General features: G+C 43.1%; 45 protein-coding genes (1 of these 45 cut by a window edge). 19 read left to right on the plus strand and 26 right to left on the minus strand.

Features of this window, described 5'->3' with window-relative positions:
- The 6 genes from H6G14_RS14780 to hisG form a co-directional block, all read right to left on the minus strand.
- Positions 1–566, minus strand: partial view of an HhoA/HhoB/HtrA family serine endopeptidase gene (locus H6G14_RS14780; protein WP_242053436.1) — the beginning only. 676 nt of this gene lie to the left of the window's left edge; only the first 566 of its 1242 coding nucleotides appear in the window; the start codon lies at positions 564–566; the stop codon falls past the left edge of the window.
- A gap of 129 nt (positions 567–695) precedes the next feature.
- A complete protein-coding gene (locus H6G14_RS14785) occupies positions 696–2576 on the minus strand; it encodes an ABC transporter ATP-binding protein (RefSeq protein WP_190568127.1) in 1881 nt (626 codons plus the stop codon).
- Between the two features lie 344 nt (positions 2577–2920).
- Entirely contained in the window at positions 2921–5200 is a 2280-nt protein-coding gene (locus H6G14_RS14790; protein WP_190568128.1) for a hybrid sensor histidine kinase/response regulator, read from the minus strand.
- 5 nt (positions 5201–5205) lie between these two features.
- On the minus strand, positions 5206–5646 hold the full coding sequence (locus H6G14_RS14795; RefSeq protein WP_011321022.1) for a response regulator: 441 nt from the start codon (positions 5644–5646) through the stop codon (positions 5206–5208).
- A 2-nt stretch (positions 5647–5648) separates the two neighbouring features.
- Entirely contained in the window at positions 5649–8378 is a 2730-nt protein-coding gene (locus H6G14_RS14800) for a GAF domain-containing protein (protein ID WP_190568129.1), read from the minus strand.
- A gap of 307 nt (positions 8379–8685) precedes the next feature.
- Positions 8686–9342: an ATP phosphoribosyltransferase gene (hisG, locus tag H6G14_RS14805; RefSeq protein ID WP_190568130.1), complete on the minus strand. Its 657-nt coding sequence runs from the start codon at positions 9340–9342 to the stop codon at positions 8686–8688.
- Between the two features lie 98 nt (positions 9343–9440).
- Here hisG and rppA point away from each other — a divergent pair, with 98 nt between their 5' ends.
- Both rppA and H6G14_RS33145 read left to right on the plus strand, forming a co-directional pair.
- Entirely contained in the window at positions 9441–10133 is a 693-nt protein-coding gene (gene rppA, locus H6G14_RS14810; protein ID WP_190568131.1) for a two-component system response regulator RppA, read from the plus strand.
- Positions 10134–10347: 214 nt separating this feature from the next.
- Positions 10348–11133: an ATP-grasp domain-containing protein gene (locus tag H6G14_RS33145; RefSeq protein ID WP_190568132.1), complete on the plus strand. Its 786-nt coding sequence runs from the start codon at positions 10348–10350 to the stop codon at positions 11131–11133.
- Between the two features lie 325 nt (positions 11134–11458).
- Here H6G14_RS33145 and H6G14_RS14820 read toward each other — a convergent pair whose 3' ends face one another.
- Positions 11459–13903, minus strand: coding sequence for an ATP-dependent Clp protease ATP-binding subunit (locus tag H6G14_RS14820; protein WP_190568133.1), 2445 nt, complete (start codon positions 13901–13903; stop codon positions 11459–11461).
- Between the two features lie 233 nt (positions 13904–14136).
- On the opposite strand from H6G14_RS14820, the gene H6G14_RS14825 reads away from it, so the two are divergent.
- On the plus strand, positions 14137–14433 hold the full coding sequence (locus H6G14_RS14825; RefSeq protein WP_010996126.1) for a DUF3288 family protein: 297 nt from the start codon (positions 14137–14139) through the stop codon (positions 14431–14433).
- 151 nt (positions 14434–14584) lie between these two features.
- Here H6G14_RS14825 and H6G14_RS14830 read toward each other — a convergent pair whose 3' ends face one another.
- The 3 genes from H6G14_RS14830 to H6G14_RS14840 all read right to left on the minus strand — a co-directional run bounded on the left by H6G14_RS14830 (position 14585) and on the right by H6G14_RS14840 (position 16681).
- The gene (locus tag H6G14_RS14830; RefSeq protein ID WP_190568134.1) at positions 14585–15304 is read right to left on the minus strand and encodes a lipoate--protein ligase family protein; all 720 of its coding nucleotides are present in this window, start codon (positions 15302–15304) and stop codon (positions 14585–14587) included.
- A 17-nt stretch (positions 15305–15321) separates the two neighbouring features.
- Positions 15322–15801: a YbjN domain-containing protein gene (locus H6G14_RS14835; RefSeq protein WP_011321029.1), complete on the minus strand. Its 480-nt coding sequence runs from the start codon at positions 15799–15801 to the stop codon at positions 15322–15324.
- 94 nt (positions 15802–15895) lie between these two features.
- Positions 15896–16681 (minus strand): DUF6816 family protein, encoded by a 786-nt coding sequence (locus H6G14_RS14840; RefSeq protein WP_190568135.1) that lies wholly within the window; start codon positions 16679–16681, stop codon positions 15896–15898.
- Positions 16682–16946: 265 nt separating this feature from the next.
- Here H6G14_RS14840 and H6G14_RS14845 point away from each other — a divergent pair, with 265 nt between their 5' ends.
- Positions 16947–18038: a toll/interleukin-1 receptor domain-containing protein gene (locus tag H6G14_RS14845; RefSeq protein WP_190568136.1), complete on the plus strand. Its 1092-nt coding sequence runs from the start codon at positions 16947–16949 to the stop codon at positions 18036–18038.
- Here H6G14_RS14845 and H6G14_RS14850 read toward each other — a convergent pair.
- The 6 genes from H6G14_RS14850 to ffh form a co-directional block, all read right to left on the minus strand.
- Positions 18035–18439, minus strand: coding sequence for a ChuX/HutX family heme-like substrate-binding protein (locus tag H6G14_RS14850; protein WP_190568137.1), 405 nt, complete (start codon positions 18437–18439; stop codon positions 18035–18037). The two genes, H6G14_RS14845 and H6G14_RS14850, sit on opposite strands and share 4 nt — an antisense overlap.
- Positions 18440–18478: 39 nt before the next feature.
- Positions 18479–19432 carry a PhoH family protein gene (locus tag H6G14_RS14855; RefSeq protein ID WP_190568138.1) on the minus strand — a complete coding sequence of 318 codons (954 nt, stop codon included), beginning with the start codon at positions 19430–19432 and terminating at the stop codon, positions 18479–18481.
- A gap of 359 nt (positions 19433–19791) precedes the next feature.
- Positions 19792–19968, minus strand: coding sequence for a 30S ribosomal protein S21 (gene rpsU, locus H6G14_RS14860; RefSeq protein WP_190568139.1), 177 nt, complete (start codon positions 19966–19968; stop codon positions 19792–19794).
- Between the two features lie 278 nt (positions 19969–20246).
- Entirely contained in the window at positions 20247–20681 is a 435-nt protein-coding gene (locus H6G14_RS14865) for a KH domain-containing protein (RefSeq protein ID WP_190568140.1), read from the minus strand.
- Positions 20644–20904, minus strand: coding sequence for a 30S ribosomal protein S16 (gene rpsP / locus H6G14_RS14870; RefSeq protein WP_010996117.1), 261 nt, complete (start codon positions 20902–20904; stop codon positions 20644–20646). Before rpsP ends, H6G14_RS14865 begins: the two co-directional genes overlap by 38 nt.
- A gap of 204 nt (positions 20905–21108) precedes the next feature.
- Positions 21109–22581 carry a signal recognition particle protein gene (gene ffh, locus H6G14_RS14875; protein WP_190568141.1) on the minus strand — a complete coding sequence of 491 codons (1473 nt, stop codon included), beginning with the start codon at positions 22579–22581 and terminating at the stop codon, positions 21109–21111.
- Positions 22582–23181: 600 nt separating this feature from the next.
- On the opposite strand from ffh, the gene urtA reads away from it, so the two are divergent.
- The 5 genes from urtA (at position 23182) to urtE (ending at position 28436) form a co-directional block, all read left to right on the plus strand.
- Positions 23182–24498: an urea ABC transporter substrate-binding protein gene (urtA, locus tag H6G14_RS14880; protein WP_190568142.1), complete on the plus strand. Its 1317-nt coding sequence runs from the start codon at positions 23182–23184 to the stop codon at positions 24496–24498.
- Positions 24499–24617: 119 nt separating this feature from the next.
- Positions 24618–25778, plus strand: a complete 1161-nt coding sequence (locus H6G14_RS14885) for an ABC transporter permease subunit (protein ID WP_190568143.1) — start codon at positions 24618–24620, stop codon at positions 25776–25778.
- Positions 25779–25817: 39 nt separating this feature from the next.
- Positions 25818–26936: an urea ABC transporter permease subunit UrtC gene (urtC, locus tag H6G14_RS14890; RefSeq protein ID WP_190568144.1), complete on the plus strand. Its 1119-nt coding sequence runs from the start codon at positions 25818–25820 to the stop codon at positions 26934–26936.
- Positions 26911–27651 carry an urea ABC transporter ATP-binding protein UrtD gene (urtD, locus tag H6G14_RS14895; RefSeq protein WP_190568145.1) on the plus strand — a complete coding sequence of 247 codons (741 nt, stop codon included), beginning with the start codon at positions 26911–26913 and terminating at the stop codon, positions 27649–27651. Before urtC ends, urtD begins: the two co-directional genes overlap by 26 nt.
- An 86-nt stretch (positions 27652–27737) precedes the next feature.
- Positions 27738–28436: an urea ABC transporter ATP-binding subunit UrtE gene (gene urtE, locus H6G14_RS14900; protein WP_190568146.1), complete on the plus strand. Its 699-nt coding sequence runs from the start codon at positions 27738–27740 to the stop codon at positions 28434–28436.
- A 261-nt stretch (positions 28437–28697) separates the two neighbouring features.
- Here urtE and H6G14_RS14905 read toward each other — a convergent pair whose 3' ends face one another.
- The gene (locus tag H6G14_RS14905) at positions 28698–30065 is read right to left on the minus strand and encodes an aminopeptidase P family protein (protein WP_190568147.1); all 1368 of its coding nucleotides are present in this window, start codon (positions 30063–30065) and stop codon (positions 28698–28700) included.
- A 16-nt stretch (positions 30066–30081) separates the two neighbouring features.
- On the minus strand, positions 30082–30303 hold the full coding sequence (locus H6G14_RS14910; protein WP_190568148.1) for a hypothetical protein: 222 nt from the start codon (positions 30301–30303) through the stop codon (positions 30082–30084).
- A 123-nt stretch (positions 30304–30426) separates the two neighbouring features.
- Here H6G14_RS14910 and H6G14_RS14915 point away from each other — a divergent pair, with 123 nt between their 5' ends.
- Together H6G14_RS14915 and H6G14_RS14920 are read left to right on the plus strand one after the other, a co-directional pair.
- Positions 30427–31236: a PhzF family phenazine biosynthesis protein gene (locus H6G14_RS14915; RefSeq protein WP_190568149.1), complete on the plus strand. Its 810-nt coding sequence runs from the start codon at positions 30427–30429 to the stop codon at positions 31234–31236.
- 461 nt (positions 31237–31697) lie between these two features.
- Positions 31698–32081, plus strand: coding sequence for a protein tyrosine phosphatase family protein (locus tag H6G14_RS14920; RefSeq protein ID WP_190568150.1), 384 nt, complete (start codon positions 31698–31700; stop codon positions 32079–32081).
- Positions 32082–32141: 60 nt separating this feature from the next.
- Here the strand turns inward: H6G14_RS14920 and H6G14_RS14925 are convergent, their stop codons facing one another.
- The gene (locus tag H6G14_RS14925; RefSeq protein ID WP_190568151.1) at positions 32142–33350 is read right to left on the minus strand and encodes a chromate efflux transporter; all 1209 of its coding nucleotides are present in this window, start codon (positions 33348–33350) and stop codon (positions 32142–32144) included.
- Between the two features lie 252 nt (positions 33351–33602).
- On the minus strand, positions 33603–33836 hold the full coding sequence (locus tag H6G14_RS14930) for a Nif11-like leader peptide family natural product precursor (protein WP_190568152.1): 234 nt from the start codon (positions 33834–33836) through the stop codon (positions 33603–33605).
- A 545-nt stretch (positions 33837–34381) separates the two neighbouring features.
- Between H6G14_RS14930 and H6G14_RS14935 the strand changes: the two genes are divergently transcribed.
- On the plus strand, positions 34382–36577 hold the full coding sequence (locus tag H6G14_RS14935) for a lytic transglycosylase domain-containing protein (RefSeq protein ID WP_190568153.1): 2196 nt from the start codon (positions 34382–34384) through the stop codon (positions 36575–36577).
- A 144-nt stretch (positions 36578–36721) separates the two neighbouring features.
- Here the strand turns inward: H6G14_RS14935 and metH are convergent, their stop codons facing one another.
- A complete protein-coding gene (metH, locus tag H6G14_RS14940) occupies positions 36722–40258 on the minus strand; it encodes a methionine synthase (RefSeq protein ID WP_190568154.1) in 3537 nt (1178 codons plus the stop codon).
- A 190-nt stretch (positions 40259–40448) separates the two neighbouring features.
- Here metH and H6G14_RS14945 point away from each other — a divergent pair, with 190 nt between their 5' ends.
- From H6G14_RS14945 to H6G14_RS14955, 3 genes are all read left to right on the plus strand, one after another.
- Positions 40449–40835, plus strand: a complete 387-nt coding sequence (locus H6G14_RS14945; protein WP_190568155.1) for a four helix bundle protein — start codon at positions 40449–40451, stop codon at positions 40833–40835.
- 245 nt (positions 40836–41080) lie between these two features.
- A complete protein-coding gene (locus tag H6G14_RS14950) occupies positions 41081–41425 on the plus strand; it encodes a hypothetical protein (protein WP_190568156.1) in 345 nt (114 codons plus the stop codon).
- Positions 41426–41957: 532 nt separating this feature from the next.
- On the plus strand, positions 41958–42335 hold the full coding sequence (locus tag H6G14_RS14955) for a hypothetical protein (protein ID WP_190568157.1): 378 nt from the start codon (positions 41958–41960) through the stop codon (positions 42333–42335).
- Positions 42336–42513: 178 nt separating this feature from the next.
- Here the strand turns inward: H6G14_RS14955 and H6G14_RS14960 are convergent, their stop codons facing one another.
- A complete protein-coding gene (locus H6G14_RS14960; protein ID WP_190568158.1) occupies positions 42514–47559 on the minus strand; it encodes a HEAT repeat domain-containing protein in 5046 nt (1681 codons plus the stop codon).
- 342 nt (positions 47560–47901) lie between these two features.
- Here H6G14_RS14960 and H6G14_RS14965 point away from each other — a divergent pair, with 342 nt between their 5' ends.
- Positions 47902–48405, plus strand: coding sequence for a hypothetical protein (locus tag H6G14_RS14965; protein ID WP_190568159.1), 504 nt, complete (start codon positions 47902–47904; stop codon positions 48403–48405).
- Between the two features lie 2 nt (positions 48406–48407).
- Here the strand turns inward: H6G14_RS14965 and rtcA are convergent, their stop codons facing one another.
- Together rtcA and glmM are read right to left on the minus strand one after the other, a co-directional pair.
- Positions 48408–49454, minus strand: a complete 1047-nt coding sequence (gene rtcA / locus H6G14_RS14970) for an RNA 3'-terminal phosphate cyclase (RefSeq protein WP_190568160.1) — start codon at positions 49452–49454, stop codon at positions 48408–48410.
- A 164-nt stretch (positions 49455–49618) separates the two neighbouring features.
- A complete protein-coding gene (gene glmM / locus H6G14_RS14975) occupies positions 49619–51091 on the minus strand; it encodes a phosphoglucosamine mutase (RefSeq protein ID WP_190568161.1) in 1473 nt (490 codons plus the stop codon).
- Between the two features lie 613 nt (positions 51092–51704).
- Here glmM and H6G14_RS14980 point away from each other — a divergent pair.
- Complete coding sequence (locus H6G14_RS14980; RefSeq protein WP_190568162.1) at positions 51705–52421, plus strand: biliverdin-producing heme oxygenase; 717 nt, start codon at positions 51705–51707, stop codon at positions 52419–52421.
- Between the two features lie 228 nt (positions 52422–52649).
- Here H6G14_RS14980 and groL read toward each other — a convergent pair whose 3' ends face one another.
- The gene (gene groL, locus H6G14_RS14985) at positions 52650–54323 is read right to left on the minus strand and encodes a chaperonin GroEL (protein ID WP_190568163.1); all 1674 of its coding nucleotides are present in this window, start codon (positions 54321–54323) and stop codon (positions 52650–52652) included.
- A gap of 159 nt (positions 54324–54482) precedes the next feature.
- On the opposite strand from groL, the gene H6G14_RS14990 reads away from it, so the two are divergent.
- The gene (locus tag H6G14_RS14990) at positions 54483–55565 is read left to right on the plus strand and encodes an MraY family glycosyltransferase (RefSeq protein ID WP_190568164.1); all 1083 of its coding nucleotides are present in this window, start codon (positions 54483–54485) and stop codon (positions 55563–55565) included.
- Positions 55566–55759: 194 nt separating this feature from the next.
- On the opposite strand, the gene fabG is transcribed toward H6G14_RS14990, so the two are convergent.
- On the minus strand, positions 55760–56515 hold the full coding sequence (gene fabG, locus H6G14_RS14995) for a 3-oxoacyl-[acyl-carrier-protein] reductase (RefSeq protein WP_190568165.1): 756 nt from the start codon (positions 56513–56515) through the stop codon (positions 55760–55762).
- Positions 56516–56887: 372 nt separating this feature from the next.
- Between fabG and trxA the strand changes: the two genes are divergently transcribed.
- The gene (gene trxA / locus H6G14_RS15000; protein WP_010996057.1) at positions 56888–57205 is read left to right on the plus strand and encodes a thioredoxin; all 318 of its coding nucleotides are present in this window, start codon (positions 56888–56890) and stop codon (positions 57203–57205) included.
- The last annotated feature ends 323 nt before the right edge of the window (positions 57206–57528 follow it).

Here is a 57528-nt window from a genome sequence, read left to right on the forward strand (position 1 = left end):
AAATTATTTGCCTGAATTTTGACAACAGCGACATCTGTTAAATTATCTGTACCTAATACTTTACCTTGAAAACTACGCCCATCCTTGAGGATGACTCGCACCGTATCTGCGCCATCAACAACGTGAGCATTTGTAAGAATGCTACCATCAGCACTAATCAGAAACCCAGAACCAGTACCCCGTTGTACTCTCTCTTGTTGTTGAGGTAGTTGAGAACCGAAGAAGCGACGGAAAAATGGGTCGTTAAATTCGGCTGGTAATCGAGATGCAACAGTCCGAGACGCTTCAATACGTACCACAGCCGGCCCAACTTTTTGCACCACTTGAGTCACAAAGTTGGGGTCTGTGTTATTTCCTAATGGTGGTGCTGCATCTACTCGGCTCACGGCCAAATCAGATGCTTTTTGTGCCAACTGTTGCTGGTTTCCTGCTAAATATCCACCAGCTAAAGTCATACCAGATCCCAGCAGTACTAGTGATAGAGATGCAGCCGCTTTTTTCCAAGGTGCATGATTATGTTTTTTAGGATTTAACGGTTGAGATTCATCGTGTACTTGGTTTTGCATGGCCTTGAGCGAGGAAACTATGTTTATTACTACTTTAGATAGCATTTATGACAGTTTTGTTGCTTTGTTATTGCTTTTTTGTGAAGAGTTGCAATATTTCTCGGTTTGGTGGCGCTCAACTGGCACCAACTAGGTTCCCAGCATTTGTAAGTTGTGCAGAGTAGAATAAAGGCCTCCTGAATTTAATAGTTCCTCATGGCTACCTTGTTCCACTAATTCGCCACGTTTTAACACAAAAATTCTATCTACGTTGCGAATTGTAGACAGGCGGTGAGCAATAATGATGGCAGTTCGTCCAATTAATAATTCGTTTAATGCTTCCTGCACTAGAGCTTCTGTACCAACGTCGAGACTTGCAGTGGCTTCATCTAGAACCAATATTTGAGGATTGCGAATTGCCGCACGAGCAAAAGCTAACAGTTGCTTTTGTCCACTAGAAAGATTTGTACCCCGTTCTCGCAATTTAGTATCATAACCTAAGGGTAATTCTTCGATGAATTCGGCAATATTTGTTTGTTGTGCGGCTGCTTGAATTTCCTCAAAAGAATAGTAATCGCCCAAAGTAATGTTACTTTTGACATTACCAGCAAATAAAAAACCCTCTTGTAAAATTACTGCCATATAACGGCGTAATTCTGCTTGAGGTAACTCGCGGATATCAATTCCATCTACTAAGATGCGTCCTTGGGTGGGTTCGTAGAGACGACATAAAAGACGGATGATAGAACTTTTACCTGCGCCAGTAGGCCCTACTAATGCAACTTTTTCGCCTGGACGAATTACAAAATCTAAGTCCTTGATAACGTAATCATCATCTTTATAAGCAAACCAAACGTGTTCAAAACGGATTTCTCCCATGTTTGGTGTGTCGCTGATATTTTGAGATTCTAAATCAGCGACAATTTCATCGATGTAACCGAATTTAGCATCAAAGACGGAAAATCGAGAGTTGGAGCGATCGCTTATTTCTATCGGTTCATCTAAAATATCGCTAACCCGTTCAATAGCCGTAAATCCAGATTGAATAACCGTGAATTTTTCCGCGAAATCTCGTAATGGGTCGAACAAGCGCTGGGCGTATAGAATAAAGGTCGATAAAGTTCCAAAATCAACTTGATTGTCTGAAAGCAACCAGCCACCCACCCACAATACACCAGCGATCGCAATTAAGCCAATCCATTCCAAAGTTGCGGAAACAGCCGAATCAAAAAAGATAGTTTGATCTACCTGTTTGGTATAGCGTTGGTTTGTAGTCCGAAATAATTCAGCATTAAACTTTTCCCGGCGGAATAACTGGACGACGTTAATCCCCAGAACATTCTCTTGTAATTGGGAATTTAGTAAAGATAGCTCTTCCCTGGCTTTGTAGTTAGCCTTGCGGTACTCTTGTTGGAAGTAAATAATTAACCAAGTAACTGGTAACAACATCACCAGGAGCAAGGCAGCAAGTTGCCACTGGATAGAAAACATTAAACCAGTAATTACCACCATCAAAACTACATCAGAGACAATGCCAATAGCCCCAGTGGAAAATACGTCTCCCAATACTTCTACATCACTGGTGAGTCGGGTAATTAATTTACCAACGGGAGTACGGTCAAAGAAACGTACCGCCAGAGAGGTTACATGGTGAAATAAGTCTTGGCGAATAGCGGCTGTGATTTTTTGCCCTAATTTCTGTAACAAATAGCCTTGGTAACCCGTCAACGCTAAACGGATAACAATTGTGAAGAGTAATATTCCTTCAATAATATGTAACCCTTGAGACACTGGGCGATTTCTCAAAAACTCGTATGCGCTAGATTCCTTACGAATTAGGGATACAGCTTGTCCAATTAACAAGGGCTGTACAGCATTAGCTAAAGCAAGTGGTAATAGCAATACCATTGCGAGAACCAGCAGTTTAGTATTACGCCTGGCGTAAGGCACCAAACGTGAAAACAGCCGCCAGTCGTTGTTACGCCAACGGTTTTGTTGATAAGATTTTTGGGAAAGTTGGTAGATGCTCATAGTAGGAGCATTATATTAATTTTTACTGCACTATGTATGATAGTTGTTTTATTGTAAAAACACCTGTCTGAAGGTAATAAGCTGTTAGGCATTTAATCTGCATATTTTTTCGTGTTGGCTGTTAACTGTTAACGGTCAACACGATGGATTATGCAACTTAAAAGCAGAATAGCTTATCTGTCGTCTTCTTTTTTGAATTGGTATAAGATGCGCTTTCGTTGTGATGCAATACCTGAGATGAAAACGAAAAACCAAGGGTTTGGACAAGGTATAGGGGTGTGAATGTTTAAAATCCTTACACCCCTACACCCTTACCCCCTTACACCCCTATTCATGACTATTGACTAAATCATCACTTCGTGCAGAGCCAATAGCAATTCATTGACTGTGTAAGGCTTGGCTAAGAATGAGTTAGCACCCGTATTGACTATTTCGGTTAACTTAGTTTTCGATATGAGTCCACTGGTAGCAATAATTTTGACTTGGGGATTAATTTTCCTTAAAGTGCGAATAGTGGTTAAGCCGTCGAGTATAGGTAGCATGATATCCATCAGTACAGCACTAATTTTATCGGCATTTTTGGCATAAAGAGCGATCGCCTCCACCCCATCACTAGCAACTAAAGTCTCATATTGATGACTTTCTAAAGATGTTTTTGTAATATCTTGGATTGAGACTTCATCATCAACAATCAAGATTAATTCTCCATGACCAGCAGGCGGTAATAGATGATCTATATGGGGCGCTTCCGCACCACCCACAGATGGTAAGTAAACTTTAAAGGTAGTACCACGTCCTTCTTCACTATAGACATTAACGAAACCGCCGTGACTTTTGACAATCCCTAAAACCGTGGAAAGACCTAAACCAGTACCTTGTCCTACAGCTTTGGTGGTAAAAAATGGTTCAAATATCCTATCTAAGTTTTCTGGAGAAATACCCACTCCTGTATCCGACACTGTAACCATGATGTAGGAGCCTTGTTTGGCTTCCAAGTTCATCCGGGCGTAGTTTTCATCAATCAGCAGATTTTCAGCTGAGATTGTCAAAGTACCACCATCAGGCATAGCATCACGGGCGTTTACGCAGAGATTCATCAGCACTTGATGGAGTTGGGTACTATCTCCAGAAACCATCCATAAGTCATTTGGGATATCTGTGTAAACTTCAATGGATTTGGGGAATGTTTCTTTCAAAATTTTCACAACTTCCACAATTAAATGTTTGAGTTGTAAAGTGATGCGCTTTCCTTCCACACCTCTAGCGAAGGACAGTACTTGCTTAACTAAATCAGCACCGCGTTTAGCATTGATTTCTAAAATCTCTAGTAAATGCTGAGTACGTTCATCTGCATCAGGAAATTTGAGTGGTAGTAATTGCGCTCCTGCCAAAATTGGTGTCAAGATATTGTTGAGGTCGTGAGCAATGCCACTAGCTAGAGTCCCGATACTTTCTAGGCGTTGAGTCCGAAATAATTGGGCTTCTAAATGTTTTTTCTGGGTAATATCTGTGTCTACAGAGAGAATAGATTTTGGTTTTCCTTGCTCGTCATAGACTAAACTCCAGCGACTAGCCACAACAATTTCCTTACCAGTTTTGGTAACTTTGTTTAATTCTCCTTGCCAATTGCCTTGAGAGATAACGTTTAATAAAGCAGTTTCCACTTCTAGAGAAGGTTCACGAAATAAAAGATCACTAGCATTTTTACCCATCACCTCATGGGCTTGCCAACCGTAGAGATTTTCTGCGCCTTTGTTCCAAAACAAAATTTTATTTTCTAAATCGCGCACACATATAGCATCTGTGGTGATGTCTAATAAGGCTGCTTGTTCACGAATTTTTGCTTCTGCTAGTTTACGTTCACTAATATCAATACAAGCACAAGTGATGCCAACAATGTCTTGTGACTCATTCCGCAATGGCTCCACAGTTAAATCGTAATATTTTTTACCTAGAGGAGTACCAATAGACACCACCTGACGATTCCCTATACCTGTGGTGAGGACATGATATTTTATGGCGGTGAGACATTGGGCATCCTGCTCAGACATAATTTCCGAGTCTTGTTTTCCGAACATTTCCTCAACTGTCCACCCAGCTATTGGGTTATAAATCCAGGTATAACGTAAGTCTCTGTCTTGATTAAAAACGAAAATAGGAGAGTTTTTTAACGCCACCCGAAACCGCTCCTCACTGTGACGCAGAGCTTCTTCTACTCGTTGACGTTCTATAGCATAACGAATGGAACGTACTAATAAGTCTCCTGTGACTTGTCCTTTAACTAAATAATCTTGCGCTCCCTTCTGCATGGCTGTGAGTGCTAAATTCTCATCATCTATCCCTGTTAGCACGATGATAGGAAGAACGTTGGTCTCACGGTTAGCTCTGACAAAAGTATCTATACCCTGGCTGTCGGGTAAAGACAAGTCTAATAACATGACATCAAAGCGTGGAACAGAAGCATCAGAAGTATCACTAGCAAGAATTTTCAGTGCTTCCGATAATCGCTCAACCGGATATAACTCTAAATTTGCTGTATTTACCTCTTTGATTAACTCTTGAATTAAAAAAGCGTCACCAGGATTATCTTCTACCAATAAGACATTTATAATTTCATCTGCCATTGACTTCACTCCGGTGGCAGCTTGACGATCGCAAACCAAAAGTTTTCTATGGACTGTACAATTCTAACGAACTGGTCAAAGTCAACAGGCTTAGTTATGTAACAATTAGCTGCTAGGTTATAAGCTTTGAGAATGTCTTCTTCGGCTTGGGAAGTCGTCAAAACTACTACTGGGATACGTTTGAGATAACTATCAGTTTTAATCTCTGCCAAAACTTCCCGCCCATCTTTTCTGGGGAGGTTGAAATCTAGCAACACTATATCTGGATGGGGTACATTGGCATATTTATCTTGTTTTCGCAGAAATGCCATTGCTTCCACCCCATCTTCAACCACACTGAGATGAACCGAGATTTTGCTATCTTCTAAAGCAATGCGGGTGAGTTCCACATCTCCTGGGTTATCTTCTACCAACAAAACCTCTATTGGCATAATCGCTGTTGTCATATTCACGATTGTTTCCCTGCTTGTTCTGGAATTGTGAAGTAGAAAGTCGAGCCTTGACCCGGTTCCGACTCCACCCAGATATGACCACCGTGGCGCTCTATTATTTTCTTACAAATTGCCAAACCAATGCCTGTACCCGGATATTTACTTCTACCATGCAGACGTTGAAAAATGATAAAAATGCGGTCGGCATATTGGGGTTCTATACCGATGCCATTGTCGCGGACTGAGAATAGCCAGGTTGATTGGGGACTGGGGATTGGGGATTGGGGACTGGGGATTGGGGATTGAGGATTGGGGACTGGGGATTGGGCATTGGGGATTTCTCCCCCTGCCTCCCCTGCCTCCCCTGCCTCCCCTGCCTCCCCTGCCTCCCCTGCCCCCTGCCCCCTGCCCCCTGCTCCCGAAGTTCGCCCGGAGGGAAACCCTCCTTGCGACTTCTCTTCCTGCTCCCTGCCTCCCGTCTCTACTACTCCAACATGAATCACTGGTGAGGCTTCTTGGCGAAATTTGATGGCGTTGGCGATGAGGTTTTGAAAAACTTGGGTTAATTGGGTGGGGTCTGCCGTGACTGTGGGTAATGGGTCATAGGAGACAGCTGCGCCAGATTCTTCGATCGCTATTTTGAGATTGGCGATCGCTCGTTGTAAAATAACGCCACAGTCAACAGGGACAAATGGTTGTCCACGGGTGGTAACTCGTGAATAATTCAACAAGTCGTTGATTAAGGTCTGCATCCGCCTAGCACCATCAACGGCATAACTGATGAACTGTTCAGCGTTGCTATCTAGTTGATTTTTATACCTCCTTTCCAATAACTGTAAATAACTAGTCACCATCCGCAAGGGTTCTTGTAAATCATGGGAGGCTACATAGGCAAAATTTTCCAGTTCAGTATTAGAACGAGCTAGTTCTTGACTTTGCCTCGTTTGTATTTCCAATAATTGTCCTTGGGATAAAGCTATTCCCATTTGGTTGGCTAGTTGTTGCAATAATTCCAACTCAAAGTTATTCCAATGGCGGGGATTTGCACATTGATGGGCAATCAGCAAACCCCAAATGCCATCCCGATTGAGAATAGGGACGACGAGGTTAGCTTTTACGCCAAATCCTTGCAAAAATTCTCGATGACAGTCTTGAATATCTGCTTTAGTAACATCTACTATGGCACTGACTCGCCCTTGGCGATATTTATCAACGTAATCTTCCTGAAAACAGGGGTCAAGGATATTTTGTCCCAGAACTACTGGCCAACCAGGTAACACTGATTCCTGTACTACTGTTCCCGAACCATCCGCCCAGAGTCGGAAAATCAATACTCGGTCTGCTTGTAAAAGTTTCTGCACTTCTTGAACTGATGTGCGTAAAATTTCTTCTATATCGAGGGTTTCCCGGATTTTGACGGTGATTTCCGCGAATAATTGCGATCGCAAATTCTGCTTTCTTAATTCTTCTTCTGTTTGTTTGCGTTCTGTAATATCTGTATGGGAACCTACCATCCGTAGCGCATTACCCGCCTCATCCCAAAGCGCCTGACCTCGATCTAAAATCCATTTATAACTACCATCTTTGCACTGGACGCGATGTTCGGTAACATAATAAGGCGTGTTTTTGGCCAAATGGTCTTGAACCGCTTGCATTACCCAATCGAAATCATCGGGATGCACCCGCTTTGACCATTCATCAACGTGGTGAGTAATTTCGTCATCTTCATACCCCAACATTTGTTTCCACCGTGAGGAGAAGAAAACTTCATTAGTCTTGAGGTTCCAATCCCAAATACCATCATTGTTACCAATTAAAGCCAACTGCCAACGTTCTTCACTCTCGCGCAGGGCGGCGGCTGTGTACCGACGTTCGCTAATATCTTGGAAATAAACAGATAAGCCGTCTTTACTTGGGTAAGCATGAATGGCAAACCATTTGTGCAGTGGCGGGTAAAATTCTTCAAACTTGACACTGATTTGTCCGGCGATCGCTCGCCTAGTTTCAAGATAAAATGGTGAGTCTACGCTGCCTGAAAACACTTCCCAAATACTCTTACCTAATAGCTCATCTGGTGTTTTCTCTAACAACTTGGCTGCTTGACCATTGATGTAGGTAAATCGCCATTCATAATCTATGGCAAAAAACGCATCAGTGATACTTTCCAGTATATTGGCAATTTGCTCTCTAGCCGTTTCTGACTCCGCACGCGCCGTTTGTTCATGCTTAATTAACAGTTCGCTAATCTCAGCTACATGGGCGACATTGCGCCTTAGCTCTAGCTGACTGATAACTAGGCGACTTAAGGCTGTCAGTGCATCAATTTGTGCCTGATTAAGTTGTTTTGGTATCCTGTCAATGACGCAGAGAGTTCCTAAAAAATGACCCTCTGGTGTCAAAAGTGGTACACCTGCGTAAAATCTCACATGAGGATAAGATTTGACGACTGGGTTATCAATAAAGCGATCGTCTGCCAAAGTATCCGGTATAATAACGACACCTTGCTTTTCCTGGCAAAGATAGGATAAACCCACACTCCGGGGCATTTCTGGTATGTCTATACCCAGTTTGGCCTTAAACCATTGACGATTCTCATCAATAAAATTAACTAAAGCTATAGGTGTGCCGCAGATAAAAGCAGCTAACTGAGCCAGATTGTCATAAGCTTCCTCCGGTTCAGTATCTAAAATTTGATATTGGCGTAAAGCTGCAAGTCTCGCCTGTTCATTATGCAAAGGGGATCTCATTAAATTTTGGAGAAAAAATCCAGATATAAATTTTTGTTAAAAAATACGAAATCAGCTAAAAAACTTGTTTCAGAAATAAAAAGTCGAACTACTTTATAGTTTAGACAAAGTTTTTAAAAAAAATTAACTTAAAAATAATTGTTAAAGATTTCTATGATGTATGTTGCGCTACGCTCCACCCAACCTATTTGCACATCTTTTCGTGTTGGTTGTTAACAGTTGACAGTTAACTGTTAACAACCAACAAACCATACAAGTGATTGTGTAATATAACCTTTCTGTTGGGCAGTAAGCCCAAACTGTAGCGTCAGGTCAGTATAGGCAGTTCACTCAAAACACCCTCTCGTAATTGCTCAACTAATTGATGTAAATTCCCTGTATTCAAACGATAACTAAGGGGATGAGCAATTAACCGTGCCGTACTTTCATATAAAGTTGTAATTTCCACCAAACCATTTTCTTTTAAAGTCCGGCCTGTAGAAACTATATCGACAATTGCCTCAGACATTCCTGTGATTGGCCCTAATTCCACGGAACCGTAAAGCGGGACAATTTCCACAGGTAAATCTAAACCTTGGAAGAACTCGCGCGCCGAATTGACATATTTAGAAGCAACACGACTGTGAGCAGGTAAATCTAGAGGTGATTTGTAGGGACTAGATGCTTTTACCGCCACCGACATCCGACAATAGCCAAACTGTAAATCAACTAAATGGGCAACCTGTGGCTGTTTTTCTCGGAGGACATCGTAACCAATAATACCAATTTGGGCTTGTCCATACTCTACATAAACAGGTACATCTTGACCTCTAACTAGTAATCCTTTCGCCGTTCCACTAGCATCAGTAATTTGCAACTGACGATTTCCTGAGTCTAAAAAAGCACTAAAATCCAACCCTACAGATTGCAGTAGGCGGATGCTATTTTTGAGTAGTTCCCCTTTCGGCAACGCAACAGTTAACATTCGTTTTCTTGGTATCCTTGGCTAGAGACACTTTATCGTGTCCTTGTCTTAGCAGTTCATTAATATTGAGAATATCTCTAATGCTTACCCCAAGCAGCATGAGAATTTTATTAGTTGATGATGAAGTAGAACTCACTGTCCCCTTGAGCCGTGTGTTAACTCGTGAAGGTTACACCGTAGAAGCAGCTTATGAGGGTAAAAGTGGGAGTGAAATGGCAACAGTAGGCAATTATGACCTACTGATTTTAGACTGGATGCTACCAGGGAAAACGGGCTTAGAGATATGCCAAGAACTACGCCGCCAAGGAAAGATTACACCAGTTCTTTTCCTCACCGCCAAAGATACCCTAGATGACCGTGTACAAGGTTTAGATGCTGGTGCTGATGACTATTTAGTCAAACCCTTTGAACTGCGAGAGTTGTTGGCCAGAGTCCGTGCTTTGTTGCGGCGTTCTAGTTCCCAAACCTACGAAGCTACAACAGGTAGATTAACTGTAGCCGACTTAGAACTGGACTATGAAAATCAAGTCGCCTACCGTCAAGGACGAGTGATTGAACTATCGCAGAAAGAAAGCCAACTGCTGCAATACTTTATGGAACACACAGGACAACTATTAACTCACGCCCAAATTCTGCAACATCTGTGGGAAGATAACGAACCACCAAATAGTAATGTCATCGCCGCGTTAATCAGATTGCTACGCCGTAAAATCGAGGTAGGCAAAGAACTTCCCTTAATCCACACAGTCTACGGTAAAGGCTACCGCTTCGGTACGTCTTCAGTAGATTGAATAAAAAATATCCAAGTAGGTAGGGTGCGTCAGTGCGAGAAAACCCGTCTGTACCAAGAAATTATTCATACTGATGCACCTTACTAACTGCGCCGACTCCGAGCCACGAGTTCTTAAATATTGGCTCAAAAAAATTTGAGTCCTGATTTCTGCTAAGTAAATATATTTAATAATTAGTATAATTAGTAAATAAAATATATTTGGTTGAGATGTTGTGAGATTTCTTTTTCCTAGCGATTACTTCAATCCTAAAAAAGCAGATGCAGCCTACTCGGAGCAAGTTGCTTGTATACAAAATGCTGGGTTTACAACTTCCGTTATTTCGTTAGAGTCGTTAGAAACGGGTTCATCAAAGATTATTCCAGCCCCAACTCCTGGATTAAAAGTTGTCTACCGGGGTTGGATGCTCTCGCCTGGAGATTATGAGTTATTAGTTAGTGTTGTAGAAAGTACAGGGGCAAGTGTTTTAACTTCTAAGGCTGATTATCTAGCTACACATTATCTGATCAATTGGTATCCTCTAATTACTGATTTCACTCCAGAGACTAAATTTTATTCCGTCGATGATGATTTAGAGAACCAATTGAATCGACTTGGCTGGGATGGATTTTTTATCAAAGATTATGTTAAATCTCTCAAAACCTCAGTTGGTTCCATAATTAATAAACCAGAGCAAATCAAAACAGTAGTTGCCGAGATGCAAAAATTTCGAGGCACGATTGAGGGAGGTATTTGTGTACGGCGGCTTGAAGATTTTGTAACAGAAACCGAGAGGCGTTACTTTGTCCTATCTGGTAAACCTTTTGCTGCTTTACCAGATGAAGAAATTCCAGAGATTGTCTTTGAGTGTGCCAAGCGGATTGAGAGCCAGTTTTTCTCTGTTGATGTGATAGAGCGTAGAGATGGTACTAAGCGAATCGTAGAAATTGGTGATGGGCAGGTATCAGATATTATTGGATGGACGGCTGAACGTTTTGCTCAACTGTGGATTGACAGCTAACAAGCCGGTGAAGTGGATTGCCAAGAGAAAAGATATTGTTTGGGTTATAAAGTCTGAGTAAGAAACAAAAGTAAGCAAGAGAATTTTGACTTGCTTAAAACCCCTATAGAAAAGGCTTTCAGCATAATCCGCATTGTTTGGCTTGTCAGTATCAATAAAAAAGAAATTCCTTAACCGAACCGTATGCCTTCAACTGTCACTGTGTTGACAAGAAAATACCCTGGCATTTCTACCAGGGTGGGAATTTTCTCTAGCTTTTAACCTGAATGTTGGCAGCAAGCAACCTACGTGTTTTCAGGTATTGCTACTCTCACAGACGAAAAAATTAACCAACATTTGCCAAGAGTAACTCTCTTTCTTCCGACTGGCGTATCTGTACTTGGCCATCATCGTTTACATCCGCAATGGCTGTGTCTCCCTCGGTGATTTCTCCAGACAGCAACACTTCTGCTAAGGAATCTTCTAGGAGACGCATGATTGCTCGACGTAATGGTCTAGCACCATAGCTGGGGTTATAACCTTCTGTGACTACTAGTTCTTTGAACCGTTCGGTAACTTCTAAGGTAATTCCCTTCTCGGTCAAGCGGCTGGCGACATCACGCAGCATGATATCAGCGATTTGCTTGACTTCATCTCTCGACAATTGAGTGAAGACGATGACTTCATCAAGTCGGTTGAGGAACTCTGGACGGAAGTAATTTTTCAGTTCTTCGTTGACTAAGTTGCGGATGCGGTTGTAACTAGCTTCGGCTTGGTTGTCAAATTCAAAGCCTAAACCGCCGCCACCTTTTTCAATCACTTTAGAACCAATGTTAGAAGTCAGGATAATCAAGGTGTTCTTGAAGTCCACTTTCCGACCTTTGGCATCGGTGAGGTGTCCGTCATCTAAAAGTTGCAGCAGCATATTGAATACATCGGGGTGCGCTTTTTCGATTTCGTCGAACAGCAACACTGTGTATGGTCTGCGCCGCACGGCTTCGGTGAGTTGTCCGCCTTCGTCGTAGCCGACGTAACCAGGAGGAGAGCCGATGAGTTTAGAAACGGTGTGGCTTTCCATGTATTCGGACATATCAAACCGAATCATGGCATCTTCCGCGCCGAAGAAGTAAGCTGCTAATGCTTTGGCTAGTTCGGTTTTCCCGACTCCGGTAGGCCCGGAGAAGATAAAGCTAGCAATGGGACGATTGGGACTCTTTAACCCGACTCTGGCGCGACGGATGGCGCGAGAAACAGATGTAACTGCTTGCTCTTGACCAATTAACCGTTTGTGGAGAGTGTCTTCTAGGTGCAGAAGCAACTCAGACTCAGATTCTGTCAACTTGTTGACTGGAACACCAGTCCAAGAGGCGACAATTTGGGCAATGTCTTCTTCATCCACAACTGGTTTGATGGTTTGGCCAGTGGTGGCTGCTTGCAGTTCTGTTTCTAGGGCAATTTCTTCGTCACGGAGTTTTGCGGCTTTATCGAAGTCTTGGAGTCTAACTGCTTCGTTTTTGCTTTTGGTGATGTCAGTCAGTTGGCGCTTGAGTTCCTTGTTAGGCGAAATTTGCGAGTTACGCAGGCGCACACGAGAACCAGCTTCATCAATTAAGTCTATGGCTTTATCGGGCAGGAAGCGATCGCTAATATATCTATCAGCTAATTGCGCTGCTGCTACCACAGCCTCATCGGAAATATGTACTTTGTGGTGCTGTTCGTAGGCTCCGCGCAAACCATAGAGGATATCAATGGTTTCGGCTACGGATGGTTCCCCGACCATAATCGGTTGGAAACGTCGCTCTAAGGCTGCATCACGTTCGATATGTTGACGATATTCATCTAATGTGGTAGCGCCAATACATTGCAGTTCGCCCCTGGCCAAGGCTGGTTTGAGGATATTGGCTGCATCTAAGCCGCCTTCTGTTCCCCCTGCACCAACTAAAGTATGAATTTCATCTATCACCAGGATGATATTACCCGCAGAACGGACTTCTTCTACGATTTTCTTGATGCGTTCTTCAAAGTCTCCCCGGAAGCGAGTTCCCGCTACCAGAGAACCCATATCTAAGCTGATGACTTGTTTATCTTGCAAAATGTCGGGGACATCTTGGTTAATAATACGCTGTGCTAAACCTTCAGCGATCGCAGTTTTACCAACCCCTGGTTCACCAATTAACACGGGGTTATTCTTGGTGCGGCGACCGAGAATCTGCACAGCACGCTCAATTTCTTTTTGCCGACCTACTACAGGGTCGAGTTTACCTTCTTTGGCTAATTTCGTCAGATTTCTGCCAAACTCTTCTATCGTCGGTGTTTGGTTCCGTCTGGAACTACCACCACCCACAACCACGGTTGGGTCTTCGCCTAAGCGACGGATGACAGCAGAGCGGACACTCTTGAGGTCAACACCAAGATTCTGTAAAACCTTAGCAGCGACACCTTCACCGGCTTCTGTTAACCCTAAGAGTAAATGTTCTGTGTTGATGTAGTTATTTCCGAGACTATGCGCTTCTCTAAAGGACTGCTCGAAGAGGCTTTTCACTTTCGGGGTAAAAGGAATTTCTGGCGGTACGAACCCAGAACCCCTACCAATAATTTTTTCAACCTCACGACGAGCGTCTTTGAGAGTCACACCCATCTCAGTCAGCACTTTGGCAGCAACCCCAGTTCCTTCTCCCATCAAACCCAGGAGAATTTGCTCAGTTCCTACGAAATTGTGTCCCAGGCGACGTGCTTCCTCCTGAGCGAGCATAATAACTTTGATGGCTTCGGAAGTGAAGTGTTCAAACATAGCGGGTTCTTGCTCCCTTGCTGCTTGGACTTTGGGTGACTTAAAAATTCACCCTTTTGTTAAACTTTTTTGTACTTTCTTAAAGACAATGTATCTTTATCTAAGGATAGGTGACAGTGGTGAGAGCCGTATTAGCTCAGGTGTAGTTGCCGTCATGACTAATTATGGTGCGATGGCAAGAATCTGAACTCTGGACTCTGAAGGAATTTACACTCTACCTAAAGGTATAAACCATGACTGAAAACCACGGAAGTAAAGACCAACAACATCCACTCTACAACCGCGATCGCCCCTTTATAGATATTCTACTAACTCAAGAGGCGACAGACCATAATTTAGCCGAATTAGCTAGGCTCAAAATCCGCTATCAAGGCTTTCCCGGCGCAAGAGACATCCAGAGCGACCTGAATAAAGTTTTGCAACAATGGGGGTTAACCGAAGCGGAACTATTCGAGAAAACCCGCCAAATACATCAAATAGGCGGTATTTATAAGAGTCGCGGGAAAAGGGATGAGCAGGATTGGAATTAATAGCAATTCAAAATTCAAAATTCAAAATACCCTACGGGAAGGCTTCTCTACGAGACGCTACCGCGTAGCTTGCTTCCCCGTTCGCGTAGCGTTCCGCAGGAAAGGGGTACCGCCAACAAAATTCAAAATTAAGAATCAGCACGTTGCTGTACTAGCTAGTCTCTCGAATCTCATCCCACTCAGAGGGGGATAGGGGTTGTGTCTCCAGTTGTATATTAAAACAGTTGTTGGCGGCTGTAATTAAAGCTGAGATAATATCATCTACACTCAGGTTGAATTTTATAGGGTGAAAATCTTCTACACCGAATACTTGTGCAAATAGTTCTGTATCTGGCTGGAGACGGATAGAACCGTGTTGTAAGATTACGTCGCTGCGTCGCAATTGAGCGCTACCTATGAGTTTGCTTCCGGTTGGTAAGACTAAATCTGCACCTGTAGCTGTACCAAAACAGTTGGGATTGTGGATGTAACCACGCCCGGCTGTACCATAGTTTAATTCAAAACCAAGCGATCGCCATCCTTGGATTAAAAACTCACAAATCTTCTGGTATGCCAGTAGGCGATTATCACCTAGTCCCGATGTTACCACAGCATAAGTTAAGTCACCTTGGTGGAGTACTGCCCTACCACCTGTAGGACGACGCACCACATCTAATTTTTGATTTTGCCAGGTGAGATTTTGCCAATGTTCTGGATATTGGCGTTGATGATAACCAAGGGAAATGGCGGGTGGCGACCAAGTGTAAAATCTTATGGTAGAAGGATGCTTACCAGATTGGTGTTGTGTTAATAGCCAACGGTCAATTGCCATTTGTACACTACCGGAAGCTGCTAATAAAGGAATCAGTCGCCAAACCTGCTGACTAGCCATCGAGAATTTAAAATTGCTTAAGCTGCACCAAACTCTGATTGTAAAGCTTCGTCATTGTTATCGGCGATCGTTGCCACAATAGTAATAATCCGCGAAACTTCCCCCGGAGATAATTCTGCAAGAGTGCGTGTAGAAATAACTACCACTTGATCCTCTATAATCCCAAAACGTGCTTCAAAAGTACTGGAGCAGTTTAACTCCAACAAATGACGCAACAACTTTGGTTCATTCTTTGCTGGTAATTTGAGTACTGCTGACCAAACTGTTATCGTGTCTTCATCACTTTTGCCAGTGAGTTGCACAAATACTTCCACCGTGCCGTATTTAAACTTCCACAGATAACCACCTTCTGGAGTGTGGCTTACCATTGCGCTGTCATCTTGTTCGAGGGAGTCAATGACATTTTCAATGACTTCCACATGATTAATGCTGGTTGTCTGTGCAATGAGTTCATCTATAAATTCGTCATTAGTTAGGGTTTCTTGGTAGCTTGCCATACAGATTTTTCTCGCAACCTATTATTTGTGATCTACACATACTTTATAACTTGTGGGCTAAAATTGGTTTTAGTCTCAGAATGTAGGTTTTGCGTTATTTAGCTGTAGGGAAAAATTCTAGGCGATAGCGATAAAGCGCAACTGGGCGATCGCCTGCGGTAAAATAATTAGGATCTTGCGGTGAAAGGTAGACAGCAGTAACTTGATCTGCTTCAATTGCTGGGGATGATGTCGAAAGTTGATGGTAGGCGGTGGTAGATTCGACCGAGTTTAAGTAAGGTAGCGAACCGCCTTTAAATAATTGTTGGAAAACTTCTGTAGTAATAAATTTACTATCTGCTACGGTTTCGGTCGCCCGTGCCGTGACAATGGAAACTAATTGCCGTTCCCCACGTAAAAATGTAATCTGACGATTAGGCGAATCAGGGTCTACCTTCACTGATAACACTGCTTCATCGCCTAAATAAGACCTAGCTAAATTCAAACTGTTAAAGACTCTATCAGCAACCACAATTGTTGATTTAGCATCTATCTGAGGAAGGAATTTTAAGCCAATAGTGGGAGGTTGTACTTCTATAAATCGTACTAAAAAGCTGACGGGCTGATTTAGTTGCTGACGATTCCCTTCAAAACCAGGCGTAACAATATCCGGTGCTAAAGGTGCTGCTAAATCTACCAAGGTACTCTTAACTTCCCAAGTTCCAGCCATCCATTTAGGGTAAGCTAAATCCCCCTTGGCTGGCTGGACAGAAGTTAATTTTTTCCACTGGGGAAAATGTGCCAAGCGTTCAGATAGTTCACCTGCATTTGCATCACCATTCCACCCCAGTAACAAGAAAATAATTAAGCAAAAACTCCAAATAGCTCTTATTGTCAGCATTATCTATATCTATTTATTATTGATTATTATTGATTTTTTATTAATCAGAGATTTAATCCATAGCAATTATTTTAGTTAAGCGATCGCTCAACCATACAAAAATAAGATCCCCAGTTAAGGTATAATGGACAGCTAGGCAAACACCATAAGTTTCCCAGCTAACTATAATATTGATTTTCCATTGAAAGACCTCTATAATTTTCTAGTCTGATTATTATACTAATTCGCCATTAAAATAAAATATATTGAAAAGGACAATCAATGAATGAACACACGCAAGAGTGAAGTTTGTTTATTATACTCTGAATCAAATCAAGCTACAGCAAATCTTTTGAAAGATGCTTTAAATTACTACAGTATTGATATTTGGGAAGCACAAAATATATCTATAGGCAGCCAAATCATAAGTGAAACAACAAAGGCTTTAGAAAAGAATAAGTTCGTTATTGTTTTATGGTCTAATACATCTGTCAAATCAGCTTTGTTGACAAATTTAGCGGCGGAAGCCAAGAAAAATGGCAAGGTATTGATTTCTGTTTTGATAGAACCAGTAAAAATCCCTGGAGAATTTTTAGATATTCAATCTGCTAATCTTATAGGCTGGGATGGAGATAGGGAGAATGAGCAAATTGTTAAACTTTGGCGGCTCATTCAAGACCAGGTTTTAAAACATCGCCGTAAAAAGATAGCATTTAATAAATTTAATGCTATAGTTACCCTGTTATTAACTATTACTGGGCTAATAATTGCTGTTGCAACACCAGAAGTGAGATGTTTTTTAAAAATACAATGTTCCGAAAACTCATTTAGTAAAAGTAGTCAAAATTTACCTGATATAAATTCATCAAGTTCTGTATTAAAAAATCCTGAATCTCCTCTAAAATCTGATGATTCTTTATTAAAATCCTCTTCCAATCCCATATCAAATAAACAGCCTGAGTTAAACACCGCATCACCAATAGAAAATTTTACAACTATTGAAAGAGATGGGTTAGAATTTACTTTACAGAAGTGTGCAAGAAAAAATCAGAATATCAGATGCGAGTTGCAATTAATCAACACTCTTAATGATGATCAAAGACTAATTGTGTATGGTAATTTTGCCGGACTGAGAAGCAGAATACTAGACTTAGATGGTATTACCTACTTTGCTGAATCAGTTGAAATAGATGGAAATGTAGAAAAATATGCGAAGACGACTTTAATCCCAAAGGTTAAGAATAAACTCATTATTAATTTTACTAAAGTGCCTGCACAAGTAAACCAAATTCAAGTTTTGGAAATTGCAGCCGCCTATGGAGGATCAAATAAAAACATAGAAGACGCTAGATTCCGTAATATTGTTATATCCAACTAAAGTTGCACTGGCAAAGTTTCCCAAACCTCGCCATACTTTTCTTTTAAAGCGTGCCAAGCTTCTACTTGTCCTGGTTCATATTCTCCAGGCTTACCCCATTGCAAGAATAAGCTTAAAGCGGACTCTTGTTTTTCATCTAAAAAACGGATAGCGTAAGTTGTAAAATTGCCTCTTTTGGCTTCACCAGTTTCAAACTTTACTTGAGTAATTTTTTCCATATTCAAGTGAAATTCAAAGCCTTCTGTGTGCATATTGGCATATTTACCTTTAGCTAATTCTGCATAGAATAGCTTTTCTATTTTTCCCCGTGCTTCTAATACAGCCGCGCTGCTAGTAACAATTAACCGCAGAGTTCCCAAGGTTTCGCAAGCTTCCAAAAAATCTTTCAGACTATGACTCATACCCGTTACCATTCCTTAGTATTGACTATTGACCACTGACTATTTCTCATACTGTTCGTAGGCGCTGACAATGCGCTGAACTAGAGGATGACGCACGACATCTTTTTGGGTAAATTCGCAAACAGCAATACCTTCAACGTGTTTGAGAACTTGTAAAGCCACTGTCAAACCTGATTGTTGATTTATTGGTAAATCAGTTTGTGTGATGTCGCCTGTAATTACCATGCGAGAACGGAAACCCAAACGAGTTAAAACCATTTTCATTTGGGCGGGTGTGGTATTTTGGGCTTCATCAACAATCACAAAAGCATTGTTGAGGGTGCGTCCCCGCATATAAGCGAGGGGTGCGACTTCAATAATTCCCCGTTCTATCAAATTGGGGACTTTCTCTTGGTCGATGAATTCGTAAATTGCATCGTAAAGTGGACGCAGATAGGGATTAATTTTCTGCTGCAAATCCCCTGGTAAAAACCCCAGTCTTTCACCAGCTTCTACCGCCGGACGTGTCAAAATCAGCTTTTCTACCTGATTGGCGAGGAGTGCTTGGACGGCGAGGACAACGGCCAGATATGTTTTACCAGTTCCCGCCGGGCCGATGCAGAAGGTGAGGTCACGTTTGCGGATGGCTTCGATATACTGGCGTTGTCTGAAGGTTTTTGCTCGGACTTCTTCACCCCTGCGGGTTCTGGCTAGGACATCTCGCTGTAGTTCTTGTAGTTCATATTCGCGGTGATTATCTACAGCTTGACGAGCCGTTAATATATCAGCACTGGAGATAGTGTTGCCCTGAATCCAGATACTTTCTAGCGATCGCACTAATTTTGTCGCTAAATCTCTTTGCGTTTCTGTACCATAGATATGTAACTCTTGCCCACGCAGTACTAATGTGGCTCCTGTTTGCCGGGAGAGAATTTTCAGATTTTCTTCTCTGTCACCTGCAAGAGCGATCGCACTGGGAATGTTAGGCAGCTGAATTATGAAAGCATCTGCCATAAGTATTTTTGTAATATATGAGAAGCAATTTTGACTCGCTTTGCGTGTCAGTTGTTAGTTGTTTTTGATTTGCTTTAATGTCTTTTTTATCTCATTTTAGAACGGTTTATTTTTATACTATTCTATAATAAATATCTATTTAATCCTAGATTCTACAAAGGTTTTATCTAGATTCAGGTAGGAAATTATTTTTTATTATTTGTTAATAATGGAATATTGAATTATATTTAAATATTTATCAAGTAGAGACGCAATAACGTCTCCACTTTTGCCAGGTTTGAGCTAAAAAATCACTACAAACCCTGAATCCACCCAAGGAATATTAAGTTCAACACCTTAACCAAAGGCTTTGCTCTGATTTAGTTGCGAACACCTTTGCGTGCAGCTTCTGCTTTGCGCTTGCGGCGCAAACTGGGTTTTTCGTATCTTTCCCGACGTTTGACTTCTGATAAAATCCCGGCTTTTTGAATTTTCTTTTTAAAACGTCTAATTGCCGAGTCAATAGACTCATTTTCACCCAAACGAACTTCAGCCACTCCCTGGATTCACCTCCTGGCAGAGATTCTCACAGTTGTGTATAACCATCATTAACTGTATACAGTCAGTACATTTTTTAGGTAGCTGCGGCAAGATGCTGACATCTTTTAACCACTTTCTAAGTTTATCGAAGTTTCTGAGCGGAGTTAACTAAAACCGCTCAGGCTTCTTCTCTATTGTTAACCTAGTACAGCACAGGTTAAATCAATTAACCATTCAAAATATGTGAAAAGCTTGCTGAAGCAGCTTTTTGAATTTTGAATTCCGTGTAGGGGCGCTAACGGGTGCGTGGTTTAACAACCGGTCGCGGTGGGGCGTTTCCGCTTCTTTCTCGTGATATTGGCGGAGGTGTGCGTTCTTGTTGGTCTTCCTCAACAAACATTCCTTCTCGGCCTGGAGTGGTGCTGCCGTAAATGTCCAGGTAAACTGACTGTCCAGCAAGTTCTGCCGCAGCAGAAATCACTGTGCGAATCGCCTGAATATTACGACCTCCCCGACCAAAAACTTTCCCTTTATCTGCACTTTCAAAGGCGATGCGAACCCAAGCCCGTTTCAGGGTTGGAGAAATTTCACAATCGACGCTTAAAGACTCTGGAGCTTCTAAAAATGGCTGCATCAAGAACTTGACTAGCCCGACGTAATTGGGGCTAGCTGTTAATGAGTTACCTGTAAGACTATGATGCGGGTTTTGCACTGACCTGTTCAAAGACATTTTGTTTTTGTAAGATGCGACGTACCGTGTCAGTAGGTTGAGCGCCTTGCTGTAGTCGCTTGACAATACCAGGAACATCCAATCGCACTTCATCAGTTCTAGGATTGTAATATCCCAATTCTTCCAAGGGGCGACCGTCGCGGCGAGAGAGGTTATTCATAGCGACAATACGGTAGCTCGCTTCCCGCTTTTTACCGAATCGTTTCAAGCGCAGTTTGATCATGATTGAAGAAACATTCTCCTGTTTGTAGGTAATTAAGGAAGTGGCTATCTTAAATCCAAGACTTCCTTGATTGAAATGCTAATTTTAACACTTGCTAAGGGTTTAGTGCTATTGGTCGTTGGTCAATAGTCAATAGTCAATAGTCAATAGTCCATAGTTAAAACCGTTATCTTTGACTGTTGACCGTTGACTGTTGACTGTTGGCTACAGATTTCCAAAACCTTTTTTCTTTTTATCTTTGGGTTTTTTCTTCTTCGTGCCAGCGCCGCCGCCATTGTAGCCGCGCCAGCCAGGGGCTGGGGGACGGTTACCGCCACCACCGAACATATTACCCATTCCACCACCGCCACCGCCAAACATTCCGGGCATTCCGGGGAAATTACCTTGACCCATTTGCTGCATGAGCGATCGCATTTTTTGGAAATCAGCCACTAGTTTATTCACATCTGCTTCTTTATAACCAGAACCAGAGGCAATCCGTCGCCGTCGGTTGGGAGAACTTGCCAATAAATCAGGATCGCGGCGTTCTTGGATGGTCATGGAATTGATCATCGCTTCACACCGCTTGAGTTGGGTTTCTCCCTGCTTTAGCTGATCATCTGAGAGTTTACCCATCCCCGGAATCATCTTCAGGAGACCCCCCAGCGATCCCATATTTTTCAACATCCGCAGTTGCTTGACAAAATCGGTAAAGTCAAACTTCGCTGACAGGATTTTCTCCTGCATTTTCTCAGCATCAGCTAAATCGAACTCTTCCTGGGCTTTTTCTACCAAAGTCAGCACGTCACCCATACCCAGAATTCGGGAAGCCATGCGGTCTGGGTAAAAAGGTTGTAGGGCTTCGACTTTTTCCCCCACACCCACAAACTTAATCGGCGCTCCCGAAATTTGCCTTACCGACAACGCCGCACCACCACGGCTATCACCATCCATCTTGGTGAGAATCGCCCCAGTAATACCTATTTGCTCATGAAAGGTGCGGGTGAGGTTGGCAGCTTCTTGACCAGTCATGGAATCCACCACCAACAATGTTTCGTGGGGTTGGACGGTTTCTTTTATTCTGGCTAATTCCGCCATCATGTCTTCGTCAATTTGCAGACGACCTGCTGTATCAATGATGACTGTGTTCACGCCCTCTGCTTTGGCACGTTCCACACCTTGACGGGCAATTTCTACCGGGTCTGCATCACTTCCGAGTTCAAATACTGGTACGTCAATTTGTTTACCTAGTGTGAGCAACTGGTCAATTGCGGCTGGACGATATACGTCTGTGGCTACTAACAAACAACTACGTTCTAATTTCCGTAAATGTAAAGCTAATTTGGCGGTGGCTGTGGTTTTCCCAGTACCTTGTAAACCAGCCATCAAAACAATTGTGGGCTTTTGTTCCACTTCCGCCAGGGGAACATTCTCTTCCCCCATCACCTGCACTAGCTCATCGTAAACAATCTTGATGAACTGCTGGTCAGGTCGCACGCCGCTAATAACTTCGGCTCCCTGCGCCTTGGCTTCAACTTCGCTAATAAAATCTTTGACTACTTGGAGGTTAACATCTGCTTCCAACAGGGCGCGGCGCACTTCCCGCAAAGCATCTTGAATGTTAGATTCAGAAATTTTATCTTGCCCGCGCAGCTTTTTCCAGGCGGATTCTAAACGGTCTGCTAATGCGTCAAACATATCTTAGTTACAGTTATTGAGCCAATGGGATGTCCGAACCAGCTAGAGAATGCGATTCAGGAATTTTTATAATGTGCTATTTACCAGCTTAGTAGTTTTTCCCGCGACTTGAGCAGGAGGATACCATTGATCTGTTGAATGTCAATAATGAGTCCGTGATTAAAGAATTAGCTGATGATGTTGCATCCTGAGAATTAGTCCACAGTAAAGTAGCCGAACAAGCAGCATTGGCAGAATACGGTTAATTTGACTGTCCTAGTATCTTTACTTGGCTTGTCGAAGGAGCTTGATTGGATATGTGAGATGGCAAAACAAACGATTAACTTGTAACAAAATTGTCTCGCCCCAACCCTAAATCTACGACATATAGAGGAGCGCTAGTTCAGATACCTGTTAGGTCAACCGTTTAATATCTGCACAGCTATAAATATCACTCTGAGTTTTAGTTAATTAGATTAATTTTTATTTAAAGGAATTATGATTTAGTATCAAAAATAACAATTCAGTGGTTAAATATCAAACTAATATCACAATCTAAAGCTTGACCTTGTGAACTCTCAGGGAGCTAGCTGATTCATCAAGGGGAAATTTAACCAAGATATGAGTAGACGAATTAACCGACGCAGATTTTTAATTTACGGCTCTGCAACTATTGGTAGCAGCATCTTGCTGAAGGCCTGCGCTAATAACACCCCAAGCGCTACAGACAGTCCAGCCACCTCTGGGAATGCTTCTCCTGTGGCTGCTAGTGGTGGTAACACGATCAAAATAGGTATTCTGCACTCTCTGAGTGGCACAATGTCTATCAGTGAAAAAAGCGTTGTAGATGCTGAGAAATTAGCTATCAAAGAAATTAACGCGGCTGGTGGTGTTTTAGGTAAACAGATTGAAGCCATTGTTGAGGATGGTGCTTCTAACTGGGATACTTTTAGAGAAAAAGCCACCAAGTTGATTGATCAAGATAAAGTAGCTGTAGTTTTTGGTTGTTGGACTTCAGCTAGCCGCAAAAATGTGAAGCCAGTATTTGAAAGTAAAGACCATATGCTGTGGTATCCCGTGCAGTATGAAGGTCAAGAGTGTTCAAAAAACATTTTTTACACAGGTGCAGCACCAAATCAACAAATTGAACCTTCTGTTGATTGGTTGTTAAAAAATAAGGGTAAAGAATTCTTTTTAGTCGGCTCAGACTATGTTTTCCCTCGGACGGCTAACACTATTATCAAAGCCCAATTAGAAGCTTTAGGTGGAAAAACAGTTGGTGAAGATTATTTACCATTAGGTAATACAGAAGTTACACCAATTATCACCAAAATTAAACAAACATTACCCAATGGTGGGGTAATTTATAACACCTTAAATGGTGATAGTAACGTAGCTTTCTTCAAACAGTTAAAAGGTGCTGGATTAACACCGGATAAATACCCTTCTATGTCTGTAAGTATTGCGGAAGAAGAAGTGAAAGCAATTGGAGTTGAGTATCTCAAAGGTCATTATGCTGCTTGGAATTATTTCCAAACAGTAGATACCCCTGCTAATAAGAAATTTGTCGAAGCTTTTAAAAAAGAATATGGTGCAGACCGGGTAACAAATGACCCGATGGAAGCTGCATATATCGCTGTGTATTTGTGGAAGCAATCAGTAGAAAAAGCGGGTAGTCCTGATTTAGCTAAAGTGCGGGCGGCGGCTTATGGTCAAACCATAGATGCACCTGAAGGAAAGGTGACAGTTAATGCTAATCATCACATATCCAAAGTTGTGCGGATTGGTGAAGTTAGAGATGATGGTTTGTTTGATATTGTCTATGCTACACCTGCACCAGTTGAGCCGGTTCCTTGGAATCAATTTGTGAAAGAAACTAAGGGATTTGCTTGTGATTGGTCAGATCCAGCTAAGGGCGGTAAGTACAAAAAAGCTTAATAAGTCAATGGTCAATAGTCATTAGTCAATGGTCTATCGAGAAAAATGTTGACTGTTGACTGTTGACTGTTGACTTTGTAATTTTTACAAAAAGCAAGCTTATATGCTGGTGAAAAAGAATGTTAACAGGTTTTTTGGATGCTGTATTTAATGGTATTAGCATCGGTTCTGTTTTATTAATTGCTGCCTTGGGATTAGCCATTATTTTTGGCTTGATGGGGGTGATTAATATGGCGCATGGCGAATTGATGATGTTTGGGGCTTATACAACTTTTGTTGTGCAGAATGGCTGTAAACAATTGGGCGGTTTTTGGTTTGAGATTTATATATTTCTGGCGTTAATTATCGCTTTCTTTTTCACTGCATTTATTGGATTAATTCTGGAAAGAGGTGTGATTCGTTACCTCTATGGAAGACCTCTAGAAACTTTGTTGGCAACTTGGGGCGTAAGTTTAATTTTCCAGCAGTTTGTCCGTAGTGTGAATTGGGTTTTAGTAATTGGCTTGGGCTTGTTTTCTCTGTTGTTTTTTGGGGGGTTATGGGTTTTAAATTCCCGCGCAAATTTAGAGAGAATTCGTAACTGGGTTGTGGCGGTGATTTTCTTGCTATCTTTGGGGGTAACAATCACCACGGGTAACTTATTGAGTCAAACTTATCAGCTAGCAGTAACTCAACCTTGGTTTGGGGCGCAAAATGTTGATGTAACTGCGCCTAGATGGTTACAAACTGGCGTATCTTTAGGTGGGGTACAATTACCATTCGCCAGGTTATTTATTATTGCTTTGACAATAATTTGTGTGGGGGGAATTTATCTATTTTTACAGCGTTCTAGCTGGGGATTAAGAATTCGGGCTGTGACACAAAACCGGAGTATGAGTGCTTGTTTGGGTATCCCCACCGAAAAAGTTGATGCAATTACCTTTGCTTTGGGTTCTGGTTTGGCGGGTGTGGCTGGGTGTGCGATTAGTTTGCTGGGTTCTGTGGGGCCAAATACCGGACAAAATTATATTATCGATACTTTCATGGTTGTGGTTGTTGGGGGTGTGGGTAACTTAGCCGGTACTATTGTCGCTGCTTTGGGAATTGGGACTGCTAACTTTTTAATTGGTTCTGGGACTATAGCTTTGTTATCAACTCCTGTTAAACCTCTAGCAGATTTCTTGACGTTTTTTGCTACCACAAGTATGGCGAAGGTGATGGTATTTGTGTTGATTATTTTATTTTTGCAGTGGAAGCCGGCGGGGATTTTTCCACAGAAGGGACGTAGTGTTGATGTTTAATTTTTTTAATCTCACGCAGAGACGCGGAGGGCGCAGAGAATGAAGCAGGGAGGACGGTTAATATTAATTGAGGTTGGGGTGGTGGTGGCGATCGCTCTCATTCTCATTTTAATTATGCCATTGGTGTTGTCAGAGTTTCGCTTGAATTTGTTGGGGCGATTTTTGTCACTGGCGATCGTGGCTTTGGGGATTGATTTGATTTGGGGTTACACTGGGTTACTAAGTTTGGGACATGGTATCTTTTTTGGTCTGGGTGGATATGCGATCGCTATGTACCTGAAATTGCAAATCCCAGAGGGTGAGTTACCTGATTTTATGGGATTGTATGGGGTGACGGAACTTCCTTGGTTTTGGCAACCTTTTTATTCTTTCCCCATAGCAGTAGCGGCTGTAGTGATAGTTCCAGGGTTGCTGGCGGGGTTATTAGGATATTTGGTATTTCGCAACCGGATTAAAGGCGTTTATTTTTCCATTCTCACCCAAGCAGCAATTATTGTATTTTTCAACTTTTTTAACGGTCAACAGCAATTTTTTAATGGAACAAATGGGCTAATAGATTTTACAACTTTGTTTGGTGCAACTGTCAGCGATGGGAAAACAAAATTTATTTTCTACACTCTCACCGTCTTGTTTCTCGCTGCTACCTATGGGATTTGTCGCTGGTTGACTAGTGGACGCTTTGGACGACTTTTAATTGCAATTCGAGACGATGAAAGTCGTGTAAGGTTCTCTGGCTATGACCCTACAGATTTTAAAACCTTAGTGTTTGCAGTTTCTGGTGCGATCGCTGGTATTGCAGGAGCATTTTACACCCTGCAAAGTGGTTCTGTCTCACCTAGAGCAATGGATATTGCTTTTTCCATTGAAATGGTGATTTGGGTAGCTGTAGGGGGACGCGCTACATTAATCGGGGCAGTTTTGGGAACTTTGTTAGTTAATTATGCCCGTGCTTTTTTGAGTGAACAATTTGCTGAAATATGGCTATTTTTCCAAGGTGCATTATTTTTAATTGTTGTGACCGTCCTTCCTGATGGCTTAGTAGGATGGTTGCGTAGTCAAAACATTCCTTTTCTCAAACGCCCTCAACAAATTTCTACATATCCCAGTTTGGAAGAAGACCCAGAAGTACAACATGAACGCCAAAATCTTGGAAACTGAAAACGTTACTGTGAGTTTTGATGGTTTTAAAGCTCTCAATCAACTCAATTTTAGTATGGATGTGGGGGAATTGCGAGTAGTAATTGGCCCTAATGGTGCAGGTAAAACTACATTTTTGGATGTGATTACAGGTAAAGTTCAACCGACGATAGGCAGAGTTTTATTTAAAGGAAAAAACCTGCGTTCTTTACGTGAACATCAAATTGCACGGCGGGGAATTGGGCGCAAATTCCAAACACCTAGAGTTTATCTCAACCTCACGCCACGGGAAAATTTAGAAATTACCAGTAATCTGAATAAAAACGTTTTTTCTACATTATTTGGGCGTTCTCAAACTACGGAAGAAAATAGTATTAAAGGTTTATTAGAAACTATTGGCTTAACTCCTAAAGCAGACATACCCGCAGCTTTGTTATCTCATGGAGAAAAGCAACGTTTAGAAATTGGAATGTTAGTTGGACAATCTCCAGATTTATTACTTGTGGATGAACCAGTTGCAGGTTTAACTGATGAAGAAACTTATAATATTGGCGAATTGCTTTTAACATTAGCGCAGAGTCATTCAATTCTAGTAATTGAACATGATATGGAATTTGTTCGGCAAATTGCCAAGAAGGTCACAGTTTTACATGAAGGTTCGGTACTCTGTGAAGGTAATTTTGAGGAAGTCCAAAATGACCCTCGTGTCGTTGAAGTTTATTTAGGACAACAATGAGGGGTGTGTGGAATTAAGACAACAGACGCGATTAATCATATATCTAACAATTGTACAGACGCGATTAATCGCGTCTCTGAACCAATATGCTAAATATTTCTAACCTTAATGTTTACTACGGCGAAAGCCATATTCTCCGCAATGTAGATTTAAGCGTACCAAATGGGCAGATGATCTGCCTAATTGGGCGCAATGGCGTAGGTAAAACAACCCTACTTAAAACTATTATGGGTTTACTCAAGCCCCGCAGTGGCACTATTAACTTAGCCGGGAATTTAATCAACTCCAAATCTCCAGACCAAAGGGCGAAAATGGGAATTGGTTATGTTCCCCAAGGACGAGATATTATTCCGCGTTTGACAGTCAAGGAAAATTTACTGCTGGGTTTGGAAGCTAGACAGAAACAGGTAAAAAAAGCCGAAATTCCGGAAGAAATTTTTAGCTTATTTCCGGTGTTGAAAACCATGTTGTCGCGGATGGGTGGTGATTTAAGCGGTGGACAACAGCAACAACTGGCGATCGCTCGTGCTTTAATGGGACAGCCCCAATTACTTGTCTTGGATGAACCCACTGAAGGGATTCAACCTTCAATTATCCTAGAAATTGAAGCAGCCGTCCGTCGCATTATTGAAACTACAGGTATTTCTGTTTTACTTGTAGAACAACACTTACATTTTGTTCGTCAGGCTGATTACTATTACGCTATGCAGAAAGGGGCTATTGTTGCATCTGGTTCTACTGATGAACTTAGTCAGGATGTGATTCAACGGTTTTTGGCGGTTTAATTCACGCAGAGGCGCGGAGACGCAGAGAGGATAAAGAGTTTGAAATTTCAGTACATCAAATTTCGGCGTTGCTGATTAGTGGGATGATTTTTGTCGGGCTTACGCCCCGCTTCGCTAACACGCAAAGACGCAAAGACGCAAAGACGCATTCGCCGCAAGGCGTTCCCGCAGGGTAGAATCGATGTTCTGCTTTGTACAAAAGTCTCAATTCATCCCGCATTTATGCAACGCCCAAATTTCATCCCCTGATTCAGCAACGCCTCAGGTTTTATTAACTAGATGTTCTATGGTGTCAGCGTCATTTGGCAAGGCGGCGGTGAGGACTTCGCTGCCTATGTCTGTAACTAAAACATCATCTTCAATGCGGATTCCTCGGATATCGGCGAATTGTGATAGGCGTTCCCAGTTGACTGTATATTGGTATCTTGAGCGAGTTTTTTCATCGTTTAAGATAGCGGGAACTTGGTAAAATCCGGGTTCAATTGTGACCAACATTCCTGTACGTAGGGGACGATTTAAACGCAGGTAGCCCAAGCCGAAGCGATCGCTCCTTTTCTTCCCTTCTTCATAGCCGGCTAAATCACCCAAATCTTCCATATCGTGGACATCCAAGCCCAAGAGATGGCCGATACCGTGGGGGAAAAATAAAGCATGGGCATCTTTTTCTACTAAATCTTCGGGATTACCTCGTAGAATGCCTAAATTTACCAAACCTTCGGCAATAACCCTAGCCCCTAGTAGATGGATCTCTGCATACTCTACACCGGGGCGGATGTTGGCAATGCAGGTATCATGGGCTGCCAACACTACATCATATATATCCCGTTGTGTGGGGGAAAATTGACCAGACGCAGGCCAGGTACGGGTGATATCAGCAGCCCAACCTAATTCTGTTTCGCCACCGACATCGGCTAGTAATAAATCTCCTGGTTGCAGAGGATGGTGATACTGTTCGTTATGTAAAACTTCGCCGTGAACTGTGACAATACTGTTATAAGAAGTAGTCATGTTGTGAGCCATGAAAACGCTTTCCATTGCGGCTCGAACTTCTGCTTCTATTTTGGCGTTGGCGGTGGCTGCCATGCCAGCTTTGTGGGCTGCTACACTCACAGTTGCCGCTTTGCGTAACTCAGCTAATGCGCCTGCGTCGTGGGTGAGGCGTAAGGTAACGATCGCTTTCGCTAATTCTAAATCAATTCCTTCTGGCTGACCTTGTGGTAAAACCCATCTGTTTAGTAGTTGGGATTGCTGCGTCCAAGTTGTGGCATCTTGGACGGCAATAGTGGCTGCACCTTCCAGGAATGGCGTTAATTCTGATAAGGGTTGAGCTGCATCCGCGCCAATAGTTTCAGCGATTTCCTCACGTTTGGGTGTTTCTCCATGCCATAGGGCGCTACCGGGTGCAGGATCATCGATAAATAATGTTAACTTACCTGCTTCTAGGTGAATTGCGGCGTTGGGTAGGGGTAAGCCAGCAAAATAGAGGAAGTGACTGCTAGCCCGGAAAGGAAAACGATTGGCGGGAAAGTTGCGCGCATTGCTGCCACCTGACCATAAAATGGCAGGAAAATCAATGAGGTGGGCTAATTTTTGACGGCGATCGCGCAAAGTATCAGCTAGAGAACCCATAATTAATTACCGCTATTTAATCGTTATCTTCTTTATCATTATCCTGGCTGTCATTTTCTGGCTCTTTATCATCATCATCTTTGTCATTTTCACTGTTTGGTACTTCAGGTTGTGCCGTTGGTGGTTGTATTTCTGTAGGATTGGATGGCAGCTTTTGTTCAGCATTACAACCGACCAAGCCCACAAAAATTAGACCTGTAATGATTTTGAGTTGCAAATTACGGCTCGCATCGAACATTGACTCAGGCTTTTGGAGATAGTTTACTAATTTCTAAGGTACTGCATTGCCCGTCATTCATGCTCAATAGAGCTTACCTTGTTAATTACGAATTATATTTTGAATTTTGAATTGTTAAACTCTATGGGACAAATCATTACTCAAGTAGATGCTTTCACGGATAAACCCTTCGGGGGAAATCCGGCGGCCGTCTGTGTTTTGCCTTCTCCTCAAGCAGACACCTGGATGCAGAATATAGCTCAGGAAATGAACTTATCGGAGACGGCTTTTTTAGTTAAACAAGATGATGGCTTCAATCTGCGGTGGTTCACGCCGACCGTGGAAGTACCGCTTTGTGGTCATGCAACCTTAGCCAGCGCTCATGTGTTGTGGTCAGAAGGGCATTTGTCACCCGATGAAATAGCCCGTTTTCATACGAAAAGTGGCTTACTGATTGCCAAGCGCCAAGGTGATTGGATTGAGTTAGATTTTCCTGTGAATCACTCACAACCAACAATCCCCCCTCCAGAATTGAGTCAGGCGTTGGGTGTATCGTTAAAATCAGTTGTGCAAAACTCTCTAGGCTATTTGGTAGAGGTGGAATCTGAGGATTTGGTGCGAAATCTACAGCCTAATTTCCAGCTACTCAAAACTTTAGCTGTGGCAGATGTGATAGTGACTAGCCAAACTCAGCCTGATTCCCCATACGATTTTGTTTCTCGGTTCTTTGCCCCAGGTTTAGGTATCAACGAAGATCCAGTCACAGGGGCGGCGCATTGCTGCTTGGCTAGTTACTGGCGCGATCGCCTGGGTAAGGATGAGTTTTTGGCTTATCAAGCCTCTAGCCGTGGTGGAGTGGTCAAGGTAAGTTACGGGGGAGGCGATCGTGTGTTTCTCGCCGGACAGGCGGTTACTGTTTTGAGGGGAGAGTTAACTAAGGGTGTAGGGGTCTGAGGGTATGGGGATGTGAGGAAATAATTGAGTTTTACTCTTTCCCCTATACCCTTCTCCAAACCCTTAGCCTTTCGTTTTCATGCGTCAGTCCTAATACTAAGTAAAAATTCTCACCATCTAATTCCAAAATCAGATAGGCTCCTCACAACTTCCTCAAATTTTTTTGATAGATTGTCAGTGTAAACAAGCCAATATTTGTGTAACAACTAATCAGGGAAGTTGGGCATTCCGCTATCATACAACTATAATCTGGCATTTTTAAATTCAATCTTATCTGCAAGTAAAATATTTTTAATCTCGTCAATAATCTGTACAATTACCAAATTTGTTAAACAATAGAAATACTTTTTATCCAGCGTAATTCTTAATTTATATTTGTCACATGAGCAATCTTAAACATCAAGGAAAAGGTTATGTTTTACAAAAATTACAGATAACTCACTATCAAGAAGGTGATGATAATGAATACTGTTAGAAAAATTAATAATGAGTTAGCGATCGCCGGACAAATTACACTCGATCAGTTCCACAAAATCACTGAAGATGGTTACAAATCAGTGCTGAACTTGCGATCGCCTGATGAAAAAGGATTGCTCGATAATGAACAAGATAAGCTTGAGTTCTTAGGACTACGCTATATTAATTTTCCTATGAAATTTGAAGAGATTAATAATCGAACTACACTACAAATATTACAAACAATTAATGAATTGCCAAAACCCCTCTTAATTCACTGTGATAATTCTATTCGCTCCTCAGTTATAGCACTTTTATATGTAGCTACCAAACAAGGTATCACATTTGAAAAAGCTTTAGAATTAAGTAGTAATTTAGGTTTGATATAGCAGCTATAGCTGTTGACTGCGACTGCTTGACAATCAACAATCAACATTTAAACGTAAGTCCTAAAATATATGTGAGACAAATCCGATCGCCCCTCCTGCTAGCACTAACCAGGCAGAATTGATTTTAAATCGGAAGACAGCGATCGCACTCACAATTGCCAAAATAATAGTTAGCCAATCCACTAGTGCGGCTTGTCCCAGTGTGTAAGTTACACCTGCCATTAATCCCAGGGAGGCTGCATTCACGCCATCGAGAAACCCACTAGCCCAGGAAGATTGACGCAATTTAGTCACCCAAGGGTTAACTACCCACACCAATATAAAAGCTGGTAAGAATATACCGATAGTACCAGCGATCGCCCCAGCGTTTCCCGCCAACAAGTATCCAATAAATGTGGCAGTAGTGAACACAGGCCCCGGTGTAAACTGTCCAATGGCTACCGCATCCAGAAGCTGCTGTGATGTCAGCCATTGGTTGCGTTCGACTAAATCCCGTTGCAAAAACGCCAGCAACACATAACCACTACCGTAAAGAACACAGCCAATCTTGAGAAAGAAGAGAAACACACTCACCCAAGTGACTGAGGTGATGGCTGCTGTTGTTGTCCCGACTTGAGCGAGAATACCTGAGAATGGCAGCAAAAAGGCTCCGGTGATCCGCCCCCGATTTTGCCAATTTTTCAGCACCATAACGGCGATACCTAGCGAAATTAGCAGCAAAATTTCATTCAATCCGGCAAAATAGGCGACTATAGCTACTATTCCGGCGATGCGTGTCGGTAAATCTTTGGCTGCTTTTTTACTCAGATTCCACACAGCTTGCAGCACGATCGCCATAATGACGGGTTTAATCCCATAGAGTAGCCATCCCACCTGCGGCACAGTTTGATAACGTGCATAAATGGCGGCTAATGTCCAAACAATGAGCATAGCAGGGAGAATAAAGCAACTACCCGCTACCAATAAACCACGCCACCCGCCTTGTTCGTAGCCTATGTGTATAGCTAATTCTGTTGAGTTGGGGCCGGGAATCAAATTTGTGATTCCCAACAAATCCAGCAGTTTCTCCCGACTCATCCAGCGACGGCGATTCACCACCTCATTATCCATCATGGCAATGTGAGCAGCCGGGCCACCAAAGGCGATCGCCCCCAGTCGCAAAAATACCACCGCTAATTCTATTAATCGCTGCTGTTGTTGTTTGGGAGTGAGAGCATGATAGGAAACCGCTTCCTGCTCTTGTTGAAAGTCCTCAGCTTCCTGTGCCACTATAATTATCCTGATTAATCAAGTTCACAGGATTAATATTATCAACCCAGATCAATCCCAGCTAAAGCAATTTTTAAAAGAATTTCTTAAATATAGTGCCGAGTTACCAGGCATAGGTTGGATTAAGCACACCGCAAAAATATTTGGTTTCGGGTTTCCTTGCCGAAGGAAATACCTGCACGTTACTGGCCATCCAACCTACAATTTTCTGCATGATTTTAGCTTTGCCATTTAATAGGTTCAGCTAAACATTTATCTAGGATGAATATGCCGTCTAGGCCCCCAGCCTGGATTGACAATAGTTGCTAACTCTTCTTCACTCAATTTACTAATTTCGTTCTCCAGTTCTTCAACAGTGAAGTCATAACCCCCTTCTTGAGCAATTTTAATAAAGGCTTCTGGATTATTTGTTGCTTTCAGTCTTTCTCTTAATGCTTGATTTTCCTTAACAGCTTTTAACAGTTCGGCAGCATTTTGCTGTGTCATAGTATTTATCTCCCATCTTAAATATCAGATTTTAAGTTAGAGCCAATATTATTGAAGGCTCAATCTATAATTTAGATGGTTGCATTATTTTTAATTATTCGTCTTGTACCGATAGAAATAAAAATGATGAATAATGCTGAGAAAAATATTGTTTTTGTGCTTTTATTATTTGCCTGCACGCAAATATAAATAAAAAATGTAATGACTGGATGATACTTTTAATCTAAGTCCAATACCATATCTAATACAGGTCTTAGGTATAATTTTGTTGAAAATATTCATGGATGCAATACTGAAACAATAAGTATTTATACATTGTGTTAATGTATTTAAAGATTATTCCTTTGTTTTAAAAGCTTCATTATTCATCAGGATAGATGAAACATAATTAAACTGGTAATGGAGGCACAATATTATCAAAAATAGTATCTACATTTTGTATGATTTTTCCTAGAATAAGAAATTTCCAATGAAAAGGTGATTACACTCTCGGCAACTAATGCTAGAGTTTCAGGAAATTCATCGGCACTGTTCAGCGAGTATCCATGCTGAAAAAACTACAAAAAAAGCAAATTTCTATAATCGCTGGTGCGGCACTGTTTGCCTTTTCAGCTGGGGCGATGGTGTCAGCACCGGAGATTGGTAAATCCTTGGGGCAATGGCTCAACATGACTCAAGGTCAGCCCAAAGATTTATCCGAGGGAAGTAGGGCGAAATCAGATGTATTTCCACTGATATCACAATCGCCGGTAGAACGAGCAGCCAAACTAGCAGAACTCTCGCAAAACTCGCGATCGCCAGATCGAGAAAGAGCGCGTTATCTGTTGGCGAGTGATTATATTGACACAAAACAAGGACAAAAAGCCCTGGAACTACTCACAGGCTTAGAGAAAAGCTATCCTGTCCTTGCACCCTACATCTTGCTGAAACAAGCACAAGCACAGGATTTATTAGGGGAAGATGGCAAAGCTTCTGACTTAAGACGACAAGTATTAAAACAGTATCCCAAGGAAGCGGCGGCGGTAAAAGCCATCTATCTGATTGCTCAACCAAAGCTACAGGATACAGCGATCGCCCAATTTCCTTCCCATCCCCTCACCTGGGAGATAATCAGGAAGCGCTTGTCAGAAAATCCCAATCAGCCGCAGTTGCAGCTCATCTTGGCTCAATATGCTTATACCCAGCCAGGGATAGTAGGGGTGTTAGACGAGCTAGGAAAACAGACAAATCTCCAACCCCAAGACTGGGAAGTGATTGGTACAGCCTACTGGGAGAACAATCAATTCCTCAAAGCGGCGAACGCTTACGCCAAAGCGCCAAAAACAGCCCGTAACCTCTACCGGACTGCACGGGGATGGCAAGTAGGCGGGAAAAATCGAGAACAAGCAATCTCTACCTATCAGCAACTAGTACAGCAATTTCCTGATGCACGGGAAACAGGACTAGGCTTGGTACGGTTGGCAGAAATGACTAAAACTAACAAAGATGCCTTACCCTATCTCAACCAAGTAATTGCTAAATTCCCCGAACAAGCAAGTCAGGCGTTGGTAAAAAAAGCCGAAATCCTCACAGCCCTTAAGGATGAAAAAGCAGCCCAACAAACTTGGCAACAACTCATTACCAAGTATGCCAAATCCGATGAAGCCGCCGAATATCGTTGGAAAATCGCTCTAGAGAAAGCCAAAGCCAGAGATTACACCAGCGCTTGGAAATGGGCGCAACCGATTGTCATCAACAACCCTAATAGTATTTTGGCTCCCAGGGCGGGTTTTTGGTTAGGTAAATGGGCAGCAGCCGTAGGCAAACAACAGGAAGCTCAAACTGCCTATGAGTACGTGATTAGCCAGTTTCCTTACTCTTATTATGCCTGGCGATCGGCAAACCTCTTGGGGTTGAATGTCGGCAACTTTGATAACGTCCGTCAACTCACCCCAGAAGTAGTTCCCTATCAGCGCCCCATACCTCCCACTGGTTCCCCGTCCTTCCAAGAATTGTATTTACTTGGTCAAGATCGTGATGCGTGGCTGCAATGGGAGACAGAATATCTCAATAAACAGGAACCCACAGTAGCAGAACAATTCACCGAAGGCTTGATGCGGTTAGCTAGGGGTGAATATCTGTCAGGAATTAACCTGATTTCTAAATTAGAAGATAGGGAAACACCAGAAGAACAAGCTGAATATCAGGCCTTAAGTAAACAGATTACCTACTGGCAAGCCCGTTACCCATTTCCCTACTTGAAAGAAATTGAAAAATGGTCATCTGAGCGAGAACTTAATCCCTTGCTAGTTACCGCCTTAATGCGTCAAGAATCGCGGTTTGAAGCGAAAATCAAATCCGTTGTCGGCGCGACTGGCTTAATGCAGGTAATGCCCGATACAGCTAAGTGGATAGCATCAAAAATTCCCTTAGATATCAAAACCATTAATTTAGAAAATCCCAATGACAACGTGATGCTAGGGACATGGTATTTAGATTACACCCATGAGCGGTATGGCAATAATTCTATGTTAGCGATCGCTAGTTACAATGCTGGCCCAGGTAACGTCGCCCGATGGTTGAAAACTCTACCTAACCAAGACCCAGATGAGTTTGTTGAAGCCATCCCCTTTAATGAAACTAGGGATTATGTCCGCCAGGTATTTGGTAACTATTGGAATTATCTGCGACTATATAATCCTGAGATTGCCAGCATCGTCGCTAAATATTCCGCCGAACAACCGAAATTGCCAGAAAATTAGGGAGTTGGGGACGAGGAATTTTATTGTTGTTGACGGTTGACGGTTGACGGTTAACTGTCAACCGTCAACAAATTACACCAATTTGAAAAAAGAGTGCGACAAATAAACCATTTGTAGAGACGCGATTCATCGCGTCTTCTTCACCTACGCCGTAAAGTACTTAGCTACTGGGTGATAGGTAATAATCGCCGTTGTAGACTGTTCTGGATAAAGTTGCTCACTTTCATCCATGTATAAGTTAATTCGGCTAGTCTCCAACAAATCCAGCTGCTTAAACTGGTCTTGAATATTCGGACAAGCCGGGTAGCCAAAACTATACCGGGAACCCTGATAGCGTTGTGCCAAAATATCCCGGATATTGTCCGGTTCTTTAGCACCGAACCCTAACTCACGGCGGATTCTGGCGTGTGTCCACTCAGCCAAGGCTTCTGCTACTTGCACCGCTAAACCGTGGAAATAAAGATAATCAGTGTACTGATTATTTGCAAACAGTTTTTGGGCGAACTCTGTAGCAATATCTCCTACAGTCACCGCCTGCATGGGGAAGACATCGATAATTCCCGAATCTTTTGGTGCAAAAAAATCGGCAATACATAATCTTTTTGATGACTTTTGTCGGGGAAATTCAAACTGAGTGATTTCTTTGGCATTTGGGCTGTTTGTTTCGTAAACATACAAAGTATTACCCCCAGATTGACAAGGAAAATACCCGTAAATTACCTGGGGATGTAACAGGTTTTCTGCAACGATGCGTTGTTTCCAAGTTTCTAAAATTGGATACACTTTCTCATGCAGAAAGGCTTGATATTCTTCCTTTGATTGTTCCTTGGGTTTGCGGAATTGCCATTGTCCCGCAACTAAGGCTTGTAAATCCATGTGCCAGAATATTTCTTCTAGGGAAATATCGCTAGGCTGTAATAATTGGGTTCCCCAGAATGGCGGTGTGGGACGAGGGATATCTATGGCTACGGCTTCGGAACGTCTGGTGTCTATGGGGACTGGGGTCTGGGGATTGGGGTCTGGGGATTTTTCTTTAGTGACTGCTGATTGGGGATTAGTCGTTTCTATTTCCTCAGTTTCTACTTCATCCAAGAATCCTAAGAAATTGTCCCATTTGCCAGTGGCTTTGGCTGGCATTAATTTATCCATGAAATGCAGGTCAGAGAAAGCATCTTTGCCGTAGATGACTTTACCTTTGTAGGTGTTTTGGCAATCTTTATGGACGAATTTCGGGGTTAATGCCGCACCGCCTAAAATTACAGGAACATTAATGCCTTTTTCGTTGAAAACCTCCAAATTCTCTTTCATGAATGCGGTGGATTTCACCAACAAGCCACTCATAGCAATACAATCAGCTTTGTGTTGGTTGTAAGCTTCGATGATATTTTCCACCGGCTGTTTAATTCCCAGGTTAATTACCTTGTAGCCGTTGTTGGACAAGATAATGTCTACTAAGTTTTTACCAATGTCGTGAACATCACCTTTCACGGTGGCAATAATTACTTTACCTTTGGCATTGTTGCCACTTTCCGATTTTTCCATGAACGGTTCTAGGTAAGCTACCGCCGCTTTCATGGTTTCGGCTGACTGTAAAACGAAAGGTAGCTGCATTTGTCCTGAACCGAACAACTCCCCGACCACTTTCATCCCATCTAGTAGGAAAGTGTTGATAATTTCCAGGGGTGGATATTGTTCTAAGGCTTTTGTCAGTTGGGCTTCTAAACCAATGCGTTCGCCGTCGATAATGTGACGCTTGAGGCGTTCTTCGATGGGTAAGCTTTCATCAACGCCTTTGTTACGTTTGGTGGTGACTCCCTCAAATAATTTGGTTAGTTCTGTTAAGGGGTCGTAGATGCAGACATCACCGTCAAATTGGCGCTGGTCATAAATTAACTGGCGACAGACTTCTTGATGACGGTCTTCAATCTTCGAGAGTGGTAGAATCTTGCTAGCACTGACGATCGCCGCATCCATACCAGCTGCCATTGCTTCATGGAGAAACACGGAGTTTAAAACCATCCGGGAAGCTGGACTCAAGCCAAAGGATATATTGGACACCCCTAAAATAACGTGACAACCTGGCAATTGCTGACGGATACGGCTAATTGATTCAATTGTCGCCTTGCCATTTTCCCGGTCTTCCTCAATCCCGGTCGAAATTGGTAGCGCTAAGGTATCAAAGAATATTTCTGTGGGGGGAATCCCATATTCTACCGCCTGACGATAGGCACGTTGGGCAATTTGAAACTTTTTCTCGGCTGTCCGCGCCATCCCTTCTTCGTCAATTGTACCAATGACAACACCAGCACCGTATTTCTTCGCCAATTCCAACACTTTCAAGAAGCGTGGTTCCCCATCTTCGTAGTTGGTGGAGTTCAGCAAACACTTACCACCAGCGACTTTCAATCCCGCCTCCATCTTTTCCCATTCGGTGGAGTCAAGCATTAAGGGGAGTGTGACATTATTCACAATGCGGGAAACTAGTTCGTGCATATCCCGCACACCGTCCCGTCCCACATAATCCACGTTGACATCAAGGATATGTGCGCCTTCCTTGACTTGTGACCTAGCCATTGATACCAATCCGTCCCAATCTTCCGCATTCAGCAAATCGCGGCATTTTTTGGAACCACTGGCGTTGAGGCGTTCACCCACAATCAAGAAAGAATTATCTTGTTCGTAAGGTTGAGTACTATATATTGATGCAGCCGCAGGTTCTAAACTCGGTTTTCTTACCTTTGGCTTTAAGTCTTTAGCGATTTGGGCTAATTGTTGAATGTGTTCTGGACGTGTCCCACAGCAACCCCCGATCACTTGGACACCCAAATCTTCAACAAAGTGCATTAACGCCATGCGTAATTCTATTGGTGTTAAGCGGTAGTGTGCTTGACCACCAACGTTTTCCGGTAAACCCGCGTTAGGAATACAAGAAACCACAAAGGGCGAATGTTCCGCCAAATATTTAATATGTGGTTTCATCAAGTCTGGGCCTGTGGCGCAGTTCAGACCGAGAATATCAATTGGGAAAGGTTCTAAAATTGTGAGGACAGCGTTGATTTCCGAGCCGACCAACATTGTCCCCATACTTTCCATCGTCACAGACACCATCAAGGGTATGCGTTCCCCTCTCTTGGCAAAGACTTCTTCAATTCCATTCAGCGCCGCTTTGATTTGCAGCACATCTTGGCAAGTCTCCACCAAAAGTAAATCCACGCCACCATCTAACAGCGCTTCTGCTTGTTCAGCAAAGCAAGTTTTGAGAGTGTCAAAGTCGATATGTCCCAAGGTGGGTAGTTTAGTTGTGGGGCCGATAGAACCGGCGACAAACCGGGGTTTATCTGGGGTGGAAAATTCCGCCGCTACACTTTTCGCCAGTTCGGCGGCTTTCTTGTTCAGGTAATATGTTTGGTCTGCTAAATCATATTCCGCCAAAACAATTGATGTCGCGCCGAAAGTATCGGTTTCAATAACATCTGCACCCACAGCGAGAAAGTCGCGGTGAACCTTGGCGACAGCTTCGGGTTTGGTGTGGACTAGGTATTCGTTACAACCTTCATACTGCACACCGCCGAAATCCTCAGCCGTGAGGTTTTGGGTTTGTAGATTAGTTCCCATTGCACCGTCGAAGACGATAACCGGAAGTTCCGGACTGTGCAGGCGTTTCAGGAAAGGATGAGTCATATTTTCCTAGAGGAAATGAGGAAATCAAGTGAGTCTTGCGATACTCGACTTACATATATTATTTTCCATAATTGCGAGAATTTCGTATGCTGAGTATTGGCGTTGGCGCGGGAGCAACGCGAAAAAGTGAGATCATGGTGAAGAGAGCAGGGGAGGCAGGGGAAGTAGGGGAGGCAGGGGAGGTAAAACAATGAATAAAGAAGCAATCAAAGATCATAAAGATTTGGGAATTTATAAAATTGCCTTTGAAGCGGCAATGAAAATTTTTGAGTTATCAAAGAAATTCCCTGTGGAGGAGAGATATTCGTTAACTGATCAAATTCGTAGATCCTCACGATCTGTTTGTGCCAATTTAGCTGAGGCATGGAGAAAAAGGCGTTATAAAGCTGCTTTTATCGCTAAATTAAATGATTGTGAGGCTGAAGCAGCAGAAACCCAAACTTGGATTGAATTTGCTGTCAAATGCAACTACATGAATGTAGAAGTAGGACGAGAAGTTTATGCAAATTACAACCAAGTTTTATCCGGTTTGGTAAATATGATTAATAATCCATCACCTTGGTTGAGAAATTACTAATCCCCCCTTGCATCCCCTGCATCCCCTGCTCCTTTTCCTCTTGTTGACAACTCCCGACTGATATGCACAACGCAGTAAATGAGAACAAGAAACACTTAACCCCAGATGGACGCAGATAAATTGGCACGCCAGCAGACTAGAAAACACTATAAACGTGATTTTGGTGTTGCAAAATTAAAGTAGTTGTAGCCAACGATAGACAACACTCATAGGATTTTTCACTCTTTGTGTAAGGATTACAGTTCATGAAAGTTCTTAAAAGGTCAATTAAACCAGAAACCTACATATCATTTCTCTACATCTATCAAACTACTTGGGGTACTGCTGGTGATATTTGTTTAATCCGCGAATCTGTGGCTAATTCTGGTATGTCAAAATTTATCGGTCGGAAAGTCCAGCTAGCGCTACCCAAAGGCTTAGAGCGCGATCGCGTGGCGAATTTTCCAGTCATCAAAGTTGCAGGTAACGTCGGCGATGGACACCCCAAAGAACACCCCCATGAATGGGAACTTTATGAAGGCGTAGATCGAGAAATAGCGATCGCAGCTCTCAAGCCTTGGGGTTTCAAGTTAATTGAGTCTACCGATTAAAGGCGATCGCTACAACGGAGTTACACTTGTTTCTCTTCCAAGTGAATGAGTAGGGGCGGGTTCACAGATATGCTCGAATCATTCACGAATATTTTGCTCAACCCGCCCCTACAGCCTCTGAACTGAGATTGCAATAATTGGTGAGAAATCCGCGTAAAGACTCGCCGACAAGTCTTTTAACTCCGTTAATCAGTCTTTGATACTCATGAGCGAGTCTCTAATATTCGCGGACGAGTCTTGAATACTCGCGGACGAGTCTTGAATACTCGTGAATGAGTCTTTGATACTCGCGGACGAGTCTTAAATACTCGCGGACGAGTCTTAAATACTCGTGAATGAGTCTTGAATACTCGCGGACGAGTCTTGAATACTCGCGGACGAGTCTTTGATACTCGCGGACGAGTCTTTGATACTCGCGGACGAGTCTTTGATACTCGCGTTATGCTAATTAGGGTATGAAATTTTCACTGATATAAGTGAAATTATTGTAGATAGTAAAAAAACCTAACTCAGTTCCATATTTTAGTGTGATATGACCGCGAACTCTAACATAAAATTTACAATTACCTTCAATGACCCTGACTTGGATGCAGAAGAAAAAGACGAGCAGGCTCAACGACTGATTGCCGAACTTAAGCAAATTGACGAAGTAGATACAGTAGGTCGTGTTCTTGATCCCAACCCACCAGCAGGTAACAAAACATTAGGTGGCTTTTTAGTTGGTTTATTAATGGCTGAGGTGAATGTAGCCAATGCGAAAAAGTTGATGGGATTTCTGGGCGATCGCCTCGGCGGGAAACCTATTGAACTAGAAGTGGAAGCTAACGGCAAAAAACTATCTGTGAAAGCTCACAGCCGAGAAGAACTGGAAGCTGCTATTAAAGCAGCTCAAGATTTTATAGCAGTATAAGTCAATACAGTTCAGTGAGCGTTAAAAAACTGATTTGGTGTAGTAGCGTGTCTAGTCTTAAATAGTGCATAAAAGCAGTTTTTGTGGTGTAGGCATCTTGCCTGCACGGGACGGGCTAGAGAGCTTATCCCACAAGAGAGTTTTAATACAACTTTTAAGGCTTGCCACGCCACTAAGTTTAATCCATCATTACTTCGTAGTAGGATAATGGATTCTGCCCTGCACCCATTAGCCAGCGTGCATCGGGTTTCCATGCGCCGTTGAGTTCTTCGCGGCGGCGGGTGTAGACGGTTAGTTGATTGTCTGCAAACTTCAGCAGGTTGTATTGCCAGGGATAACCGGGGTTAAGTTCGCGGGTGGGTGCGCCGAAAGTACCTGCACAGATGCGGTCAAGTTTTCGACCGTTAGCACTCATATCATAACGGTAGAGGCTAGTTTCGGCTTTGTGGACGTGTCCGTGGAGGAAGAAGCGGAAACCTGCGACGGCTAACTGTTCCATAAAGCTTTGGTCTTTGATGCGGTCTTCCCAGGCGCTATCTAGGGGATGATGCCAGACGGCAATTTTGATGCAGTTTTGATATTGTGGATTGTCAAGTATTTTTTCGAGGGCGTTGCTGAGTGCATTTATGTTAATGCTGGCACGGGATTTGTAATGATGATCCAATTGCCAAGCGGAGTTTAACCCTAGAATGAGTAGGTTTTGGTTGGGGAAATGGTCTAAGGTGTATTGTTGGTCATAGTCGAGGGGATAGGGTTTGTTTTTGATGGTTTGGTAGAAGTTGCTGAAGTGTTCAAAGCGTTGTTTGTATTTTTCTTCGTCTCGCACGCGAATGACACTAGCACTTTCTTCTATATATTCACCTTGTTTTAGTTCTCCTTTATGGTCTTCACGGTCGATTAATTGGTAAGCTTTTTTTGCTAGTGGCCAATTAAGGTCATGATTACCAGGAACAATGATAATTTGCTCAGTTTGTAGGGAAAATCTTTTGCTGAGTTTGTCAAGAAATTGTTTGGCTGCTGCGTATTCGTCGGGGGTTGATTTGTTGGCGATGTCGCCGGAGAGAATGAGGGCATCAAGGTGAGGAATCTGGAGTTCTTGTTTCAAGTCCATCGCTAGTTGGTTAGACCACTTGTTGGCTTCGTCAGGTGTGCCGAAGTGGAGGTCTGAAAGGTGGAGGATGTACATTAGGGATGTTTTACTTGGCTGGGATGGGGGAAGATATAGTTGTGGTTTCTGTTCTGTGAGACATCTATAGTATTGACAGTTTTCTTGTATTGCTTCCAGTGCTTCTAGTGCAGAATACAAAGTAGTCCCATTATTTGCTGACACAAACTCTTCATTTTCTAACCGATTCATGAGCATAGGAATAGCCTGCTCTGATTTGATTTCTCCCAGGGCAGATGCCGCACGAGAACGCACAGAGGAGTCTTCATGTTCTAGTAATTTAATTAGCCCTGGAATAGCCTGCTCTGATTTGATTTTTCCCAGGGCAGATGCCGCACAAGAACGCACAGAGGAGTCTTTATCTTCTAGTAATTTAATTAGCCCTGGAATAGCCTGCTCTGATTTGATTTTTCCCAGGGCAGATGCCGCACGAGAACGCACAGAGGAGTCTTCATGTTCTAGTAATTTAATTAGCCCTGGAATAGCCTGCTCTGATTTGATTTCTCCCAGGGCAGATGCCGCACTATCACGCACAGAGGAGTCTTCATGTTCTAGTAATTTAATTAGCCCTGGAATAGCCTGCTCTGATTTGATTTTTCCCAGGGCAGATGCCGCACAAGAACGCACAGAGGAGTCTTTATCTTCTAGTAATTTAATTAGCCCTGGAATAGCCTGCTCTGATTTGATTTTTCCCAGGGCAGATGCCGCACTATAACGCACATCAGAGTCTTTATCTTCTAGTAATTTAATTAGCCCTGGAATAGCCTGCTCTGATTTGATTGCTCCCAGGGCAGATGCCGCACTATAACGCACAGAGGAGTCTTTATCTTCTAGTAATTTAATTAGCCCTGGAATAGCCTGCTCTGATTTGATTTTTCCCAGGGCAGATGCCGCACTATAACGCACATCAGAGTCTTTATCTTCTAGTAATTTAATTAGCCCTGGAATAGCCTGCTCTGATTTGATTGCTCCCAGGGCAGATGCCGCACAAGAACGCACAGAGGAGTCTTTATCTTCTAGTAATTTAATTAGCCCTGGAATAGCCTGCTCTGATTTGATTGCTCCCAGGGCATATGCCACACGATAACGCACAGAGGAGTCTTCATCTTCTAGTAATTTAATTAGCCCTGGAATAGCCTGCTCTGATTTGATTTCTCCCAGGGCAGATGCCGCACTATAACGCACATCAAAGTCTTTATTTTCTAGTAATTTAATTAGCCCTGGAATAGCCTGCTCTGATTTGATTTCTCCCAGGGCAGATGCCGCACTATCACGCACATCAAAGTCTTTATCTTCTAGTAATTTAATTAGCACTGGAATAGCCTGCTCTGATTTGATTTGTCCCAGGGCAGATGCCGCACGAGAACGCACAGAGGAGTCTTCATGTTCTAGTAATTTAATTAGCCCTGGAATAGCCTGCTCTGATTTGATTTCTCCCAGGGCAGATGCCGCACTATCACGCACAGAGGAGTCTTCATGTTCTAGTAATTTAATTAGCCCTGGAATAGCCTGCTCTGATTTGATTTTTCCCAGGGCAGATGCCGCACGAGAACGCACATCAAAGTCTTTATCTTCTAGTAATTTAATTAGCCCTGGAATAGCCTGCTCTGATTTGATTTCTCCCAGGGCAGATGCCGCACTATAACGCACATCAGAGTCTTTATCTTCTAGTAATTTAATTAGCCCTGGAATAGCCTGCTCTGATTTGATTTCTCCCAGGGCAGATGCCGCACGATAACGCACAGAGGAGTCTTCATGTTCTAGTAATTTAATTAGCCCTGGAATAGCCTGCTCTGATTTGATTTCTCCCAGGGCAGATGCCGCACGATAACGCACAGAGGAGTCTTTATATTCTAGTAATTTAATTAGCCCTGGAATAGCCTGCTCTGATTTGATTTCTCCCAGGGCAGATGCCGCACTATAACGCACAGAGGAGTCTTCATGTTCTAGTAATTTAATTAGCCCTGGAATAGCCTGCTCTGATTTGATTTCTCCCAGGGCAGATGCCGCACGATAACGCACATCAGAGTCTTTATCTTCTAGTAACTTAATTAGCCCTGGAATAGCCTGCTCTGATTTGATTTCTCCCAGGGCAGATGCCGCACTATAACGCACATCAGAGTCTTCATGTTCTAGTAATTTAATTAGCCCTGGAATAGCCTGCTCTGATTTGATTTCTCCCAGGGCAGATGCCGCACTATAACGCACATCAAAGTCTTTATCTTCTAGTAATTTAATTAGCCCTGGAATAGCCTGCTCTGATTTGATTGCTCCCAGGGCAGATGCCGCACTGTAACGCACATCAAAGTCTTTATCTTCTAGTAATTTAATTAGCCCTGGAATAGCCTGCTCTGATTTGATTTCTCCCAGGGCAGATGCCGCACTATAACGCACATCAGAGTCTTTATCTTCTAGTAATTTAATTAGCCCTGGAATAGCCTGCTCTGATTTGATTTCTCCCAGGGCAGATACCGCACTATCACGCACATCAGAGTCTTCATGTTCTAGTAACGGATTGAGATAAGGAATTGCTGTGTCAGATTTAGTTAAACCTAAAAGGCGGATTTTAAATAGCTGAGGAATTTCTAACTCAGCCACTGAATCAACTGTCTGTTGCTGCAATTCTGGCTTGACTGAACCTGCTAACTTTGCGCCTAACTGGTAATCTACCTTTAAGGCTAAGTTCACCACTCTTACAGCCTGCGCTTCATCGTCCACCAATTCCAGCATCAATTTTAGGGGTTCAGTCCATTTTAAATAATTTAAATACTCACGCTGAAGAGAGTCATCACTGAGGTTTGGTAACTGCTTGAGCAAACATTCGGCGGTGTAATATTCCTGAATTAGTTGGTGGCGAAATTCAATTTGATCATTTGCGCCAAGTTGAATTAAGTGATGGTTGAGTAAGTCTTGCAGCCAGTTTAAAGCTCTGTCGCGTGGTTTATCAAATTTCTCAGCTTGCAAAAACTGGGTTAAAACTTCCTCTGCTTCTGACTTGGGTATGGCAACATTTAATTCTGTCAGCTTATCCCCTTTCGTCATATAGAATGCGAGATGTTCTAATAATCGACTCCACCACCGCCGGGACTCATCTGTAACGGGGCTATCTTGGCGATATTTACGTTCATAGCTTTGGGTAAACTGGCGAAACACTAAACCCAAGTTTGGCGGGATGTCTCCTGTGGACTGAAACAATGAACACAGCATCAACAGCAGCAACGGTGTTTCCCCAAACTCCCGCAACCTGTCGCCTAAGTTCTGCAACATCTGCTCACCCTGTTGTGGCAAATAGGCGCGGACAAATTCCTGCATCTGTTCTGCTGTCAGGGGTTGCATTTCCAGCTTCTTGGTAATGCCCAAATCACCCCCCACGCCTAAATCCCGCGTGGTGAATATCATAGGCGTGGTTTTTTGGTAGTCTTGCCGGAATTTATATAAATCTTGTCGCGCTTTCTCTGAGGGTAGTTCGTTGATCCCATCTACCAGCAGCAAAATTTGCTCCTGACACAGCAGTTGTTCTATGGTTGCAGTGTCTAGTAGTAGGCGATGGCGTTTCAAGAAATCCCGAATCAAGTCTAGGACTGAGGTTTGGTAATAGCGCAACTCTACTAGGATGGGGATTTGACCTAACCCCCCGACCCCCTTCCCTACGAGGGAAGGGGGAGAATTAACTCCTGTGTCCACTTTGGGGAGGGAAGGGGGAGAAATTGCTCCCCTCTCCGCTTCGGGGAGGGGTTGGGGGAGGGGTTTCTCCGCTCCCTCCAGCAATAACCGCGCCAATGCTGTGGATTTCCCAGAACCTGGCCGCCCTATTAGCAAAACGTGTTCTTGAGCATACTTCCGCAACCCTGCTAGCACGTCTAAACGCTCAACTTGCTCCTGGCCGGCGCTCCTTTCTTCCTTGGCAGATTGTACCGGCTGCACTATAAAATCAAACGGTAGGGGCGATCGCTTCTGCTCAATTCGCTGCTGTCCTACTACATCCGTCAGCGTGTAAACATTCCACCATTGGGCATAATCTTTGCAGAGTGATTGTAGGTAGTCATGCCAGTTAATCATGGTGTGCCGGATAGTGAAATGCTGATTTTGGGGAAAGAGAAAGGGATAGAGAGAAAGATTAAATGTTGCTTACCTAATTTCTAGTGAGTGTGTTTTATAGACATGGTTTAATTTACTGACTTAAATTGTAACTTTATTGTTCAGTTTATAATTCTCGTTCACGAGTATCAGCATCTCGTTCACGAGTATTTTTATCTCGTGGGCGAGTATTTTTGTCTCGTGAGCAAGATTTTGGTGTGAAATTGAGAGGTTCAGATCCCCGACTTCTCTGAGAAGTCGGGGATCTTTGTTCACAAATTACAAATTATGCTAACTTCATCTCAGTGAACTCTGCTAACAACAATGTCTTACCCATTACCAACTGAAACCCAGTCTCAACCCCTCAGTGATTTTGAATTAAACTTGCTCAAGGAGGAATACTTTTTTCTGCAAAACACTATCGAAGACTATAACAAGCAGATTTGGGTAATTAAAGCACTGGGAATTACTGGGACTGGTGGTGTTTTAACATTGATGTTACAGCAAAGACCCAATGCTACAGCGATCGCTCTCATTGGTTGCACGATTCCCCTATTTTTCTGGATTCTCGAAAGTCAATGGAAACACTTTCAGCGCGGTTTCTATCCCCGCGTTAAGGAAATTGAGTATATTCTCACTAATACATATAGTTTCAAAACCCCTGGGATCTACAGTAGTTGGTCGCTTACCCACAAGCGCACCAATAACCCCAAGCGTCAAGGCTATCTCTGGGATGGTCTTTTAAATCGCAGTGTCTTTATCAGCTACGTTTTAGAAATAGCTTTTTTGTTGTTTATGGCAGCGATCGCTCCTATTATTTGGAAGTAGGACTAAACTTTACTAGAGGCGATCGCCACTACCTTTTCTGCTTGATTAACGGTAATCTTTCCTAAGCCAAACTTTTCAATCACTGCGGCATTAGTTGTTAAGTGTGTACTCACCTCAGCCACTTTATACTGACTGGACTCGGAAGCTAGAACCGCAGGTAATAATAATTGATCTGCTAAATGTTCATCCACTGGTGCGCCAGTTTCGTGAAACTGTAATAGTTGTCCGCAAGCTATCTCTGCTACTTTCTCAGAAGACAAACGCAAACGTCCAAAGCCACCAAAACCCGTCAAACTATGACAATACTCAGCCGTTAAAAAAATCCCCGCCCCTGGTGCAACACCTTTTTCACGTAACGCCTGCATAGATACCCGCAAACCTGCTGTGCGTAACAAATTCTCAGCCCGATTTGCCATGCGCTGGGGTATATGTGCAGGTAATTCTGTCGCCACAGCTAGTCCTTGTACCCGCTTTAATTCTCCCCTTTCCAGCAAGTTAAGACCGCAGAGTTGACAGCCTCCCTTCACCTGTAAATTGACTTCTCCCCCACCCCTGGGATACCATCCCCAAGCACCTAACTTAACTTGTGCCTTGATTCCCATACGACATAACATTGGCAGATATACTCGCTCAATGTAGGTAACTGTGGGGCTGAAAATGACATGAGTTCCACCCCGTAAGGTGATATGAGAATCACCATCAGCTAAAGCTAAAGGTAAGAGAATTGTCTGTAAAACTAGAGTAATCGCCCCAGCCGAACCACCTTGCTGTACTTCGCTGACATCAAAAATATAGTTTCCTGCTTTTACCCCACCACCAGGGATAAATTCCAGCATCGTGGAACCTAAAGCATCACCCTGTAATTCCCCATGACAAATTCTCGCCGCCGCACGCACTGCTGTTAAGTGCTGTGCTGCTAATCCTGGCTTCCTGCGTCCGGCGCGAATGCCGGCGATACGTATGGGTTCACCAGTGATGGCTGCTAAACTCAGGGAAGTGCGGAGGACTTGCCCGCCTCCCTCGCCGTAGGAACCGTCAATGTCAATCATCTCAGTAGTTTGGGCAATGAATCAATTCAAAATTTTTGGGGACTGGGGACTGGGGACTGGGGATTGGGGACTGGGGATTGGGGACTTCTCCCCCTGCCTCCCCTGCCTCCCCTGCTCCCTGCCCCCTGCCCCTCTGCCTCAAGGATGGCAAGTGTAAAACTCAGTTATGGGGCTAGGTGTTGTTGTACTTGGGCTACTAGTTCATTTGTCCAATAGTTAGCTAGTTCGGCATTGGCGGCTTCTACCATGACTCTGATGACGGGTTCCGTACCGGATGCCCTAACTAAAATTCTACCAGTATCACCCATTGCTTTCTCGGCAAGAGCGATCGCTTGTTGGACTGGTGTGCAGTTTTGCCAACTCAGGCGGCGATCGCGGTCTACTACTCGCACGTTCCGCAATAATTGGGGATAGGTCTGGAAGCTTTGGTCTATCAATTCGGCTAAGGAAACGCCAGATTGTTTGACCAAACTTGCCAAGTGTAAGGCTGTTAACAAGCCATCCCCAGTCATTCCATAATGGCTACATAGGATGTGTCCTGATTGTTCACCTCCCAACATTGCCCCAGTTTTGATCATTTCTGCTTGCACATATTGATCACCAACGGCGGTGCGAATTAATTTACCACCTTGTTGCTGCCAAGCTTTCTCAAAGCCCAGATTAGCCATGACTGTGGAAACAATCAAGTTGTGTGGGAGTTGGTTTTGTTGTTTGAGGTGCAATCCCCACAGGTACAGGATATAGTCGCCATTTACAGGACGACCGGTGGGATCTACAGCCAAAACGCGATCGGCATCGCCATCAAAGGCAAAACCTAAGTCGGCGTTATGTTCTTGAACAGCCGCTTGCAACATTTCTAGGTGGGTGGAACCGCAGTTAACGTTGATGCGATCGCCATCTGCGGCATTATGCAGGGAAATAACTTCTGCCCCCATCTCTGCAAATACCGACGGTGCTAATCCCACGGCTGCACCCCAAGCTAAATCCAGCACAACCTTCATTCCCTGAAGATTCACTTTATTTTGCCAGGGTTGTTTTAAGGCTTCGCCATATTGCTTCACCAATTCCCCACGGGAGTAATGCCGTCCACAATTACCTGCATTACCGGTAATTGGCAGATTTCCCCGCAGACCTTTTTCAATTTCTGCCTGCATAGCCTGGGATAACTTCCCACCATTAGCACCAAAAATTTTAATCCCGTTATCTTCGGGAGGGTTATGACTAGCAGAAATCATCACCCCGCCAATGGCTTCACTCACACTAGTTAAATAAGCCACGCAAGGAGTAGGACATAACCCTAAATACCAAACTTCTAACCCGGCTGCGGTTAACCCTGCACTCAAAGCCATCGCCAACATATCGCTAGAGTTGCGGGAATCCTGTCCTAAGATTACTGGTCTTAATTGACCAGAGTGACTACGTAAAACTACCCCTGTCCAAAAACCAATTTGCAACGCTAAAGGCGCACTCAGTAATTCCCCTACCTTGCCACGAATACCATCTGTACCAAACAAAGGTGTTGCTGGTAGGGATATTAAGCTGGGTGCAAAGTTATTCTCAACGACTGTTTCTAATCCATCAGAAGTAGCTGCACCATCTATTAAGTAGTTCTGAATCCGAGTTATAGATGAAACCATAATTTTAAACACCCCTCACATCACACTAAGAATTATTACTTTAACGTCAGTTCAACTGATTTTGACTATTGAGTGCTGAGTAAACAACTCAGTTCCCAATTCTCAGTTTCTATCGAACTCACGTAAATTTACACTCTATTCAATAACTAAGAGTCAAGACTTTTTGATTTGCTTTTATGATAGTTATTTTTCTCTGAAAAACAAATTTACTTTTCCCGTTTTGTTTACGTGAAATTACTTAAAAAGAATGATGGCATTGTCAATATTTTATGAAGATTTTCTTTACTGAGTTTTAATGCTCTTCAGTTTAACTCCTGACTTCAATAGTCGCCAGTATCACTTGGCAACTTTACAGAAGTCTCATAAATTCCACGGTTTCCCTCAGCGATCGCATCTCCCTGAATGTGGATCTCCCCGCAAAATTTTTCTTGGTATTGGCATTTTTACTGGCTTGGCTTGGTGGTTACTTAACAAAAATACAAATTTTAGATGCTTAAAAAATATTAATATAAATTCTCATCAAATAGTTCTAATGTTACGTTTTAGTGGCATTTTTTAGCCGTCCGTAATTTAAAACTCTGGCAGTTGACCTTTTAAGGTTGAGAAATTTAGTATGAGCAGCAATTTAGCAAACAAACTACGTGTAGGTACGAAAAAAGCCCACACAATGGCAGAAAATGTAGGTTTTGTCAAATGCTTCTTAAAAGGAGTGGTAGAAAAAAACTCTTATCGGAAGCTAGTAGCTAACTTCTACTACATCTACTCGGCAATGGAAGAGGAGATGGAAAAGCATAGCCAGCACCCAATTGTTTCTAAAATAAACTTTTCCCAACTGAATCGTAAGCACACTCTAGAGCAAGACCTGAGTTACTATTACGGCGCTAACTGGCGGGAACAAATCCAACTGTCGTCAGCAGGTGAAGCTTACGTACAACGCATTCGGGAAATCTCTGCAACCGAACCAGAATTGTTGATTGCCCACTCTTACACCCGTTATCTAGGTGATTTATCCGGTGGACAAATTCTCAAAAACATTGCTGTAACAGCGATGAATTTGAATGACGGGCAAGGAACCGCCTTTTATGAGTTCGCAGATATTAGTGATGAGAAAGCTTTTAAAGCTAAATATCGTCAAACTTTAGATGAGTTGGCAATTGATGAAGCAACAGCCGATCGCATTGTTGATGAAGCTAACGCCGCTTTTGGTATGAACATGAAAATGTTCCAAGAACTAGAAGGGAACTTAATCAAGGCAATTGGTATGATGCTTTACAACACCTTGACTCGCAAGCGCACACGCGGCGCTACCGAACTAGCTACTGCTGAGTAATACCAATGCAAAATTCAAGATTTCTGAATTTTGATAAATTAGTGTAAATTTTCGTAACTTAAAGGGGCAGCTTCCCTGGGTTTACCTGCAAAGAAGCAGGCGATCGCAGTGAAGTTGCCCCTAATGTTTGGCTATTGGGGATTGGGTACTGGGGATTGGGGATTGGGTACTAGGCGAAAATCTTGCAGTCACTTCTTCCCCTGCTCCCCCTGCCTCCCCTGCCTCTTCTTAGAACATACCCATACCACCCATACCACCCATACCACCCATGCCGCCCATACCGCCCATGCCGCCCATACCGGCATCAGCAGGAGCAGCAGCTTTTTTCTCTGGTTTTTCCACAACGATCGCTTCGGTGGTTAAAACTAGACCGGCAATGGAAGCGGCGTTTTGCAATGCTGAGCGCACAACTTTTGCGGGGTCGATAATACCAGCCGCAATCAGGTCTTCAAATTCTCCTGTAGCAGCGTTGTAACCGATGTTGAAATCGCTGTCTTTGACTCTGGAGACGATGACAGAACCTTCTGCACCAGCGTTATCAGCAATCTGACGTAAAGGAGCTTCTAAAGCTCGTTTAACGATGTCAGCACCGATTTTTTCTTCTTCGTCAAAGTTTTTCTTAATCTCGTCTACCTTACTCGCCAAGTAAATCAGAGTTTTGCCGCCACCAGGAACGATACCTTCAGCAACAGCAGCTTTGGTGGCGTTGAGTGCGTCTTCGATTCTGAGTTTGCGGTCTTTGAGTTCGGTTTCCGTTGCTGCACCGACTTTGATCACTGCAATACCACCAGCTAACTTGGCAATGCGTTCTTGCAATTTCTCGCTATCGTACTCAGAATCAGTCTCTTCCAATTGTCTACGAATTTGAGCAATCCGCTTTTGAATTTCTGGCTTGGTGGTGTTACCAGCAACAATTGTGGTGTTGTCTTTTTCAATTGTGATTTTCTGCGCCGTACCCAAAGCTTCTAGAGAAGCGGTATCTAAGCTTAAGCCAATTTCTTCCGAAATTAGTTGACCGTCTGTGAGGATGGCGATGTCCTGCAACAATGCTTTGCGACGTTCGCCAAATCCTGGGGCTTTAATTGCCGCTACAGAAAGTACACCCCGTGCTTTGTTCACAACTAGAGTAGCCAGGGCATCTCCTTCTACATCTTCAGCAATGATCAATAAGGGTTGACCCAAACGAGCTACTTTTTCTAAAACGGGGACTAATTCTTGAATACTGCTGATTTTTTTGTCAGTAATCAGAATCCGCACATTTTCTAACTCCACCGTCTGGCGATCGTTGTTGGTGATGAAGTAGGGGGAAATATAACCTCTGTCAATCTGCATCCCTTCCACTACGTCTAGTTCAGTTGTCAGGGATTTAGATTCTTCTACAGTGATTACACCGTCTTTGGTGACTTTTTCCACTGCTTGGGCAATCATGGCACCAACTTCTTCATCGTTACCAGATGAGACAGTGGCAACTTGAGCGATCGCACTACCTTCTACAGGCTTGGCAACTTTAGCTATTTCTGCTACCAGTGCCTCAGTAGTTTTATCTATGCCCCGTTTTAAGCTCACTGGATTGCTACCAGCCGCCACGTTCTTCAAACCTTCTTTAATTAGGGCTTGTACTAAAACGGTAGCCGTAGTTGTGCCATCACCAGCTACATCCTTGGTTTTAGATGCTACCTCTTGAATTAATCTGGCACCAGTATTTTCTAAAGGATCTTCTAATTCAATTTCTTTAGCGACGGTAATACCATCGTTCACAATTTGGGGTGTGCCATATTTTTTTTCTAAAAGCACGTTGCGACCCTTAGGCCCCAAAGTAATTTTTACAGCATCAGCCAGGGCATTAACACCCCGCTCTAAAGCACGCCGTGATTCTTCATCAAACGAAATAATTTTTGCCATGTTTCCTTTCTCTTGCGCTTCCATTAGACAATTTAGCACTCACAGGCTCAGAGTGCTAAGAACCTGAAAAACTTTAAATCATGTGTGGAAGTAAAAAAAATTGATTAATATACACTTGATGCTCATGTAGGATACTGGCAGTAATGGTTGAATTGGGAGATGAATATCTACAACTCCCTTAGGTCTATAGGCATTGCTGACCCTAGCGGTTCCGGCTGGTTGGCAGTAGTATTCACGTTTATGTTGGCTTGGTTGGTAACGTGGCGTTTAATTCCCACGGTACGTAAATTTGCCTTGCGGGTAGGTTGGGCTGACCAACCAAACGCCCGACGACTCAATCGAGAACCGTTGCCGAATGCAGGGGGTTTAGCCATTTACGCGGGAGTAATTGCCGCATTGGTGTTAGCTAGCCTCTTGCGACCCATTGAGCTACAAAACGTTTTAGCTCAGGTATTGACTATTTTACTAGGGGGTTCGATCCTAGTCTTGATCGGCTTTATTGACGATCAGTTCGGATTACCCCCCTCTGTACGGTTGTGGACGCAAATTATCACAGCTTTATTACTAGTTGCTAATGGCATTGTTGTTGATGTGGATTTCGGCACACCTATCGACTCCGTTCTCTCAATGTTGCTGACTGTGCTGTGGGTTGTAGGTATTACCAATGCCGTCAACTTGATGGATGGGATGGATGGATTGGCAGGGGGCATTAGTTTTATTACTGCCATGAGTTTGTTAGGCGTATCTGCCCAATTCCCTAATAAGGCTGCGGCTACCTTAGTTTTGGCTGCTTTAGGTGGTGGGGCTTTAGGCTTTTTGCGCCATAACTTCCATCCCTCAAAAATCATCATGGGTGATGCTGGGGCGTACTTTTTCGGTTATGTGCTAGCTGCAACCAGTATTTTAGGTAGTCTGCAAAGGAATACTATATTTGCTCTCGGCCCCACCGTTTTATTTTTGCTGTTGCCAGTATTGGACACTACCCAAGTGTTTATCAGACGGCTGCTAGCAGGTAAAAATCCCTTGAGTACCCCCGGCAAAGATCACCTACACCACCGTTTACTCGCTTGGGGGCTTTCCCAACGTTATGCTGCATTTACCTTGTGGTCAATCACTTTGGTGTGCAACTTACTGGCAATGAGAGTCCAAGGGATGAGTGTGATGGTCATAGTTACCACCGCCATTAGTATTATTCTGCTGCTTGGCTTTACAGTCTGGCAAAGAATCCGTCAGCAGTCCTGAGTATTGGGGGTGCAGGGGGCAATCAATTCAAAATTCGTCTTGAAAAGTTGAGCCACTGCGTTGGACGGGTTCCCCGGCTTGTAGCAAGTGGCGTTCCTACGGCGGGAAACCCGCCTACAGAACTTTCCGCAAAATTCAAAATTCAAAATTAAGAAATAATGGCTCCTGATTCCTCACTCAGTACTCAGCACTCATTACGCCATGACCATCCCGCCATCGACATTAAAGACTTGTCCGGTAATATAGGCGGCGGCGGGGTCGGCGGCGAGGAAGCGCACCATCCCGGCAATTTCCTCTGGTTGACCATAACGACCTAGAGGGATGTATTGCAAAATACCCTCAGATTTGAGGTTGCTGGTCATGTCTGTAGCGATGAAACCAGGGGCGACGGCGTTAACGGTAATGCCACGAGAAGCTAATTCTTTAGCAACTGTTTTCGTAAAGCCAATCACACCTGCTTTAGCAGCGCTGTAATTCGCCTGACCGGGATTACCCATTTGTCCAGCCACAGACGTAATGTTGATAATTCTGCCAGAACGTTGCTTCAGCATGAGTTTACTGACGGCACGAGTGCATAAAAATACACCAGTTAAGTTAAGGTCAATAACTGCTTGCCAGTCTTCTGGCTTCATTCTTAATAGCAATGTGTCGCGGGTAATACCTGCGTTATTTACCAAAATATCGATGCGTTTGAACTTATCGATCGCAGCATTGATCAGATTATCTACTTGGTCAACTTGGGAAACATCAGCCTTTAAGGCTACAGCTTCACCACCAGCACCTGTAATTTCTGCTACCACCTCATCGGCAGCAGTGCTAGAACTAGCGTAATTGACCACTACAGTAGCACCATAATTAGCTAATTCTAAGGCGATCGCTCGTCCAATTCCCCGTGAAGCGCCTGTAACAACGGCAACTTGCCCTCGTAAATTTTCACTTAAGATTGCCATAAAATATTCCTCTAGGTTTAAAATTCCCGCGCTAATTATCTTATGGCGATTTGTACCTACATCTCATACCATTTTGGATTTTAGATTTTCGTTGAGGAACTACTTGCTGTGTCTAGTTTCTCCTTATCTATCGTTGGCCTGATCAGAGATTCAAAATTCGCTTATACCCTAATGGTTCTGGCGACAAAATTGCAAATTGCACGAAGGAACTTGACTACAAAATAACCAACTCTCTCAATCCATAATCCCCAGTACATATACCTTAAGAAAGAGATGCTAAATTTAGCAACAATAAAAACAAAATAACGTTACACCATTTCTAGAAAGCAGACATTAATATTAGATTCAATCAATAAAAATGGTGTGTGTCACATGACTGAGAAAAAACAATTCAACAGCTTTGAAGAGATGCTATCTGGTTCTGATTTACCTGTTTTAGTAGACTTTTATGCTGACTGGTGTGGCCCCTGTCAGATGATGGGGACAATTTTACAACAAGTAAACAATCAACTTAAAGACCGCATCCGAATTGTCAAAATTGACACAGAAAAATACACAGAGTTGGCAACTCAGTATCAAATTGCAGCTCTACCAACACTGGTATTGTTCAAACAAGGTAAACCAGTTGATCGGATTGAAGGTGTATTGCAAACGCCCGATTTAGTACGGCGTTTGCAAAGTTTCGTTTAGTAAATATTAAGTTAGAGATGCAAATATTTGCATCTCTACATATTAATTATTATTAGGTAGAGAGGTTGAATGTTCAAATCAATCTAAGCTATCAGGCATTTAATCTGCATATAAACGAGCCATTAGTCTTCTTCATTTTCCCGAATGGCTGTTTCAATTTCTTCTGGGTATACTGTGGCATAAACCCAAGCGTTAGTTAAGTCAGTTGCAGATAAAGTGGGGTCTTGGCAACTTTTGGTGATCTTGGTTGGGACAAGGCAGACGGCAGAGGGCAGAAGGCAGAAGTCGGAAGGGTAGAAGTAATAATCTCAACCCTTGAGTTT

This window comes from Nostoc parmelioides FACHB-3921 (genome assembly GCF_014696625.1).
Lineage (GTDB): Bacteria > Cyanobacteriota > Cyanobacteriia > Cyanobacteriales > Nostocaceae > Trichormus > Trichormus parmelioides.

What these genes read in the sequence shown, in the direction of transcription:
- fabG (WP_190568165.1), bottom strand. Translation starts at nt 56,515, where the DNA reads ATGGCAATCTTAAGTGAAAATTTACGAGGGCAAGTTGCCGTTGTTACA.
- H6G14_RS14820 (WP_190568133.1), bottom strand. Translation starts at nt 13,903, where the DNA reads ATGTTTGAACACTTCACTTCCGAAGCCATCAAAGTTATTATGCTCGCT.
- H6G14_RS14885 (WP_190568143.1), top strand. Translation starts at nt 24,618, where the DNA reads ATGTTAACAGGTTTTTTGGATGCTGTATTTAATGGTATTAGCATCGGT.
- H6G14_RS14800 (WP_190568129.1), bottom strand. Translation starts at nt 8,378, where the DNA reads ATGAGATCCCCTTTGCATAATGAACAGGCGAGACTTGCAGCTTTACGC.
- H6G14_RS14825 (WP_010996126.1), top strand. Translation starts at nt 14,137, where the DNA reads ATGACTGAAAACCACGGAAGTAAAGACCAACAACATCCACTCTACAAC.
- urtE (WP_190568146.1), top strand. Translation starts at nt 27,738, where the DNA reads ATGCTAAATATTTCTAACCTTAATGTTTACTACGGCGAAAGCCATATT.
- H6G14_RS14905 (WP_190568147.1), bottom strand. Translation starts at nt 30,065, where the DNA reads ATGGGTTCTCTAGCTGATACTTTGCGCGATCGCCGTCAAAAATTAGCC.
- urtA (WP_190568142.1), top strand. Translation starts at nt 23,182, where the DNA reads ATGAGTAGACGAATTAACCGACGCAGATTTTTAATTTACGGCTCTGCA.
- H6G14_RS14945 (WP_190568155.1), top strand. Translation starts at nt 40,449, where the DNA reads ATGAATAAAGAAGCAATCAAAGATCATAAAGATTTGGGAATTTATAAA.
- urtC (WP_190568144.1), top strand. Translation starts at nt 25,818, where the DNA reads ATGAAGCAGGGAGGACGGTTAATATTAATTGAGGTTGGGGTGGTGGTG.
- rtcA (WP_190568160.1), bottom strand. Translation starts at nt 49,454, where the DNA reads ATGATTGACATTGACGGTTCCTACGGCGAGGGAGGCGGGCAAGTCCTC.
- H6G14_RS14965 (WP_190568159.1), top strand. Translation starts at nt 47,902, where the DNA reads ATGTCTTACCCATTACCAACTGAAACCCAGTCTCAACCCCTCAGTGAT.
- H6G14_RS14920 (WP_190568150.1), top strand. Translation starts at nt 31,698, where the DNA reads ATGAATACTGTTAGAAAAATTAATAATGAGTTAGCGATCGCCGGACAA.
- groL (WP_190568163.1), bottom strand. Translation starts at nt 54,323, where the DNA reads ATGGCAAAAATTATTTCGTTTGATGAAGAATCACGGCGTGCTTTAGAG.
- H6G14_RS14910 (WP_190568148.1), bottom strand. Translation starts at nt 30,303, where the DNA reads ATGTTCGATGCGAGCCGTAATTTGCAACTCAAAATCATTACAGGTCTA.
- H6G14_RS14830 (WP_190568134.1), bottom strand. Translation starts at nt 15,304, where the DNA reads ATGGCTAGTCAGCAGGTTTGGCGACTGATTCCTTTATTAGCAGCTTCC.
- rpsP (WP_010996117.1), bottom strand. Translation starts at nt 20,904, where the DNA reads ATGATCAAACTGCGCTTGAAACGATTCGGTAAAAAGCGGGAAGCGAGC.
- ffh (WP_190568141.1), bottom strand. Translation starts at nt 22,581, where the DNA reads ATGTTTGACGCATTAGCAGACCGTTTAGAATCCGCCTGGAAAAAGCTG.
- H6G14_RS14850 (WP_190568137.1), bottom strand. Translation starts at nt 18,439, where the DNA reads ATGAGTCATAGTCTGAAAGATTTTTTGGAAGCTTGCGAAACCTTGGGA.
- H6G14_RS14855 (WP_190568138.1), bottom strand. Translation starts at nt 19,432, where the DNA reads ATGGCAGATGCTTTCATAATTCAGCTGCCTAACATTCCCAGTGCGATC.
- H6G14_RS14935 (WP_190568153.1), top strand. Translation starts at nt 34,382, where the DNA reads ATGCTGAAAAAACTACAAAAAAAGCAAATTTCTATAATCGCTGGTGCG.
- metH (WP_190568154.1), bottom strand. Translation starts at nt 40,258, where the DNA reads ATGACTCATCCTTTCCTGAAACGCCTGCACAGTCCGGAACTTCCGGTT.
- trxA (WP_010996057.1), top strand. Translation starts at nt 56,888, where the DNA reads ATGACTGAGAAAAAACAATTCAACAGCTTTGAAGAGATGCTATCTGGT.
- rppA (WP_190568131.1), top strand. Translation starts at nt 9,441, where the DNA reads ATGAGAATTTTATTAGTTGATGATGAAGTAGAACTCACTGTCCCCTTG.
- H6G14_RS14845 (WP_190568136.1), top strand. Translation starts at nt 16,947, where the DNA reads ATGAACACACGCAAGAGTGAAGTTTGTTTATTATACTCTGAATCAAAT.
- urtD (WP_190568145.1), top strand. Translation starts at nt 26,911, where the DNA reads ATGAACGCCAAAATCTTGGAAACTGAAAACGTTACTGTGAGTTTTGAT.
- H6G14_RS14865 (WP_190568140.1), bottom strand. Translation starts at nt 20,681, where the DNA reads ATGTCTTTGAACAGGTCAGTGCAAAACCCGCATCATAGTCTTACAGGT.
- H6G14_RS14955 (WP_190568157.1), top strand. Translation starts at nt 41,958, where the DNA reads ATGACCGCGAACTCTAACATAAAATTTACAATTACCTTCAATGACCCT.
- H6G14_RS14980 (WP_190568162.1), top strand. Translation starts at nt 51,705, where the DNA reads ATGAGCAGCAATTTAGCAAACAAACTACGTGTAGGTACGAAAAAAGCC.
- H6G14_RS14915 (WP_190568149.1), top strand. Translation starts at nt 30,427, where the DNA reads ATGGGACAAATCATTACTCAAGTAGATGCTTTCACGGATAAACCCTTC.
- glmM (WP_190568161.1), bottom strand. Translation starts at nt 51,091, where the DNA reads ATGGTTTCATCTATAACTCGGATTCAGAACTACTTAATAGATGGTGCA.
- H6G14_RS14835 (WP_011321029.1), bottom strand. Translation starts at nt 15,801, where the DNA reads ATGGCAAGCTACCAAGAAACCCTAACTAATGACGAATTTATAGATGAA.
- H6G14_RS14960 (WP_190568158.1), bottom strand. Translation starts at nt 47,559, where the DNA reads ATGATTAACTGGCATGACTACCTACAATCACTCTGCAAAGATTATGCC.
- H6G14_RS14840 (WP_190568135.1), bottom strand. Translation starts at nt 16,681, where the DNA reads ATGCTGACAATAAGAGCTATTTGGAGTTTTTGCTTAATTATTTTCTTG.
- H6G14_RS14785 (WP_190568127.1), bottom strand. Translation starts at nt 2,576, where the DNA reads ATGAGCATCTACCAACTTTCCCAAAAATCTTATCAACAAAACCGTTGG.
- H6G14_RS14790 (WP_190568128.1), bottom strand. Translation starts at nt 5,200, where the DNA reads ATGGCAGATGAAATTATAAATGTCTTATTGGTAGAAGATAATCCTGGT.
- H6G14_RS14950 (WP_190568156.1), top strand. Translation starts at nt 41,081, where the DNA reads ATGAAAGTTCTTAAAAGGTCAATTAAACCAGAAACCTACATATCATTT.
- H6G14_RS14990 (WP_190568164.1), top strand. Translation starts at nt 54,483, where the DNA reads ATGAATATCTACAACTCCCTTAGGTCTATAGGCATTGCTGACCCTAGC.
- H6G14_RS14795 (WP_011321022.1), bottom strand. Translation starts at nt 5,646, where the DNA reads ATGACAACAGCGATTATGCCAATAGAGGTTTTGTTGGTAGAAGATAAC.
- H6G14_RS14930 (WP_190568152.1), bottom strand. Translation starts at nt 33,836, where the DNA reads ATGACACAGCAAAATGCTGCCGAACTGTTAAAAGCTGTTAAGGAAAAT.
- hisG (WP_190568130.1), bottom strand. Translation starts at nt 9,342, where the DNA reads ATGTTAACTGTTGCGTTGCCGAAAGGGGAACTACTCAAAAATAGCATC.